The organism is Nocardia sp. KT25-26 (assembly GCF_056627695.1).
The window spans coordinates 3,665,554-3,723,224 of sequence record NZ_CM152813.1; the positions used below are offsets into that span (position 1 = coordinate 3,665,554).

General features: G+C 69.5%; 44 protein-coding genes (2 of these 44 only partly in view). 21 read left to right on the top strand and 23 right to left on the bottom strand.

The features are described from left to right. Positions 1-14,290: the 3' portion of an amino acid adenylation domain-containing protein gene (locus AC1HFH_RS16755; RefSeq protein ID WP_480243720.1), read on the top strand. The gene continues 2,048 nt to the left of window position 1, outside the view; only the last 14,290 of its 16,338 coding nucleotides appear in the window; the start codon falls outside the window, past its left edge; it ends in the stop codon at positions 14,288-14,290. Between the two features lie 48 nt (positions 14,291-14,338). Here AC1HFH_RS16755 and AC1HFH_RS16760 read toward each other — a convergent pair whose 3' ends face one another. Next, positions 14,339-15,268, bottom strand: a complete 930-nt coding sequence (locus AC1HFH_RS16760; protein ID WP_480243721.1) for a phosphatidylinositol mannoside acyltransferase — start codon at positions 15,266-15,268, stop codon at positions 14,339-14,341. Between the two features lie 438 nt (positions 15,269-15,706). Here AC1HFH_RS16760 and AC1HFH_RS16765 point away from each other — a divergent pair, with 438 nt between their 5' ends. The 3 genes from AC1HFH_RS16765 to AC1HFH_RS16775 are packed head-to-tail and all read left to right on the top strand — an operon-like array spanning position 15,707 to position 20,692. Then, positions 15,707-16,906: an NAD-dependent epimerase/dehydratase family protein gene (locus tag AC1HFH_RS16765; RefSeq protein ID WP_480243722.1), complete on the top strand. Its 1,200-nt coding sequence runs from the start codon at positions 15,707-15,709 to the stop codon at positions 16,904-16,906. Next, the gene (locus AC1HFH_RS16770; RefSeq protein ID WP_480243723.1) at positions 16,899-18,767 is read left to right on the top strand and encodes a hypothetical protein; all 1,869 of its coding nucleotides are present in this window, start codon (positions 16,899-16,901) and stop codon (positions 18,765-18,767) included. The genes AC1HFH_RS16765 and AC1HFH_RS16770 overlap by 8 nt, the downstream gene beginning before the upstream one ends. After that, a complete protein-coding gene (locus AC1HFH_RS16775; protein ID WP_480243724.1) occupies positions 18,764-20,692 on the top strand; it encodes a glycosyltransferase family 2 protein in 1,929 nt (642 codons plus the stop codon). The genes AC1HFH_RS16770 and AC1HFH_RS16775 overlap by 4 nt, the downstream gene beginning before the upstream one ends. On the opposite strand, the gene AC1HFH_RS16780 is transcribed toward AC1HFH_RS16775, so the two are convergent. Together AC1HFH_RS16780 and AC1HFH_RS16785 are read right to left on the bottom strand one after the other, a co-directional pair. Continuing rightward, positions 20,574-21,386: a shikimate 5-dehydrogenase gene (locus tag AC1HFH_RS16780; RefSeq protein WP_480243725.1), complete on the bottom strand. Its 813-nt coding sequence runs from the start codon at positions 21,384-21,386 to the stop codon at positions 20,574-20,576. The two genes, AC1HFH_RS16775 and AC1HFH_RS16780, sit on opposite strands and share 119 nt — an antisense overlap. A 125-nt stretch (positions 21,387-21,511) precedes the next feature. Beyond that, positions 21,512-22,132, bottom strand: a complete 621-nt coding sequence (locus AC1HFH_RS16785) for a TetR/AcrR family transcriptional regulator (protein ID WP_480243726.1) — start codon at positions 22,130-22,132, stop codon at positions 21,512-21,514. Positions 22,133-22,220: 88 nt separating this feature from the next. On the opposite strand from AC1HFH_RS16785, the gene AC1HFH_RS16790 reads away from it, so the two are divergent. Next, positions 22,221-23,726 carry an amidase gene (locus AC1HFH_RS16790; RefSeq protein WP_480243727.1) on the top strand — a complete coding sequence of 502 codons (1,506 nt, stop codon included), beginning with the start codon at positions 22,221-22,223 and terminating at the stop codon, positions 23,724-23,726. Between the two features lie 43 nt (positions 23,727-23,769). Here the strand turns inward: AC1HFH_RS16790 and AC1HFH_RS16795 are convergent, their stop codons facing one another. Next, positions 23,770-24,762, bottom strand: coding sequence for an SMP-30/gluconolactonase/LRE family protein (locus tag AC1HFH_RS16795; protein ID WP_480243728.1), 993 nt, complete (start codon positions 24,760-24,762; stop codon positions 23,770-23,772). A 274-nt stretch (positions 24,763-25,036) separates the two neighbouring features. Between AC1HFH_RS16795 and AC1HFH_RS16800 the strand changes: the two genes are divergently transcribed. Further along, a complete protein-coding gene (locus tag AC1HFH_RS16800; RefSeq protein ID WP_480243729.1) occupies positions 25,037-25,897 on the top strand; it encodes a haloalkane dehalogenase in 861 nt (286 codons plus the stop codon). Positions 25,898-26,102: 205 nt separating this feature from the next. On the opposite strand, the gene AC1HFH_RS16805 is transcribed toward AC1HFH_RS16800, so the two are convergent. Next, positions 26,103-26,813 carry an alpha/beta fold hydrolase gene (locus AC1HFH_RS16805; RefSeq protein ID WP_480243730.1) on the bottom strand — a complete coding sequence of 237 codons (711 nt, stop codon included), beginning with the start codon at positions 26,811-26,813 and terminating at the stop codon, positions 26,103-26,105. 65 nt (positions 26,814-26,878) lie between these two features. Between AC1HFH_RS16805 and AC1HFH_RS16810 the strand changes: the two genes are divergently transcribed. After that, positions 26,879-27,484: a TetR/AcrR family transcriptional regulator gene (locus tag AC1HFH_RS16810; RefSeq protein WP_480243731.1), complete on the top strand. Its 606-nt coding sequence runs from the start codon at positions 26,879-26,881 to the stop codon at positions 27,482-27,484. A gap of 37 nt (positions 27,485-27,521) precedes the next feature. On the opposite strand, the gene AC1HFH_RS16815 is transcribed toward AC1HFH_RS16810, so the two are convergent. The 4 genes from AC1HFH_RS16815 to AC1HFH_RS16830 form a co-directional block, all read right to left on the bottom strand. After that, positions 27,522-28,745 carry an oxygenase MpaB family protein gene (locus AC1HFH_RS16815; protein ID WP_480243732.1) on the bottom strand — a complete coding sequence of 408 codons (1,224 nt, stop codon included), beginning with the start codon at positions 28,743-28,745 and terminating at the stop codon, positions 27,522-27,524. Between the two features lie 226 nt (positions 28,746-28,971). Next, positions 28,972-29,592, bottom strand: coding sequence for a TetR/AcrR family transcriptional regulator (locus tag AC1HFH_RS16820; RefSeq protein ID WP_480243733.1), 621 nt, complete (start codon positions 29,590-29,592; stop codon positions 28,972-28,974). 245 nt (positions 29,593-29,837) lie between these two features. Next, positions 29,838-30,443 (bottom strand): DUF305 domain-containing protein, encoded by a 606-nt coding sequence (locus AC1HFH_RS16825; RefSeq protein WP_480243734.1) that lies wholly within the window; start codon positions 30,441-30,443, stop codon positions 29,838-29,840. Then, positions 30,440-31,945 (bottom strand): LVIVD repeat-containing protein, encoded by a 1,506-nt coding sequence (locus AC1HFH_RS16830; RefSeq protein ID WP_480247875.1) that lies wholly within the window; start codon positions 31,943-31,945, stop codon positions 30,440-30,442. Before AC1HFH_RS16830 ends, AC1HFH_RS16825 begins: the two co-directional genes overlap by 4 nt. 250 nt (positions 31,946-32,195) lie before the next feature. On the opposite strand from AC1HFH_RS16830, the gene AC1HFH_RS16835 reads away from it, so the two are divergent. Together AC1HFH_RS16835 and AC1HFH_RS16840 are read left to right on the top strand one after the other, a co-directional pair. Continuing rightward, the gene (locus AC1HFH_RS16835) at positions 32,196-32,912 is read left to right on the top strand and encodes a response regulator transcription factor (RefSeq protein ID WP_480243735.1); all 717 of its coding nucleotides are present in this window, start codon (positions 32,196-32,198) and stop codon (positions 32,910-32,912) included. Between the two features lie 35 nt (positions 32,913-32,947). Continuing rightward, a complete protein-coding gene (locus AC1HFH_RS16840; RefSeq protein ID WP_480243736.1) occupies positions 32,948-34,414 on the top strand; it encodes a sensor histidine kinase in 1,467 nt (488 codons plus the stop codon). A 219-nt stretch (positions 34,415-34,633) separates the two neighbouring features. Here the strand turns inward: AC1HFH_RS16840 and AC1HFH_RS16845 are convergent, their stop codons facing one another. Next, on the bottom strand, positions 34,634-35,653 hold the full coding sequence (locus tag AC1HFH_RS16845; protein WP_480243737.1) for an aldo/keto reductase: 1,020 nt from the start codon (positions 35,651-35,653) through the stop codon (positions 34,634-34,636). 155 nt (positions 35,654-35,808) lie between these two features. Here AC1HFH_RS16845 and AC1HFH_RS16850 point away from each other — a divergent pair, with 155 nt between their 5' ends. The 5 genes from AC1HFH_RS16850 to AC1HFH_RS16870 all read left to right on the top strand — a co-directional run bounded on the left by AC1HFH_RS16850 (position 35,809) and on the right by AC1HFH_RS16870 (position 40,321). After that, entirely contained in the window at positions 35,809-36,399 is a 591-nt protein-coding gene (locus tag AC1HFH_RS16850; protein WP_480243738.1) for a TetR/AcrR family transcriptional regulator, read from the top strand. A gap of 236 nt (positions 36,400-36,635) precedes the next feature. Beyond that, on the top strand, positions 36,636-37,538 hold the full coding sequence (locus AC1HFH_RS16855) for a VTC domain-containing protein (RefSeq protein WP_480243739.1): 903 nt from the start codon (positions 36,636-36,638) through the stop codon (positions 37,536-37,538). Continuing rightward, the gene (locus tag AC1HFH_RS16860) at positions 37,535-38,212 is read left to right on the top strand and encodes a DUF4956 domain-containing protein (RefSeq protein WP_480243740.1); all 678 of its coding nucleotides are present in this window, start codon (positions 37,535-37,537) and stop codon (positions 38,210-38,212) included. Before AC1HFH_RS16855 ends, AC1HFH_RS16860 begins: the two co-directional genes overlap by 4 nt. 17 nt (positions 38,213-38,229) lie before the next feature. Further along, the gene (locus AC1HFH_RS16865) at positions 38,230-39,729 is read left to right on the top strand and encodes a CotH kinase family protein (protein WP_480243741.1); all 1,500 of its coding nucleotides are present in this window, start codon (positions 38,230-38,232) and stop codon (positions 39,727-39,729) included. Between the two features lie 19 nt (positions 39,730-39,748). After that, the gene (locus AC1HFH_RS16870; RefSeq protein WP_480243742.1) at positions 39,749-40,321 is read left to right on the top strand and encodes a TetR/AcrR family transcriptional regulator; all 573 of its coding nucleotides are present in this window, start codon (positions 39,749-39,751) and stop codon (positions 40,319-40,321) included. Here the strand turns inward: AC1HFH_RS16870 and AC1HFH_RS16875 are convergent. Beyond that, positions 40,236-40,862, bottom strand: coding sequence for an isochorismatase family protein (locus AC1HFH_RS16875; protein WP_480243743.1), 627 nt, complete (start codon positions 40,860-40,862; stop codon positions 40,236-40,238). The genes AC1HFH_RS16870 and AC1HFH_RS16875 overlap by 86 nt on opposite strands. Positions 40,863-40,865: 3 nt before the next feature. After that, positions 40,866-42,011 (bottom strand): hypothetical protein, encoded by a 1,146-nt coding sequence (locus AC1HFH_RS16880; protein WP_480243744.1) that lies wholly within the window; start codon positions 42,009-42,011, stop codon positions 40,866-40,868. Here AC1HFH_RS16880 and AC1HFH_RS16885 point away from each other — a divergent pair. Further along, the gene (locus AC1HFH_RS16885) at positions 41,998-42,657 is read left to right on the top strand and encodes an Lrp/AsnC family transcriptional regulator (RefSeq protein ID WP_480243745.1); all 660 of its coding nucleotides are present in this window, start codon (positions 41,998-42,000) and stop codon (positions 42,655-42,657) included. The genes AC1HFH_RS16880 and AC1HFH_RS16885 overlap by 14 nt on opposite strands. A 74-nt stretch (positions 42,658-42,731) precedes the next feature. Here the strand turns inward: AC1HFH_RS16885 and AC1HFH_RS16890 are convergent, their stop codons facing one another. The 5 genes from AC1HFH_RS16890 to AC1HFH_RS16910 form a co-directional block, all read right to left on the bottom strand. Beyond that, positions 42,732-43,184, bottom strand: coding sequence for a hypothetical protein (locus tag AC1HFH_RS16890; RefSeq protein ID WP_480243746.1), 453 nt, complete (start codon positions 43,182-43,184; stop codon positions 42,732-42,734). Then, the gene (locus AC1HFH_RS16895) at positions 43,177-43,461 is read right to left on the bottom strand and encodes an AbrB/MazE/SpoVT family DNA-binding domain-containing protein (protein ID WP_480243747.1); all 285 of its coding nucleotides are present in this window, start codon (positions 43,459-43,461) and stop codon (positions 43,177-43,179) included. The genes AC1HFH_RS16890 and AC1HFH_RS16895 overlap by 8 nt, the downstream gene beginning before the upstream one ends. A gap of 282 nt (positions 43,462-43,743) precedes the next feature. Then, positions 43,744-44,280, bottom strand: coding sequence for a DM13 domain-containing protein (locus AC1HFH_RS16900; protein WP_480243748.1), 537 nt, complete (start codon positions 44,278-44,280; stop codon positions 43,744-43,746). Positions 44,281-44,465: 185 nt separating this feature from the next. Continuing rightward, a complete protein-coding gene (locus AC1HFH_RS16905; protein ID WP_480243749.1) occupies positions 44,466-44,894 on the bottom strand; it encodes a hypothetical protein in 429 nt (142 codons plus the stop codon). 286 nt (positions 44,895-45,180) lie between these two features. Then, positions 45,181-46,068: a helix-turn-helix domain-containing protein gene (locus tag AC1HFH_RS16910; RefSeq protein ID WP_480243750.1), complete on the bottom strand. Its 888-nt coding sequence runs from the start codon at positions 46,066-46,068 to the stop codon at positions 45,181-45,183. Between the two features lie 68 nt (positions 46,069-46,136). Between AC1HFH_RS16910 and AC1HFH_RS16915 the strand changes: the two genes are divergently transcribed. The 5 genes from AC1HFH_RS16915 (at position 46,137) to AC1HFH_RS16935 (ending at position 50,332) form a co-directional block, all read left to right on the top strand. Then, positions 46,137-47,345 (top strand): cytochrome P450, encoded by a 1,209-nt coding sequence (locus AC1HFH_RS16915; RefSeq protein ID WP_480243751.1) that lies wholly within the window; start codon positions 46,137-46,139, stop codon positions 47,343-47,345. Positions 47,346-47,400: 55 nt separating this feature from the next. Next, positions 47,401-47,784 carry a limonene-1,2-epoxide hydrolase family protein gene (locus AC1HFH_RS16920; RefSeq protein WP_480243752.1) on the top strand — a complete coding sequence of 128 codons (384 nt, stop codon included), beginning with the start codon at positions 47,401-47,403 and terminating at the stop codon, positions 47,782-47,784. Between the two features lie 57 nt (positions 47,785-47,841). Then, on the top strand, positions 47,842-48,309 hold the full coding sequence (locus AC1HFH_RS16925; protein ID WP_480243753.1) for a nitroreductase/quinone reductase family protein: 468 nt from the start codon (positions 47,842-47,844) through the stop codon (positions 48,307-48,309). Positions 48,310-48,372: 63 nt separating this feature from the next. Further along, the gene (locus AC1HFH_RS16930) at positions 48,373-49,038 is read left to right on the top strand and encodes a trimeric intracellular cation channel family protein (protein ID WP_480243754.1); all 666 of its coding nucleotides are present in this window, start codon (positions 48,373-48,375) and stop codon (positions 49,036-49,038) included. A gap of 64 nt (positions 49,039-49,102) precedes the next feature. Next, complete coding sequence (locus tag AC1HFH_RS16935; protein ID WP_480243756.1) at positions 49,103-50,332, top strand: metal-dependent hydrolase family protein; 1,230 nt, start codon at positions 49,103-49,105, stop codon at positions 50,330-50,332. 19 nt (positions 50,333-50,351) lie between these two features. Here AC1HFH_RS16935 and AC1HFH_RS16940 read toward each other — a convergent pair whose 3' ends face one another. From AC1HFH_RS16940 to AC1HFH_RS16955, 4 genes are all read right to left on the bottom strand, one after another. After that, on the bottom strand, positions 50,352-50,750 hold the full coding sequence (locus tag AC1HFH_RS16940) for a DUF779 domain-containing protein (protein ID WP_480243757.1): 399 nt from the start codon (positions 50,748-50,750) through the stop codon (positions 50,352-50,354). Continuing rightward, the gene (gene exaC / locus AC1HFH_RS16945; RefSeq protein WP_480243758.1) at positions 50,750-52,267 is read right to left on the bottom strand and encodes an acetaldehyde dehydrogenase ExaC; all 1,518 of its coding nucleotides are present in this window, start codon (positions 52,265-52,267) and stop codon (positions 50,750-50,752) included. The genes AC1HFH_RS16940 and exaC overlap by 1 nt, the downstream gene beginning before the upstream one ends. A 106-nt stretch (positions 52,268-52,373) precedes the next feature. Continuing rightward, positions 52,374-53,603, bottom strand: coding sequence for a GAF domain-containing protein (locus AC1HFH_RS16950; RefSeq protein ID WP_480243759.1), 1,230 nt, complete (start codon positions 53,601-53,603; stop codon positions 52,374-52,376). A 102-nt stretch (positions 53,604-53,705) separates the two neighbouring features. Further along, entirely contained in the window at positions 53,706-53,900 is a 195-nt protein-coding gene (locus AC1HFH_RS16955) for a hypothetical protein (protein ID WP_480243760.1), read from the bottom strand. Positions 53,901-54,241: 341 nt separating this feature from the next. Here AC1HFH_RS16955 and AC1HFH_RS16960 point away from each other — a divergent pair, with 341 nt between their 5' ends. Then, the gene (locus AC1HFH_RS16960; RefSeq protein WP_480243761.1) at positions 54,242-55,564 is read left to right on the top strand and encodes a metallophosphoesterase; all 1,323 of its coding nucleotides are present in this window, start codon (positions 54,242-54,244) and stop codon (positions 55,562-55,564) included. Positions 55,565-55,744: 180 nt separating this feature from the next. Here the strand turns inward: AC1HFH_RS16960 and AC1HFH_RS16965 are convergent, their stop codons facing one another. Together AC1HFH_RS16965 and AC1HFH_RS16970 are read right to left on the bottom strand one after the other, a co-directional pair. Next, positions 55,745-56,983, bottom strand: coding sequence for an acyl-CoA dehydrogenase family protein (locus AC1HFH_RS16965; protein ID WP_480243762.1), 1,239 nt, complete (start codon positions 56,981-56,983; stop codon positions 55,745-55,747). Positions 56,984-57,018: 35 nt separating this feature from the next. Further along, positions 57,019-57,671, bottom strand: the 3' portion of a protein-coding gene (locus AC1HFH_RS16970) for an SDR family oxidoreductase (RefSeq protein WP_480243763.1). It continues 169 nt past the right edge of the window; 653 of the gene's 822 nt are visible here — the last part of the coding sequence; its start codon lies beyond the right edge, outside the window; its stop codon occupies positions 57,019-57,021.

Below are 57,671 nucleotides of genomic sequence, written 5' to 3' on the forward strand. Positions count from 1 at the left end.
GGTGCTGCCACCCGGCGAGGTCGCTGTCGACGATCTGCTGACCTGTACCGAAATCCCCGCGACCGCCGGAACGGACGATCGGCGGCACGCAGCACAGCAGGCCATGGATGCCGCGCTCGATGCGCTCGACCCGCAGGCCACCCGCATGATCGCCTTCGTCCGGCTGGTCCGAGCGGACGGTGCGGACGCCCTGATCGTGGCGGCCCACCATGCGGTCATAGACGGGGTCTCGTGGCGAATTCTGCTGTCGGACCTGGTCGCCGCGTGGGCTCAGCACAGCGCCGGCCGGCCGATCACGCTGCCGGCCGTGGGCACCTCCTTCCGCCGGTGGGCGCACGGTCTGGTGGAAGCGGCGCCCGCCCGGCGTGCCGAACTCGATCATTGGCGCCGGACCCTCGCGACGCCCGACCCACCACTGGGCGCTCGCGCCCTGGACCCGATGCTGGATACGGCCGCATCGGTGCGAACCCATACCGTCACGCTCCCGGCCGATACCACCCGGGCGATACTCACCGAGCTGCCCGCCCGATACCGGACCGGCGCCGAGGACGGTCTCCTCGCTGCGCTGGCACTCGCCGTCCACACCTGGCGTTCCCGGCGTGGCGTGACCGCGACGACCACCCGGGTCCGGCTGGAGGGTCACGGCCGGGAGGCCACCGCGGTACCGGGCGCGGACCTGACGCGCACCGTCGGCTGGTTCACCAGCATGTACCCGGTCGCCCTCGATCTGACCGGCCTGGACACCGACGCGGCCTGGCACGGCGGCACGCCGACCGCGGCGCTGCTCAAGACGGTCAAGGAGCAGCTGATCGCGGTGCCGCACAAAGGCATCGGGTTCGGCATGCTGCGGCATCTGGACCCCGATTCCGCGGACACGCTCACCGGAGCGCTCGGCGAGATCGGCTTCAACTATCTGGGCCGGGTCGCCGCAAGCGATATCCCCGACGCATTCGCCGACGGCAGCTGGTTACCTACCGCCGACTGGGGCGATCCGGTGGCGCGCCCGGACGCGGACCAGCCCGCCGCCGCCACCGTGGACATCAATGCGCTCGCCACCTCGACCGGCGCCGGAGTGCAGCTGCGGGTTTCCTTCTCCTATCCCACCGGCCTGCTCGACGCGGGCGCGGTCGAGGAGCTGGCCGACTGCTGGACCGCGGCCCTCGCGGTGCTCGCCACCCATGCCGGGGAGCCGGAGGCCGGCGGGCTGACCCCGGCCGACGTGCCGCTGGTCGAGGTGACGCAGCCGGAACTGGACCGGTGGCACCGGGAACACCCCGGGCTCGTCGACGTGCTGCCTCCGGCTCCGCTGCAGCTCGGTCTGCTGTTCCTGGCGGAGGCGGCGCCGTCGGACCCGTACCTGGTGCAGCTGGCCGTCGAACTGAGCGGGGTGGTCGACGCCGACCGGCTCCGCGGCGCCGCGCAGGCCGTGGTCGACCGGCATGCCATCCTGCGTACCGGTTTTCGATTGACCGCCACCGGGGCTCCCGTGCAGTTCGTGCTCGAGCACGCAGCCGTACCGTGGCGGACCGTCGACGCCGCAGCCGGCGCCCCGGACGCACTCCTCGCCGCCGAGCAACACCACCCCTTCGACCCGGCGGCAGCTCCGCTGGTGCGGTTCACCCTGTACCGTCACGCGACCGGCAATGCCCACCTGGTGGTGACCGCCCACCATCTCGTGGTCGACGGGTGGTCGATGCCGCTGCTGATGCGGGACCTGCTGGTGGCCTATGCCGGTGCAACGGCGACCCTGCCGCGGGTCCGCCCGTATCGGGACTACCTCGCCTGGCTGGCCGGCCGGGACCGGACCGCGGCCCTGGACGGCTGGCGAACGGCACTGGCCGGGCACACCCCGACCCTGCTCGCCGTCGATCTGCCGCGGCCCGAGGCTTCGGCAACCGGGCACGGCACCTGTGAGTTCGTGCTGTCGACGGCCGAGGCGACGGCGCTCACCGACCGAGCCGCCGCCTCCGAGATCACCGTCAACACCCTGTTCCAGGCAGCCTGGGGCATCGTTCTGGCCGACGCCACGGGACACGACGATGTGGTCTTCGGCGCGGTGGTGTCCGGTCGGCCGCCGGAACTGGACGGCGTCGATGCGATGGTGGGCCTGTTCGCGAACACGGTTCCGATCCGGGTACGCTTCGACGCCGCCACGCCGGTGCGGGACCTGTCGGTGCGCCTGCAGGCCGAACAGGTCGCGCTGCTGGGCGGTCATCATCTCGGTCTCGCCGATATCCAGCGGGCGGCCGGCACCGCCGAACTGTTCGACACGCTGCTCGCCTACGAGTCCTATCCGGTCGACACGGAGGGGCTGCGCCGCTCCCGGGACGCGATCGACGGGCTGACCATCACGAATATCCGGGCACACAATCTCACCCACTACCCGATCGCCGTCGGCGTCGAGATGGGCCGGGGCATCCGGGTCGGCCTGCAGTACCGGCGCGACACGGTCGGCGCGGCCGTGGCGACGGCGCTCACCGAGCGGTTCCGGGCGGTGCTCGACGCCCTGGTACACACCCCCGAGCGGCCGGTGGTCGAGCTCCGCCGCTCCCCGGAGTTCCGATCCGGCGACCTCTCCGCAATCGCCTATCGGCGCCGAGGGCTCGCGCACCTTCCGGACGCTCCGGATCTGCCGGCGGACCGGCCACGGCCCGCCGGCCCACTGCACCCCGATGCACGAATCGGCTTCGAACTGCCGGCACTGCTGCACGAGGCGATCCGCACCCTGGCACACGACCGGCGCACCACGCCCCTGGTCGTACTGCATGCCGCGTTAGCGGCGCTGTCGGCCCGGCTGTCGGGAGCCGACGACATCGTGATCGGGGCCTCGCATCCCTGCGAATCCACCACCGTGCTCGACGGTCCGCAGCATCGCGCGGAACTCGCCGTCCTACGGCTACCGGTACCCGCCGGCGCGACGTTCGATGATCTGCTGGCCGAGACAGTGGCGGCCGTCCGGCAGGCAGCGACGCCGTACGCCGTGACATCCGCAGACCTCACCGCAGACGAGGACCGGCGCCACCCCATCCGTATCGCGCTGCTCACCGATGAAACACCGCACGACCTCACCGATGTCGACCTCGCACTCCGGGTCCGGGAACCGGCCTCCGGTGTTGTCGCGGCCGAACTAAACTATCCCGCTCGCCTTTTCGACCGAGCAACGGTGGCCGGCTTCGCCGAGCGACTGCAACGACTGCTGGTCGCCGCCACCGATCGTCCGGGCGCAGCGATCGCCGATCTGGACCTGCTCGGCGCCGGGGAACGCGCGGCTCTGCTCGCCCGGCCGGTGGCACCCGATTCCCCCGTGGTGCTGCTGCCGGATCTGTTCGGCCGCGGCCTCGCCGGTGACCCACGCCGGACAGCCATCCGGTACCGGGGCCGGTCGATCGGCTACGACGAACTGGACGAGCGCACCACCCGGCTGGCCCGAATCCTCATCGACCGCGGGATCGGTCCCGAAGTGGCGGTGGCGGTGGCGTTCCCGCGATCCGCGGAGATGGTTGTCGCTGCGCTCGCGGTGGCGAAGGCCGGCGGTGTGTACGTCCCGATGGATCCCGGGTATCCCGCCGAACGACTGGCGCACCTGACCGCCGATTCCGGTGCTGTGCTGGGGATCACGAGCACCACACACCGGGACCGGCTTCCCGCAGGAATCGACTGGCTGGTCCTCGACGACCCCGCCACCGAGCAGTGGTGCGCGAGGCAGGCGGCCGCCCCGATCGGCGACGCCGAGCGGGTGGCGCCGCTGCGGCCACAGCATCCCGCCTACCTGATCTACACCTCCGGGTCCACCGGGATCCCCAAGGGCGTCGTCGTGACGCACGCCGGGCTGGGGCCGCTGCTGGCGGAGGCGGTGCACCGGTACCGGTTGACGGCGGACCACCGGTTCCTGCACATCTGTTCGCCGTGTTTCGACCCGTCGGTCCTGGAGTGGCTGTGCGCATTTTCGACCGGTGCCGCACTGGTGATCGTGCCGTCCGAGATATCCGGCGGTACCGAACTCACCGATCTGCTCACCGCCGAGGCGGTCACCCACACCATCATCACCCCGGCCGTGCTCGGCACGCTCGACCCGGCCGCGGCACACGCTCTGGAACTGGTGTCGGCGGGCGGCGATGCGAGCACCCCGGAACTGACCGCCGCCTGGCAACCCGGACGTCGCTACCTCAACGGCTACGGCCCGACCGAGACCACGATCATCTCCACCTTCGCCGAACTGACGGCCGGGGAACGCATCTCGATCGGCAGCCCGATCCGGGACACCCATGCGCTGATCCTGGATGCCCGGCTGCACCCGGTGCCACCCGGCGTCACGGGTGAGCTGTATCTGACGGGCCGCGGGCTGGCACGCGGCTACCGGAACCAACCGGCCACCACCGCCGTCCGATTCGTCGCCGATCCCTGGGGCGAGCCGGGTGCGCGGCTGTACCGGACGGGAGACCTGGTCCGGCGGCGGGCCACCGCCGGTGCCCCGGGCTGGGCCCTCGAGTACGTCGGCCGCGCCGACACCCAGTTGAAGGTGCGCGGATTCCGGATCGAGCCCGGCGAGGTCGATGCCGCCCTGACCCGCCGCCCCGATATCGCCACCGCGGTAACGGTGGGGCGGCGATCCGCTGCGGGGGCGGTCCGGCTGGTCTCCTATGTGGTCGCCGAACCGGGCCACCCGCCGGACCCGGCTGCCCTGCGCGAACATCTCGCCGACCGCCTGCCCCCGCAATCGGTACCGGCCGCGGTCGTGGTGCTCGACGCACTGCCGCTGACCACCAACGGCAAGGTCGACCGCGCGGCACTCCCGGAACCGGCCACCGAAACCACGGACACCCGGCCGCCACGGGGCGCGATGGAAGAACGCCTGGCGGACCTGTTCGCCCGGGTGCTGGGGCTCCCGTCGGCCGGTGCGCACGATTCGTTCTTCGCACTCGGCGGCGACAGCATCCTGTCGATCCAGCTGGTTTCCCTCGCCCGCTCCGCCGGTGTCGTATTCACCACCCGGGACGTCTTCGAACAGCGGACGGTCGAGCAGCTCGCCCGGGTCGCTACCGTCGACACCGCCGCCGAGACCGCGGTGGCCGAACTGCCCGGCGGCGGAACCGGTGAGCTGCCACTGACCCCGGTGCTGGCCGAATTCCTGGTGCACGGATCGAGCGACCGGTTCGCGCAGACGATGGTGCTGGCCCTGCCCGAGGGGATCGATCGGACCGGGCTGACCACTGTCTTCGATGCCGTCCTCCGCCGGCACGACATGCTGCGGTCCCGGCTCCGCCGCGACGGCACCGACTGGCGATTCGAGGTGCTGCCCGATGACGCGGTCACCTCGGCAGCGCTGCTGTCCGATGTCGATGCCGGCGTTGCCACGGGGTCCGAGCTGACCCGGATCGGTAGCGCCGCGATGGACGCCGCGCTGTCCGCGCTCGACCCCGCGGCGGCCCGGATGATCGCCGCCACCTGGGTCCGGCGGACCGGAGCCCGGGACGTTCTCGCGGTAGCGGTCCACCACTACGCCGTCGACGGCGTGTCCTGGCGCATCCTGCTGCCGGACCTGGCCGCCGCCTGGGCTCGGTACCCCGACGACGCCGAGATCGTCCTGCCCGCGGTCGGGACGTCGTTCCGCCGCTGGGCGCACGGCCTCGCCGAAGCGGCCGCACGGCCCGAACGGGTGCGTGAAATCGAGTACTGGCAACAGGTTCTCGCCGCACCGGATCCGGTGCTCGGTACCCGGCGGCTCGATCCGGCCCGCGACACCGCAGCCACCCTGCGTTCGCTCACCGTGACGGTCCCCACCGACGTCACCGGGCCGCTGCTGACGACGCTGCCGTCCGGCTACCGGACCGGACCGGACCACGGGCTGCTGGCCGCTCTCGCCCTCGCGGTCCGCCGCTGGCGCATCCGCCGCGGGGTGCATTCCGACACGCTCCGGGTGCGGGTCGAAAGTCACGGACGTGCCGACGGCGTCCTGCCCGGGGCCGATCTGACCCGGACCGTCGGCTGGTTCACCAGTGTGCACCCGGTCCTGCTCGATCTCACCGGAGTGCCGGCCGAAGGACCGGATTCGGCACCGGCCGCGATCAAGGTGGTGAAGGAACAACTCCTCGCTGCGCCCGACCACGGCGTCGGCTTCGGACTGTTGCGGTATGCGAATCCCGCCACGGCCGCCGCGTTGTCCGGTGACACCGGACAGATCGGGTTCAACTACCTCGGCCGCGCCGGCACCGGTAGCGCCGGCGATCCCGCTGCCGACGCAGCGTGGCTGCCCACCGACGATCTCGGTGCGATCGACATCACCCACGACTCCACCCGCCCCGCACACGCGGTGCTCGACATCAATGCCATCACCGTCGACACCGCGTCCGGTCCGCAACTGCGAGCCGATTTCTGTTATGTCACAGGGGTTCTGGATACCGAAGCGGTCGAGGAACTGGCCTCGGAGTGGATCACCGCACTGACCGGCCTCGCCGCGCACGCCCGGCAGCCCGACGCCGGTGCGCTCACGCCGTCCGATGTGGCGCTGGTCCGGGTCACCCAGGCCGAGCTCGACACCTGGCAGCGCCGCTGTCCGGGGCTGTCGGATGTGCTGCCCCTGTCGCCGCTGCAGCATTCCCTGCTCGCGCTCGGCGAGATGCTGGACGAATCGGTGCCTGCCTACGTCATCCAGCTGGTCGCCGACCTCACTGCGGCTCCCGAGATGGACCGGCTGCGCAGTGCCGCGGCCACCCTGCTCGCCCGGCACGCCAATCTGCGCGCCGCCTTCGTCACCACCGCGGACGGTAACCCGGTGCAGGTGGTGGCCGAAGGCGTGACGGCGGCCTGCCGGTTGGTGACCGGTGTCGCCGACGACGAGCTGCCCGGACTGCTGGCGGCCGATCAGCGGGCCGGATTCGACCCGGCGGTCGCTCCGCTGCTGCGGTTCACGGTCTACGTCCGCGCCGACGGTCGCAGCCATCTGGCCCTGACCGGGCATCACATCCTGCTGGACGGCTGGTCGATGCCGCTGCTCATGAAGGAGCTGCTGGTTCTCTACGCAACGGGCGGCGACGCCACGCCGCTGCCCCGGATCCGGCCGTACCGTGACTATCTCGACTGGCTGTCCCGCCGGGATCGGGCGGCCGCCGAACTGGCCTGGTCCGAGGTGCTGGCCGGGGTCACGCCCACGATGCTGGCACCGGAACTCACCTGGCCGCCCGCCACCGGCGTGGGCTTCGACCTGCGCGAGTTCGAACTCCCCGCCGACCGCACCGCCGAGCTGGCCGAGTTCGCGGAACGGTCCGCAGTGACCGTGAACACGGTGTTCCAGGTGGCCTGGGGCCTGGTGCTGGCCGGTGCCACCGGCCGGGACGATGTCGTGTTCGGCGCCACCGTCTCGGGCCGCCCGCCAGAACTCGACGGCGTCGCCGACATGATCGGTCTCTTCGTCGATACAGTGCCGGTCCGGCTCCGGGCGGACCGGGCCGGTACCGTCGCCGAACTGCTCGACGCGGTGCAGATCCAGCAGGCCTCGGTACTCGACCACCACCATCTGGGCCTCGGCGCGATTCAGCGCGCGGCCGGGCTGGGCGAGCTGTTCGACACCCTGCTCGTGTTCGAGTCCTACCCCGTCGACGCGGACGGGCTGCGCGCGGCCGGTGGCGCGCTGGAAGGGCTGCAGGTGGACGGCGTGCGCGGCGCCGACCACACCCACTACCCGATCACCGTTCTCGTGTTCACCGGCGCCACCACCCAGGTGCAGGTCAAGTACCGGCGCGACCTCGTCGCCGCGGCCACCGCACAGGCCGTGACCGATCGCCTGCGCACCGTTCTCGCCGACCTGCCCACCGCAGCCGGCGCCGCGACGGTGGGCGCCATGACGGCGCGGTTCGACGACGTGGCCACCGATCCGCTCACCCGCTCCCGGTACTGGCGGCGGGCGCTCAACGGGCTGCCCGGGGAACTCGACCTGCCCGCCGCCGGGGCCGGCCGCGGCGCGGACAACGCGACGCGCGGGCACACCCGGTTCCGGATCCCAGCAGCGGTCGAGCGCGGTATCACCGGGGCCGCGAGCCGAGCCGCGGTGCTGCGCACTGCCCTCGCCGTGCTGCTCGGGCGGCTCGGCGGCACCACCGATATCACCATCACGACCGCGACCCCCGAGGCGCCGGATGAACCGCTGGTGCTGCGGACCCGGTGGGATGCCGCCACACCGTTCCGTACGGTCTGCACCGCGGCCCAGAACGACGAGGCCCTGAGCCGTGCCCACGCCGGCATTTCCCTCGCCGAACTCGCCGGCCTGGTCGGCGTGCCGACGCAGACTCTCACTCGAGTCGGCTTGGCGTTCGGTGACGCCGGGGTCCCGGACACCGATCTGGTGCTCACCGTCAGCGCACCCGGCGACCTCGGATCCGTCGTCGAGATGTCCTACAGCCGGACGATATTCGACGACGAATCCGCCGACGTCTTCGCCCGGCGGTTGATCGCGCTACTCGGCGCCGTCGCGGCGCGGCCGGAGACCCCGTGTGGCGATCTGCCGGTGACGAGCCGGGCGGAGGAGACCCTGCTCACCGAGCTCGGCGACGGCGGGCCGCCGATATCGACTCGCCTGCTGCCCGACATCCTCACGCGTGGAATCGGGTTCGGGCACGGCCGGGTTGCGGTGCGCGACGGGCACCGCACCGTCGGCTACGGCGAACTGGACGCCGAGTCCTCACGATTGGCGCGGGTACTCATCGCGGCCGGTGCCGGACCGGAGGTCGTCGTCGCCTCGGCGGTTCCGCGGTCCTATCGCTCCGTGCTGGCCCTGTGGGCGACCGCGAAGGCCGGTGGCGTCTTCCTGCCGGTCGACCCCACCTATCCGGCGGACCGTATCCGGCATGTGCTCACCGACTCGGGCGCCCGGATCGGTATCACCGTCGCCGATCCGGCAGTACCGCTACCGGATTCGGTGACGCGGCTGGATCTCGACGATTCGGCGGTGCAGTCCCGCATCGCCGGGGCGGCCTCGACCGCGGTGCGCGATATCGACCGGCGCACCCCGCTCGATCCGGAACATGCCGCCTACCTGATCTACACCTCCGGCTCCACCGGCCGGCCCAAGGGCGTGGTGGTGCGCCATACCGGTCTGGGCGCCCTGGTCACCCACTCGGCACGCCTGCTGGGCCTGCACCAGGACCACCGGATGCTGCACGTCTGCTCGCCGAGCTTCGACCAGTCGATCGAGGAGATCACCACGGCGTTCCACCGCGGCGCCACGCTGGTGATCGCCCCGCCTGCGACGGTCGGCGGCACCGACCTGACCGAACTGATGCGCGCCGAACGCGTCACGCACACGATCATCACACCGGCGCTGCTGGACACCCTCGAACCGGCTCGCCTCCCCGGCCTCGGCTGCGTCTCGGCCGGTGGTGAGGCCGTCCCGGCCGAGCTCCTGGCGGCCTGGCAGCCCGGACGGCGCTTCCTGAACGGCTACGGCCCGACCGAGACGACCATCGGCGCCACCTACGCGCCGCTGTGCGCCGGCGGGCCGATCACCATCGGCCGGCCGGTCCCCGGCATGCGCGCAATGGTTCTGGACCGGCGCCTGCATCCGGTACCCATCGGTGCCGTCGGCGAACTGTATCTGTCCGGACCCGCGCTGGCGCGCGGCTACCACGGGGCGGGTTCGGCGACCGCGGGCCGATTCGTCGCGAACCCCTGGGGGCCGCCGGGAGCACGCATGTATCGCACGGGCGACCTGGTCCGGTGGACCCCGGCCGGGACCGACCACGAGCTCGAGTACTCGGGCCGCACCGATTTCCAGCTCAAGATCCGCGGATTCCGGATCGATCCGGGCGAGGTCGATGCCGCACTCACCCGCCACCCGCAGGTGCATTCCGCCGTGACGGTGGGACGGGAGAACCCGGCCGGTGCATCGGTGCTGGTGTCGTATGTGACCGGCCGGGATCTCGATCCGGCGACCCTGACCCGCTGGGCGGCGACGATGCTGCCCACCCATCTGGTTCCGGCGGCGATCATGGTGCTCGATCGCCTCCCGCTGTCCCCGGCCGGCAAGCTCGACCGGTCCGCGCTGCCCGATCCGGTGTTCCGGGCCCGCGGCTACCGTCCGCCGTCGACCGAGACGGAGGCGGCGGTCGCCGCCGTGTTCGCGGAGGTGCTCGGCGCCGAACGGGTCGGCGCCGACGACGATTTCTTCGAGCGGGGCGGTAACTCGCTGCTCGCCACCCGGGTCACGGCCCGGCTCGGGGCGGCATTCGAGGTCCGGGTGCCCGTCCGGGTGCTCTTCACCGCGCCCACCGTCGCCGGGATCGCCACCGAGATCACCCGCCTCGCCCACGCCGGACGGCGGCCCGCACTGGTCGCCGGACCCCGGCCGGACCGGATCCCGCTGTCTCCGGCGCAGCAGCGCATGTGGTTCCTCAACCGGTTCGACACACATACCGCCGCCTACAACATCCCGGTCGTCCTGCGGTTGACCGGAGCCCTGGACGTCGGCGCCTTGCAACAGGCGTTCGCGGACGTCGTCGGCAGACACGAGATCCTGCGCACGATCTATCCGATGGCCGATCACTCCCCTGTCCAGGTGGTCCTGCCCGTCGGGCACCCCGGCCTGCCGGAGTTGACCGTCGCCGACGGTGCCGGCGCGGAATCCGCGGTCTCGCAGCTACTCTCCGGCGTATTCGACGTCACGATGCAGGTGCCGCTGCGCGCCACACTGTTCCGCACCGGTCCGCAGGAGTTCGTGCTGGGGATGAGCGTGCACCACATCGCCGGAGACGGGTTCTCCGGCGCACCACTCACCCGCGATCTCGCGGGCGCCTACCTGGCCCGGCGGCGCGGCCACGCACCGGCCTGGGAGCCGCTGCCGGTGCAGTATGCCGACTACGCGGTGTGGCAGCAGGCGCTGCTGGGCGACGAGTCCGACACCGGATCGGTGGCGGCCGAGCAGATCGGCTACTGGCGTGCGGCGCTTGCCGGGCTGCCCGATCAGCTCGACCTGCCGCGGGACCGGCCGCGGCCGGCGATCCAGTCCTACGCCGGTGGCCGCGTGCCGTTCACCGTCGACGCCGACACCCATGCCGCCCTGCTCCGGCTGTCCCGCGCCCATGGTGCGACGCTGTTCATGACCGTGCACACCGCGCTGGCCGTCCTGCTGTCCGGCCTGTCCGGTACCGACGACATCGCCATCGGCACCCCGGTAGCGGGTCGCGGTGAGGCGGTACTCGACGACCTGATCGGCATGTTCGTCAACACCCTCGTGTTCCGGACCCGCGTCGACGGCGATGCGACGTTCGACGAATTGCTCTGCCGGCAGCGTGATATCGACCTCGCGGCCTTCGCCCACGCCGACGTCCCGTTCGAGCGGCTGGTCGAGGTGCTCGCCCCGGCCCGTTCGACGGCACGCCATCCGCTCTTCCAAGTGGGCCTGTCGTTCCAGAACCTCACCGAGGTCCGGATGGAACTGCCCGGTGTCGCGGTGGAATCCGTGGCGGCGGACCAGGAACTGTCGCAGTTCGATCTGCATCTGATCCTGGCCGACCGCTACGACGCCGACAACACTCCCGCGGGTTTCGGCGGTCACTGCACCTTCGCCACCGACCTGTTCGACGCCGACACCGTCCGCGGCTTCCTGGACCGGTTCGCCCGGGTCCTGGCGTCCGTGGCCGCCGACCCGCAGGCCCCGATCCACCGCATCGACCTGCTCGAACCGGCCGAGCGGCGGCAGATCCTGGAATCGTGGAACGATACGGCGCATCCCGTCGATCCGGGCACCACCCTGCCCGCATTGCTGACGGCAACCGTCGCTGCGGCACCCCATTCGGCTGCCCTGACCGGAGACGGGGTCGACTGGACGTATGCCGAACTCGGCGCGCGGGTGAACCGGCTCGCCCGCTATCTGATCGCTGCGGGTGCAGGACCGGAACTGCGGGTTGCGCTGGCCATGCGCCGCTCGGCCAACCTGGTAACCGCCATGTACGCCGTCGCCGCGTCCGGTGCAGCGTATGTACCGATCGACCCCGATCAACCGGCACCGCGATCCCGGTACATTCTCGACACGGCGGCACCGCTACTGGTGCTCACCGACACCGACACCGAAGCCGGATTCCGGTCCGACGGCCACCGGACGGTGCCGGTCGATGACCTCGACCTGACCGGCTTCGATGCCGATCCGATCACCGACCGGGACCGCACCGCGCCGCTGCGGGCCGGGAACACGGCGTACGTGATCTTCACCTCCGGTTCGACGGGCCGCCCGAAGGGGGTGGCGGTGCCGCATGCCGCCGTGGTCAACCAGTTGCTCTGGAAGACCCGGGAATTCGGTCTCACCGGCGACGAGGTCGTGCTGTTGAAGACGGCGGCGACCTTCGATCTGTCGGTGTGGGAGTTCTGGTCCACCGCGGTGTGCGGCGGCCGCCTGGTGATCGCCGCCCCCGAGGGGCACCGCGACCCCGACTATCTCGACACCGTCCTGCGCCGGGAAGGGGTGACGACGCTGCACGTGGTGCCGTCGATGCTCGATGCCCTGCTGCACCGCCGGCTACCGGCCTCGGTGCGCCGGGTACTGGCGATCGGCGAGACGCTGCCCGCGGCACTCACGCGCCGGTTCGAGGTGTCGGCGCCCGGCACAGCACTGTTCAACGTGTACGGGCCCACCGAGGCGGCGGTTTCGGTCACCAGCCACCCGGTGGGACCGCCCGATCACGCAGGAACGGTGCCGATCGGCCGGCCGATCCGCAACACCCGGGTCTACGTGCTGGATTCCCGGCTGCGCCCGGTGCCGACCGGAGTTCCCGGCGAGCTGTACCTGGCCGGATCGCAGCTGGCCACCGGATATCTCGGCCGGCCCGACCTCACCGCCGAACGTTTCGTGGCCAATCCGTTCACCCCGGGTACCCGCCTGTACCGCACCGGCGATATGGCGGCCTGGACTGCCGACGGCGAACTGGACTACCGCGGCCGCATCGACTTCCAGATGAAGATCCGGGGCTTCCGGATCGAACTCGAGGAGATCGATGCGGTGCTGGCCGGGCACGACGATGTGCGAATCGCCGTCACCGCCGGACACGAACTGCGTTCCGGGGCAACGGTCCTGGTGTCGTATGTGGTTGCGGAGCAGGGCCGCAGCATCGATACCCGGGCCCTGCTCGACTGGGCTGCGCACCACCTGCCGTCGCATATGGTGCCGACCACCGTCATGGTGCTCGACCGGATGCCCCGCACCGTGGTCGGCAAGGTCGACCGGACTGCCCTGCCCGCACCGGAGCTCACCGCCCGCACCTACCGGGCCCCCGGCACCGCCCTGGAACAGGCGGTGTGCGCGGTGTTCGGTTCGGTGCTGTGCCGGGAGCGGGTCGGTCTGGACGACCACTTCTTCGAACTCGGCGGCACCAGCCTCGGCGCCACCCGGCTCGCGGCCCGGCTCGGCGAGCAGATCGGGATACCGGTGCCGGTCGCCCGGATCTTCACCTCCCCCACGCCCGCCGGAATCGCGACGGCCCTGGGTGCCGACACCACCGGTGCGGCGGCAGCGTTCGACGTCCTGCTTCCGCTGCGCACGGCGGGGACGGGCGAACCACTGTTCTGTGTGCACCCGATCAGCGGTATCGCCTGGTCGTTCAGCGGTCTCGCCGCGCACCTGGACCCCGACCGTCCCCTCTACGGCCTGCAGTCACCGGCGCTGAGTTCCGACGAACCACTGCCGGAGTCGATCGAGGAGTGGGCGCGGCGATATGTGAAACAGATCCGCGAGGTCCAGCCGGAGGGTCCGTACCACCTGCTCGGCTGGTCGCTGGGCGGCGTGCTCGCCCATGCCATGGCGGTACACCTCCGGGACGAGGGCGAGGACGTGGCGCTGCTGGCCCTGCTGGACAGCCGGTCGACCGCCGTCGTGGCCGGGCCCACCGGTACCTCGGCCACCGTCGCCGATCTGCTCGGCGGCCTCGGGGAGCACGCCTCGGCCGACCTGGAGGACGTGGTGGCCGATACGTCCCGGCTCGCCAGGACGCTGTGCGAGCCGGCCACGCCGCTGGGGGCGATCGACGACGTCCGCGTCGAGCGCATCATCGACGCTGCCGTGGAATCCGCCGAACGTGCCGCGGCCCACCGGCCGCGACCGTTCGACGGCGATATCGTCTATTTCACCGCGGCGCAGGACGACACCGGCGATTCGGCCGGAGCGGCGTCCTGGGCGGAGTTCGTCACGGGCGCGATCCACGAGCACGCCGTGCCGGCGACCCATTGGAAGATGACCGATCCGGCCGCCCTGACGGTGATTGCCCGGGCACTGCGGGAGTACCTGTCGCCGAAGGTCCACCCGGCTCGCTGACCGCGGCCTCGCCACCGGTAGCCGGAGCGCCGCGTCCAGCCCGCGAGCTCATCGTGGTGGGTGCGGGGCCGAATCTCCGGCGGGGCCTCCCGGCTGTTCCTGGGCTGCCGGTAAGTCCGCGATCCACAACCGTTGCAGCATGTGCCAGTCGGCCGGATGCGCGGCGATACCCGCCGCGAACCGGTCGGCGAGGAGTTGGGTCGTCTGCCGCACGCCACCGGTGGTGTCGATCGGGCCACCGACGTGGAACCCCCACCCACCCGGGGTGAACCAGCATTGGACCGGTAGCAGCGGTGCGCCGGTTTCGATCGCCAGCCGGGCGGCGCCGGTCGGCATCCGCGCCGTTTCGCCGAAGAAGTCGACCTCCACTCCGGTACCGGACAGATCGCGCTCGCCGAGCAGACCCACCATCCGGCCCGCGCGGAGCCGGGCGGCCAGCTGCTCGAACGGCGGCGTAGCCCCACCGGTGAGCGGAAGGATCTCGAACCCCAGTTGCTCACGGAACCGGACGAATCGCCGAAACAGGGATTCCGGCCGCAGCCGCTCGGCCACCACGGTCGGGGTGCCGACCCGCTGCACGATCCAGACACCCGCCAGATCCCAGTTCCCGCTGTGTGGCAGGGCCAGGACCGCCCCGCGGCCGTTCCGGACCGCCGTATGGATGTGGTCGAGCCCGGTCGCCGACGATTCGATGGTGTCGGCCAGCGCCACCGGGTCCATCGCCGGCAGCCGGAAGGCTTCGCACCAGTAGCGGGCATAGGACCGCAGGCTCGCGCGAATCAGGTCGTCGGGTACCTCGGCCGGCGGCACGGCGAGGACCCGGGCAAGGTTGCGGCGCAGCTGGTCGGGCCCGCCGTCCCGGGCGGCCCGGTCGGCTGCCAGATCGAACATGGCAGCCGCCCATCGCCGCGGTAGCGTCCGAACCAGGCGCCACCCGGCTGCGTAGCCGAGGTCCGATACCCGGGCCGACGGATTCACTGATCGGCACCGTCCGATGGGGCGGCGTCGTCCGGTATCACCGCACCCGAGGCGGTGCTGCGGAACACCGGGGAACACACGGAATTCTCGTCGGAAGCCGGAGCCGCCGGCGGCTCCTCGAGATGACTGAACAAGCCCGGCGGTGGTCGATTTCCAGCATTCATTCCTGAAGTGTCCTCCTGTTCGGCGCATCAGGGAAATCCGACAGGCGAACGACGACGCGACCCGCAGCCGCCGGGCTGCCGGTAGGTCGCGCCGACCGACGGTTACATCGCTTCGCGGAGGTCGTGCCGACGGTAGCGCAGACCGCCTCGCCGGCGACCCGGTTATCACCCTCTACGGGTGAGGCGGTTCCGCTCGCCCGGTGCCTACCGTGGTCGATCACGGTGCCGGAACGAAGGCGCTCGGGCCGACCTTCCCGCTCGAGAAGGAGTCGCTGTGCGGATATTTGTTCTGGGGGGCGACGGGTTCTGTGGGTGGCCGAGTGCACTGCACCTGTCAGCACACGGGCACCAGATCACTATCGGCGACAGTTTCGTACGCCGCAGCATCGACGCCGAGCTCGGCGTACGGTCGCTGACACCGATCCGGTCCCTGGACGAGCGGATCGGGGCGTGGCGGACGGCGACCGGCCGGGAGATCTCGACCATCGAGGTCGATGTCGCGCACGATTACGAGCGGCTGGTGGCGTTCCTGGCGGCGGAGCGGCCCGACGCCGTCGTGCACTTCGCCGAACAGCGGGCGGCGCCGTACTCGATGAAGTCACCGGCGCACAAGCGCTACACGGTCGAGAACAACCTCAACGCCACCCACAATCTCCTGGCCGCGGTGGTGCAGGTCGGGCTGGACACGCATATCGTGCACCTGGGCACGATGGGTGTGTACGGCTACGAATCGGTGCCGGTGGACCTGCCCGAGGGGTACCTGACGGTCAGCTATCCCGACCGCAACGGGCAGGCGCACAGCCGCGACATCCTCTACCCGACCCAGCCGGGCAGCGTCTACCACCTGACGAAGTCGCTGGATCAGCTGCTGTTCCAGTTCTATGCCCGCAACGACGGCCTCCGGATCACCGATCTGCACCAGGGCATCGTCTGGGGAACCCAGACCGCCGAGACCGACCTCGATCCGCGCCTGATCAACCGCTTCGACTACGACGGCGATTTCGGGACGGTGCTCAACCGTTTCCTGGTCGAGGCGGCGATCGGGTACCCGCTCACCGTGCACGGTTCGGGGGGCCAGACCCGGGCCTTCATCAACATCAACGACACCGTCGCCTGCATCCGGCTCGCGGTCGAATCGGGTGCCGAGGTCGCCGGGCGGGTGCGGGTGATGAACCAGGTGACCGAGACCCATCGGGTGGCCGACCTGGCGGATCTGGTCGCCCGGACCGTCGGCGCCGATGTGCACCTGGTCGCCAACCCGCGCGCCGAAGCCGACGCGAACGACCTCAGTGCCCGCAACGACCGGCTGCTCGGGCTCGGCCTGGCACCGACACTGCTGGAATCCGGTCTGCTCCGGGAATCGGTGGAGATCGCGCAGAAGTATGCCGACCGGGTGGACGTGACCCGCATTCCCTGCACGTCCTATTGGAACCGGAGCCGTCGGGACTCGGCCGCGGAGCCCGCCCATGGCTGACGACGACCGGCCCGAACCCGACGAGCAGGCCGCACCGCCACCCGACTACTTTCCGGGAGAACGCGGGCGCCGGGTACCGCGGTCGGCCTGGTGGGTGTTGGGCCTCGCCGCGCTGCTGCTGCTGATCTTCGCGGTGGTGCGGCCGATGTGGTTCACCCGGTCGCCGGACGACACCGGCCTCGATGTGCCCGACGACCGGCATTTCCGGACCAGCCTGGCCGATCTGGGCCGCACCGACGGCATCTGGCTGACCAGCGACGCCCCGTCGACCGGCTTTCTGGTGCCGCTCCCGGTCGATTCCGCACCGGACCGCGCCCGGATCCGGTTGTCCGGCACCACCCAGGTCGCCGAGGACAGCACGGTGTTCCTGATCGTCGCCGTGGACGGGCAGCAGGTCTATCAGCGCGAGCTGCCGCGCGGGGAGAACGGGCTGGACGCGATCATCGACATCCCGGAGCAGGCCGCCTCGGACGGACAGGCCCGGATCCAGGTCCGTACCCGCGGCGATCTGCACCACGAGACCTGCACATCGGACCGGGACCCGGGCATGCTCATCCACCTCGATTCCGGCACCATCGTCGAGGCGGCGCTCGACGAGCGGGTCCACACCGTGCGGGATGCGGTGGCGTCCTGGGGCCGCGACCTCACCGTGGTGCTGACCGGCCGCGGCGCCACCTGGCGCACCACCGCCGCCGACCTGGGCGTCGCCTTGACTCGCGCAGGGTACGACCTCACCTACGCCTACGAACCGCCGGAGCAGCTGCGGGACACCATCCTGATCGGCCCGGCGCAGCAACTCGCCGACCGTACCGGCTGGGCCGCCGCGGACCCGGGTGGGAACGGCCTGGCTCTGGGCACGATCGGCGATACGCCAGTCGTGGGGATCGTGGAGCCCGGGCCGGAGGTGGTGTCGCGGTTCCTCACCACCCCGGCGGTCACCACCGCCGATGGCGCGGTGAACGACCCGCGCGCCCTGCAGACACCGGCTCCGGCCGGCGATTCCGTCGGGCTCGGTGACCTGGGTGCGGACCTGACCGAGGCCGAGATCACCGAAAGCCATCGGTGGCGGGCCCGCTACTCCCTGGCCGATCTGCCCGGGGGCCGGCTGCCCGCCGCGCTGCGGGCCGCCCTGCAGTTGCCGGCCTCTCCCCCGGATCTGACCTGGCTGCTGAATGTGGAATTGAACGGGCGGCTGATCGACAGCCGCCCGCTCGAGCACACCACCGAACCGGTGGTCGTCCCCCTTCCGCCCGACGCACAGTTGCTCGACAACCGCCTGACGCTGACCGTGCAACGCGACCGCGATCTCGGCGGCTGCGATGTGCGGGTCACCACCTATCCGATCCAGCTGCTGCCGTGGTCGGCGCTCGAGCTGGGCGATGACCCCGGCGCCGGGTTCACCTCGGTTCCCCGGGATCTCGCACCCGGATATGCCGTGTACCTGCCCGCCGCCGATACCCAGGACACCGCGCAGCTGCTCACCGCGATGGTGCCGGTGCTCGCCGAATTCGTTCCCGCACCTCACGATCCCGAGTTCCGGTGGAATGCCGATCCGCACCCCGGCGCACCGTTCGTGGTGGTCGGCGACAGCCCCGCAGTGACGGCACCCATCCGGGTCCGGGACGGGCGCCTGACCGCCGGACCGGCCCTGGATCTGACCGCCTACCAGGACGGCATGGTGGTTCAGTGCGCGGCCGGCCCGGATGATGCGCGCGGCATATCGATCGGATTCGTCGGCGACACAGCGGGGCTCACCCTGCCCGAGTTCGGCCGGGAATGCGCCCAGGTGCTCACCGCGGGCGGCAATATCGTCGTCGATCCCGGTGCCGGGGTGGCGACCGAACCGGAAATCCCCGAGTGACCGCCGCACCGGCCGGCCGCGGCGCCCCCGCCGCGATCGCCGACTACTACCGGTCGGTGGACAGCGCACCGGCCGGCTACTCCGTCGACCGGCCCGCCAGTGCCAGCAACGGTTTCCTGGTCACCTTCGTCGGGCTGTGCATCGTGACGATGTGCCTGCAGACGGCGCTGCGGCACACCCACATCGCCGAGATCGACGATCTGGTGTTCTTCGCCGAGGGGCGCGGCGAGGTGGCGATGCCGACCCGGCTGTTCATCGTGGTCTTCTTCGTCACCTATGCCTGCTACGCCTACGGCAACGGATGGCGCCGGTTGTTCCTGGGCACATCGCTGCTCGGGAAGTTCCTGGTGACCTGCCTGTTCTTCGATGTGCTCGGCTGGGCGCTCGATCGTGCCGACATCCTGGTCATCTCGACGTTCGGCCAGCAGGTCGGGTCGGGCCTGGTCGCCCTGGCGATCCTGCCGCACACCATCCTCCGGCAGGCACAACTGCCGGCCGCGGCGCCGATGCTGATCGACCCGCGCACCCCGCGCAGCGCCTATGTCCGGCTGCTCGTCCCCCTGGTCCTCGCTCTGGTCGCCGCCGCGGTATTCGAACAGGCTTTCCTGAATGCGGTGCTGGATCTGCGGCAGTGGGCGCTGCTCGGCGGGATGGGCCCGGGAATCTTTCTCGCCCAGCAGATCTTCGCCGTGCTCACCGCCCTGCTCGGGTGGCAGGCGATCAAACGTTCCCGGCGCGGAACCTTCTCGCCCCCGGTCGCGGTGCTGGTGCCCGCCCACGACGAGGCCCACGACATCGCGGCGACCATAGCCGCGGTCGACCGGGCCGCCGGCAGCTACGCCGGGCGCATCCGCCTCTACGTCGTCGACAACGCATCCAACGATGACACGTTCGCGGTCGCCGAACGGGCGATCGCCGAGTGCACCACGATCAGTGGGGTGGTGCTGGAATGTCCGCAGCCGGGAAAAGCGGTCGCGTTGAACATGGGTATCGGGCAGATCACCGAGGACTTCATCGTCCGTATCGATGCCGACACCGTCATCGGCACCGGCTGTATCCGGACGGCGATGCGGCACTTCGCCGATCCCCGGGTCGGCTCGGTCGGCGGCCTCCCGCTGCCGGTACAGGAGCAGACCTGGATCGACAAGGTCCGCCTGGTCGAGGTGTATCTGCGGCACGGCTTCTTCCAGGTGTCGCTGGACGGATACCAGGGTGTTCTCGGTGTCCCCGGGATGTTCGCCATCTACCGGCGCAGCATCCTGATGCGGGTCGGCGGCATCGTGGAGGGCATGAACGGTGAGGACACCGACATCTGCATCCGGATGGACGCGGCCGGCTACCGCACCCTCGCCGACCCGTTGGCCACCTACTACAGCGAAACGCCGGTGTCCTACGCCCACCTGCGGGAGCAGCGGGTCCGCTGGTTCCGCAGCATCTACCATCTCGCGGCGCACAACCGGCAGGTACTGCTCGACCGGCGTTCCATGACCGGCAGCTTCGTCCTGCCGTTCCAGTTGGTGAATGCCGCGCGCCGGGCGATGCTGGGGCCGCTGCTGATCTTCGCCGTCGTCGTCGAGATCGTCTTCCGTGGCACCTACGGGGACCTGCGCTGGCAACCCGTGGTGGCCACGGTCCTGGGCATGCAGATGATCATGGCGGTATCGGTCTGTCTGGCCTGGCGGCTCGGTTCGGTCAAATACATCCCCGCATACCTGTGCTTCCGGGTTCTGCGCAGCTATTTCACCCTCGGCGCCGCGCTCAGTCTGGTCTACCCGCCGTTGCAGGTCCGGCGGCCGCTGCTGCGGCTCACCGATCGGCCCGCGAGTAGGCCGAAGCGCGGGCGAGTAGCTCCGGCCCGATCGCGACACCGGTATAGCGCTCGAACTGCCGGGCGGCCTGCAACGCGATCACTTCCGCCCCGGTGATCACCGGTTTCGCGGCCGCTCGGGCGGCCCGGATCAGCGGTGTCTCGCTCGGAAACGCGACGACGTCGAAGACGAGATCTGCGGCGTGGATCCGTTCCGCGGGGAAGGCCAGGACCTCGGCATCCGCCCCGGTCATCCCCAAGGGCGTCACATTCACCAGGATCCGTGCGTCGGTCCCCGGATCCTCGGGAACCCACCGGTAGCCGTACTTCTCGGCCAGCGCCGCACCGGTTGCCGGATTCCGGGCCTGCACCGTGAGGTCGGCGAATCCCGCCCCGCGCATCGCCGCCACCACCGCCTTGGCCATCCCACCCGAACCGCGCAGCAGTACCGGCGCCGCCGGGTCCGGGCCGTGTTCGGCGATCAACTGGGCGACGGCCTCGTAGTCGGTGTTCGACGCGATCAACCGCCCCTGCTCGTTGACGACGGTGTTCACCGATTCGATCGCGGCGGCCGAGGGTTCCAGCTCGTCCACCAGCGGAATGATCGCCTCCTTGAACGGCATCGACACCGAGCAGCCCCGGATGCCCAGCGCCCGCACCCCGCGGATCGCGCCCTCGAGGTCGTCGGTGGTGAACGCCTTGTAGAGGAAGTCGAGTCCGAGTTCGGCGTAGAGGAAGTTGTGGAATCGGGTGCCGATGTTCGACGGGCGCGCGGCCAGCGAGATGCACACCGACGTGTCCTTGTTCAGCATGCACCGATTCTGACTCCCGTAGCGATGTGCCGGTCAGCGACACCCCATATTCCCCAGAACCCCGTCGCTGTCACCCCCTGGTCCCGTTCCGGCGAGCGCAGCGGGACGCGACGGGCCGGAGCCGCTCAGCCGCGACTCTGCAGCAGGAACTGCACGGTCGCCTCGAACGCTGCGTCGACTCGGACGCGGTCACCGGTGGCGATCAGGTCCAGTTGCAGGCCGCGGATCTGGGCCAGCAGGAAGGTGGCCGTCCGGGACCGGGTTTCGGCCGGCCAGCCGAATCGGGCCAGTTCACGTTCGATGACGGTGAGCCAGTCGGTGACCAGCTGGGACAACGCGAAGCCACCGGTGTGCGTGCCGAGTGCGACCATTTCGAACAGGAGCAGGAACTGGCGCTGTTCCCGGGGACGGCACAGGTGGTCCCAGATGGCGTGGATCAGGTCGGTCGGGGTCTCGAAGGCCGCCGGATCCCGGTCGAGCAGGCGGCGTTCGAAGTCGGCCCGGATGTGGTTCAGCACCTCTTCGACGAGTGCGTCCTTGGTGTCGAAATGCCGGATGAGCGTGGCGTGGCTGACGCCGAGGGCCCGGGCGACCGGACGCAACGACAACTCGTGCAGGCCGTTGTCCAGGACGTACTCGGTGGCGGCCGCCAGCAGTTCCGGACGCCGGTGCCGGAACCGCAGAGTGCGGCCGTCGACGCGTTCCGGCGCTGCGTGCCCCACCAGGGTCGTTTCGGAATCGGCCACGAAGTAACCGTACCATCTGGTTACATAACCGAGTGGTACGGCTATTTCGGTGAGCCGGCCCGAGGGCTCGCGTGGCAAGGAGGCGACGATGAAGTTCGACGAGTACCGCACCTTCGATGCGGTGGGACTGGCGGAACTGGTCGAACGACGGGAGGTTCGGCCCGGTGAGCTGCTGCAGGTGGCGCTCGACCGGTGCGCAGCGGTCGACCCCGCGGTCAATGCGATCAGCCTGCTGATGGAGCAGAACGGGCGCGATCTGGCCGCCCGTACCGATATCGCCGGGCCGTTCGCCGGGGTGCCGTTCCTGATCAAGGACCTCGCCCAGGATTATGCGGGCTACCCCACCGCCGGCGGCACCGGCCCGCTGCGCACCGTCCGCGCCGAACGGCACAGCGTGGTGGTGGATCGCTGGCTGGAGTCCGGGATGGTGATCTTCGGCAAGACGACGACACCCGAGTTCGGCAGCAAGGCCGTCACCGAGACCCGCACCTTCGGCGCTACCCGCAATCCGTGGGATACCTCCCGCACACCGGGCGGTTCCTCGGGCGGTTCGGCGGCCGCGGTGGCGGCCGGCATCGTGCCGATGGCCGGGGCCAGTGACGGTGGCGGCTCCATCCGCATCCCCGCCGGATGTACCGGGCTGTTCGGACTCAAGGCCGGACGTGGCCTGATCCCGGCCGGCCCGCTGGTCAGTGACCCTTTGTTCGGCGCGGTGAGCGAAGGCGTGCTCTCCCGCAGCGTCCGCGACACCGCCGCGATGCTCGACATCCTGAGCCGGCCCGACCGCGCCGCCGCCTACGCGGTGCCGCGGCCCGACCGGCCGTTCCGCGAAGCTGTCGAGACGACGTCGCCGCGGCTGCGGATCGGGTTCACCAGCGACTCCCCGATGGGCACCCCGGTCGATGCCGAAGCAGTCACGGCGGTCGAGGAGGCCGCGACCCTGCTCGAATCGCTCGGGCACACCGTGGAACCCGCCACGCTGCCGGTCGACGGCCGGCAGCTGGCACTGGATTTCATGACCGCGTGGACCGCGTTCGCCGCGGCGCAACTCGACCATGCCTGCCGCACGGCCCGATCGTCGCCGACCGCATTCGATATCGACACCCAGCTGCTGGCCGCCGTCGGCCGGGCGGTTCCGGCGCCCGAACTGGTCGGCGCACACGCCCGCTGGAACGACTATATCCGGGCGCTGTCGGAATTCCACACCACCTACGATCTGCTGCTCACCCCGACCCTGGCCGAACCGCCGCTGCGGATCGGGCAGAACAGCACACCCGGCTGGGTCGGACCGCTGGCCGCACCGCTGCTGCGGGTGGGCGGCGGCCGCCTGTTCTCGCGCACCGAGCTGTACCGCGACCTGGTCACCGCCAACCTCGCCGCGGTCCCGTTCACCCAACTCGCCAATATCACCGGCCGGCCCGCAATGAGCGTGCCCACCTACTGGTCGTCCGCCGGGCTCCCGTTGGGCACCCAGTTCGTGGGGCCGCTCGGCAGCGAGTTCCTGCTGTTGCAGCTGGCTGCCGAGATCGAAACCGCGCGGCCGTGGTTCGATCGGGTTCCGCCGGAAGACGGGATGCGACAGCGAGTTTCCTGAGGGCGACCGGGGACGCTTCGAACCATCCCCGCCCGCGCCGGGCTCAGCCGGGGACCCGGGTCACCGCCAGGGCGGGTTCGTCCAGGCTCCCCAGAATCAAGGTGCCGTCGTACTCGACCACTCCGGTGACCATCGCGAATTCGGTTCCGTCGCGCTGAAGATCGTGCACGATCCCACCCTCCGGTGTGACGCCCAGGACCCATGCGGTGCGTTCCGGATCGGGGGTGAGGCGATCCGGCAGCGCCCACACCACGCGGCGCAGCACCCCGGGCAGTGGAAGCAGCGCGTCCAGCAACGGGTTGCGCAGCGAGGCGAGGGTGACCCAGATGAGTCCATCGCTACCGAGGGCGATGTTGTCCGGGAAGCCGGGAAGGTTGTCCACCAGTGTCTCCCGCGTACCGGCCTGCGGTCCGGACAACCGATACCGGTTCAGCCGATAGGCTGCGGTCTCGGCGACGATCAGCGAAGACAGGTCCGGCGTGAACGCCACGCCGTTGGCGAACTGCAGCCCGTCCAATAGGGTTTCGACCGTCCCGCCGGGCCGCAGGCACAGCAACCGTCCGGTGCCGGAATGTTCCAGGAGGTCACCGAGCCACTCGTCGAGCGGCCATCGGCTCGACGAGGTGGTGAAGTAGATGGTCCCGTCCCGCGGATCCTGCACGACATTGCTCGGAAAGGTCAACGGCTCGCCGTCGACCGTGTCGACCAGTACCTCGACCTCACGGCCCGCCCCCGGCCAGCGCAACAGCCCCCGGCCCGCGGTACAGATCAGCAACGACCCATCCGTGCCCGCGTGCAACCCGAGGGGACGACCACCCGTATCGACCACCTCGCTGACCGATCCGCTCTCGATATCGACCCGCAGGATCTCCCCCGAGGCGATACCCGTGAACACGGCGCCATCAGGACCCCGCACCACATCTTCCGGCCCGACACCCGGCAGTTCGATCCGCCGCACCGGCGGCATCGGCGGCGTACTCACCCGCCGCTTCGCCCGGGCCGGTGCGGGCGGTGGCGACCATCGTCGCGGCTGCATGCACGCTCTCCTTTCGACGGGCGGTCTCCGGACCGCCGCAGCCGCCATTCTTCCGCGGCTCAGGCAGCCAGGAGCCGAAACGGCCGCACTACGCCGCCGCCCGGTGAACAGGAGGAGACGGCAACCACTCACCGTTCGGATGCGGCATCCGGCGGTTCGTTGCCGACCCGGGCAACGTGCGGGCGCTTCGGCCCGCCGATGCCGGGGGGCCAGAAACACTGGTGTCGATCGGCGGGGTCCTTTCCGGCTAGTCTGGCTTCGGAGGGAGGGAACTATGTTGATCGATTTCGTGCCCGATACCGAGCTGTACCCCTTCGAGTCGCGGTGGTTCGACTCGTCTGCCGGGCGGGTGCATTTCATCGACGAGGGGCAGGGACCCACACTGTTGTTCTGCCACGGTGCGCCGACATGGAGTTTCGTCTATCGGCACGTCGTGCGGGCGCTGCGGGGCCGGTACCGGTGCATTGCTGTCGACCATCTCGGCTTCGGACTGTCGGAACGTCCCGACGGATTCGGCTACACCGTCGCCGAGCACACTCGAGTCCTCGGTGAGCTGGTCGACCACCTGGACCTGGACGGTTTCGTGCTCGTGGGTCAGGACTGGGGCGGCCCCATCGGCCTGGGTGCGTGTGTCGAACGGGCCGACCGGGTGCGGGGAATCATGCTGGGCAACACGTCGTTCCGGCCGATCGATGCCTGGGCCAATCGAGCCTTCAGCGCGGTCCTGGGGAGCCGCCCGATGCAACGGCGGATCCTGGAACGGAATTTCCTCATCGAACGCGTCCTGCTCGCGGACCTGCGCGACCGGCTCACTGCCGCCGAGGCCGACCACTACCGCCTGGTGCAGCCGACGCCCGCGACACGGCACGGCATGGCGATGCTGCCCAAGGAGATTCGCTCGGCACGGCCGCTGCTGGAGCAGCTCGCCCGGGAGGTGCCTGCGCGGTTCGGAGACAAGCCGGCATTGCTGGTGTGGGGCATGCGGGATCCGGCGTTCCCACCGAAGACCTACATTCCGCAGATCCGCGCCGCGTTCACCGACCTCGCAGTGGTCGAATTGCCGAATGCACGGCACTACACCGCGGAGGAGGAACCGGCAGCGCTCGCCGAGGCGATCGCGAAACGCTTCCCGTAGGGCCACCGTTGCGGTCACAGGTGGCACACCGACCGACCGAGACCGGGGTCGCCCAGCACCTCGAGGAGACGGGGTTGATTCTTGCCGACCTGTCGCGACTCGGGCCGCTGGCGATGATGCCCCCCGACACCGCGATGCCGAGCGGGCGTGTCTGCGCCGCCATCGAGGCCGCACCGGCCGGAGCCCGGCGGCTTCGGCTGCGCACTTACCCGATCGGGCGGCTGAACCACCGGGCAGCATATCCGGCAAGGGCCTCTCCCAGGACCGCCGGTCGATCCCGGGCGACGAGGTGTCCGGCGCCGGGAATCCGGGTCACGTCGGCATGTGGCACCAGCTGCCGGAACCTGCGCACATCCGCATCGATCACCGGTGAGCCGACACCACCGCGCACGAGGGCAACCGGCAGCTCGAGCTCGCCGGCGATCCCTTGCAGGAGTGCAGTATGGGCGAGGATGTCGTCGACGAACGCCCGGTGGTCGTCCAGGACTCCGGCCGAAGCGAGAAACCGGTGCACCCGGTGCGGCTCCAACACCGGCACGACATCGACCAGGACCAGGCCGACCGCCTGCCGCCGCGCCTTCGGGTCGCCGAGGGCCGCCAGGGCCCCGAGGCCGCCCAGCGAAGCACCGGCGACCAGGATGCCCGAGGGTTCCGCCGCCAACATCGCCGCGATATCGGCAGCGCACGGCCCGAACTCCCGCCTGGACCCGCCGCTGTCCCCATGGCCGCGCTGATCGTAGGCAACGCAACGGAATCCGGATGCAGCCAGGACCCGCATCACCGGTTCCCAGACCTGTCGACGCTCACCACCGGCGTGCAGCAGCAGCACGGGCGGGCCGGCACCCAGTTCCATCCCACGCAATACCAGATCCGGGCGGATGATCCGCCGCGGCCGCGAAACCACGCTATCCGCCATACCGACTCCTACCTTGGCTAATCAATGTAAACTATACCTTGATTAGCCAAGGTATAGTCGATTACGTGACCGCTTCGCGCCTCCGCCGCTCCCCCGACGAGGCGAAACGCCTCATTCTCGACGTAGCCGAAGATCTCCTGACCGAGGGTGGCGTGGCGGCCGTCCAGGTCCGCGCGATCGCCACCCGGATAGGTATCACCGACGCTGGGGTCAACCATCACTTCGGCAACCGCGATCGACTGCTGGAAGCCCTGCTCCGCCGTGGCGGACGGAAGCTCCGGTCCGGCATCGAGAGCCTGGTGCGCTCATGGGTCGAGCGGGATGCCGACCTCGGCGAACTGATCCACACCCTGGCGACCTTCTACCGCACCGGGTATGGCGAGCTCGCGGTGGCATTGCACGCAGCCGGCTGGCGGGACCCGGGAGCCGGACTGCTCGACCCGGTGGTGCAAGCCCTCCACGCCCGCCGCCCCGGAGCGGCCGAAATGCCGGTCGAAGACACTCGACTGGCGGTCGCGGCAGTTCACCAGGCGATCGCACTGGACCCGGTATACGGCCGAGAGTTCCGCCGCAGCGTCGGCCTCACCGAGGCCGACGCGGGCTCACCCGATGCTCAGCTGAGGTGGTGGACCACACACCTGACGAGCACGCTCGGGTTTCGATCGCTCTGACGAAACGGCCGGGTGAGACCGCCCGACTGCCGCAGCGCTACGCCGCCCGGTCCAGATGGTGCACGGAGTCGCCGACCACTGCGGATTCGGCGCCGGTCAGGGTATGGATGAAGGACAGCTGGGCGGCCCGGCCGCGGACGACGGCGCGGTCGAATCGCCCCGGTACGGTCCGGATCCAGATCATCCGGGCGAGGTTCGCCGGGATGCGCAGCACGGGATACCACGGCGGAGTGTAGGCGGGCAGGCCCAGCTGTTTCATGGCGGCGGGACCGAGGAACAGGGTGGCGATGGACAGGTGCTGGGAGCGGGCGATGCGGCGGCGCGGGCCGGCGAGGCGGGGGAAGTGCCACCCCAGGGGTTCGTCGCGCATCGGTAGCGCCAGTTGGGCGGAGGTCTCGTCGGGGTGGGTGATCGCGGTCATCGTGTGGTAGAGAATCCGCACGCTGTCGCGGAAGTCGTCGGGCAGGAAGCGTTCCTCCACGCCCATCACCCAGCCGACATAGCGGGTGAAATGGGCGCCGGCCTCGGCCTCTCGCGGGGTCAGCAGGTGCCCCATCGCCATGGTGCCCACCATCGGGGCGATCAGGGCGCCGACCAGGGTGGCGGCCATATCGGTCTGGTTGATCGGCAGGCCCCAGTCGTCGCCGCGCCAATCCGGGAGCGCCCGGACGTGCCGGCGGACGATCGAGTGGATCAGTCGCACATGCAGGGTGGACCGGAATCCCACACCTTGCGGCCGCATGCCGCCGGCGGAGGTGACATCCATCGCCCACTGCGTGGTTTCGGCGAACCGTTTCGCCGGGCCCTTCTCCAGTGCGCCGGTGCGGAGCAGTGTCTTGTTGAATCCCGAGGCGAGGTAGCCACCCAGGAACGACATATCGCGGGCGATATAGAGGCCGTCGCGGCCGCCCAGGCAGAAGGTGCGTTCGGCGAGCCGGATCTTGTCCGGGTCCACCCAGTCCGGCACCGTCTCGATGCTCTCGAAGAACTCACGCAGCGGACCGGGCGCGTCCGGAACGGCCGAGATCCCCTCGCGCAAAGCCCGTTCGAACAGTGGCCGGGTGGCCCCCATCCCCTCCTGGTACATCCACTCGACCAGATCGTCCATCGGCCGGTCGCCGGCGTTCAGGGCTTCTCCCAGTTCGCGGAACTGTGCCCGGGTGGGCTTGCGGACGCCGAACAGCCGGGCCACCGGGGCCAGGGCGAGACCGGGCACCGGCTGCGGAGCATCCGGGTGCCGAGTCGGAACGGTGGTTTCCATGGTGACTCCCTCTCCATCGAGGCGGCGGCGGCCCCGGGCTGTCGTGCCGATCGGTACCGCCGACCATTTCTGGCAAGAGTCTCTACCAATTTTGAAATTCTGGCAATGCCTCCTACCAAAATGAGATGCGAGGGCGGCATGCCGATGCGTCGTGGCAACGCCGGGAGCGATCCCCGCGCTCGGGGATGCCCCTGGGGCGCCGTGGAGTGCGTGCGGGCCGGTCAGCTCACTCGCCGGTGAGCAGCACGAAGATGTCGGTGGTGTGGTCGATCAGTTCGTCCCGCGTCATCGCCAGCTGGCCCTGCAGCCAGCTTCCGAGCGTGAGCACGAGCCCTCCGACCAGGTACCCGGCCCGGAACCGCAACCGGGTCGCGGCTGCCGCATATTCGCCGTCCAGGTGGTCGGCTGCCGATGCCGCCACCAGATCGGCGAAGGTCCCGATGGTCTCGACGGTGCGGGTGCGCAGTTCCGGGGTGGCGCCGCTGATGATCTGTGCGGCGATGCCCTTGTTCGGGTCGTCGGTCAGCACCGCGACGCCCGCGGCGATAGCGGTATGCGCGACCACCCGGGAATCGCCGCCCCGGGTCTGCTCCAGCGCGGCGCCGATCGCGGTGGACAGCTCCTCGGCGAGGCTGTCGAACAGCGCCGAGAGCACGGCGTCGCGACTGTCGAAGTGTTCGTAGTAGTACCGCTCGTTCAACCCGGCCCGCGCACACAAACCGGCGACGGTCAGCTTGTCCAGCCCTTGGGTGCCCAGAATCTCGAAGGCGGCAGCCTGCAGCGCCGCCCGCCGCTGCGCGCGCCGTTCGGCTGCCTTCACCCCGCCGTAGGTCCGTTGCGCGGTCACCCTGGAATCCTGACATATCCGCCCGGTCCGGCTACCACGGCGGATCACCGTAGCGCTGCCGGGCCGAGCCCCGCGCAGCTCGCCCCGCAGCCGAACCCGGCTTCCGAGCCTCGGGCACCGCCGCGATCCCGACGGTCGTAGCCGTCCTGCGCCGGGCTGCCGCCGAGTCCGGCGCTGGCCTCTGCCCCGAACCGACCCGGCCAGGCTGCAGCGTCCGGCCCGATGTCGCAGTACGAACCGTTCGGCTACTCGGTCAGCGGCTCGACGCCGCGCTGCCGCAGCATGAGGTTCATCAACCCCACCTCCCGGCTCTGGGCATGCAGCATGCCGCGCGCGGCTTCGAGCACCGGCCCGGACGTGAGGGAGTCGGCGGCCGCCTGCGCCATCAGGATGCCGCCTTCGTGATGGCGGATCATCAGTTGCAGGAACACGGTTTCCGCGGCCGGGCCGCGTGCCTCGGACAGCGCCGCGAGTTCGCCGAGGGTCGCCATTCCGGGCATCGCCGAGGACCGATCGTGCCGGTGCTGCGGCATCCAGGTCATCGGCCGGGCCGCGACCGGCGGTGCGTCGGCCAGGCGCAGCCAGCCGAGCATGGTGCCGATCTCCAGCCGCTGGGTGTCGGCGATCCGGCGGGCCAGGCGCCGCACCGCCGGGTCGACCGCCGGATCCAGTCGCTCGGCCATATTCACGGCCTGCTGGTGGTGCGCGGTCATGTCCTGGGCGAACCCGATCTCCAGGTCGGTCAGCACGGCGGGCGGCGCCGAGGGCGCGGCGAGCACATGATGCAATCCGGCACCCAGCGCCAACAACGCCGATGCCGCAACGGCGGCGACGACGCTCCGGCCCCTCATGAACCGACCGTGTTCTGCTGGTCGGGGGGCGGCGTGTAGACCCCGTTGTCCAGCTGCAGCGCCAGGAACCCGTTGTCCGCGCAGGTGGTCCACAGCTGGTTGCCGTGCCATTCGGGTGGGGAGAAGCACCAGTCGGTGGAGACGTCGCCGAACGCCAGCTGCCCGGTGCGCGGGGTCAGCGCGTCGTGCGGATCGAACTGCCCCTCGAGGACGGCGCGGGCCGCGGTGAACGTGCTCATCAGCGGAATACCGATCAACGAGGCGAGGGCATGCGGCGAGTTGGTCAGCTCCAGGTTGCGGCCGGTGCGGGCGGGCGGGTTGTAGTAGGCGATCTCACGGATGTCCGCCGGGTCGCGGACATCGAACACGCGGATTCCGGAGGAGATCCAGCCGCAGGCCAGGGCGGTGGGGTCGACGGGCCGGTCGGCGGCGCAGTAGTGCGATTCGTAGGCGAAGACCGAACCGCCCATCGACGAACCGATATTCGAGTCGATGTGCTGCGGCAGGTTGATCTCCAGTTTGATCCGCTGCACGATGCGCGGGTTCTGCTCATCGGATACGTCGACCAGTTTCACGCCGCCGGAACCGCCCTCGTCGACGGTGAACAGGTGATTGCGGCCGCCGTAGGTCACCGGCACGCTGTGCTGGGTGGCCCAGCCGTCGGTCCAGAACACCCGGCCGATGTGCGGAACATGCGGCTGCGGATCGCGGCGCTGCACCGCGCTGATGTCCAGGATGGTGAACCCACCCAGCGCGGACAGGTACATCCGATTGCCGTCCGGGCTGATCCCGAACCCGTGTGCTTCGATTCCGGTCAGGCCCTGCCAGATGACGTGTGGATTGCTGGGATCGGACACGTCGATGGCGCTCAGGAATCCCGGGGCGATACCGGATGCCCAGTAGGTGTTGCCGTCCGGCGAGAAACCGCCCTCGTGCGTGGCGATCGGCAACGGCATGCCGAGGTTCGTGCCGGGTCCGGGATTGAGCAGCCGCGGGCGCGCGCAATCGGAGATGTCGTAGATCGAGAAGTAGGCGGTGCCCAAGCCGACCGGGACGGCGGTGCCGGCCAGCAGATTCCGGGCCCGATTCACTTTCAGGCTCTCCCAGGTGCCGCCGAGCATTGCCGGCTCGGTGAGGGTGGTGGTGGGCACCGGGTTCCCGGGATCGGCGACATCGAGCACCTGGACGCCCCGGTCGTTGCCCAGCAGATTCCCGGGAAAGAACGAGCCGGTGTAGGAGCAGCGGTCGGAGGTGGTCGAGGTGATACCACCGCCTCGCCCGGCATAGCTCCCCACCAGGGACATATTGCATCGGTAACCGGCGGTGCTGCGGCGGGAGTTGCGGTCCTCGGCCGGAACATCACCCTGCAACCCCGTCTCCGGCATGGACCCGGGGCCGCAGTCCGCCCGCGGCACCGATTCGCGGCCGACCTCGAGGAATTCCCGCACCTGGGTGGCGATATCGGATTGCAGATCCGCCGAGGCACCCGAACCCGGCACCATGATCGCCACGGTTGCCACGGCGGCCAGCAGTGCCGCCGGCCGGGCCCATCGTGGTGCAAACGGTGAACGCACGATCCCACCCCCTGGAGTGGTCGAGGATGCCGGGCAACTAAGTTGTCGGCGATTCTTACTTCAGGGTAGGAAACCGGCGGCCTCCCGTGGCCGATTTCGCGAAGAACGATTTTCGGCGCACAGGAAACACCCAGCGAGCACCCAGGGAGTCGGGAGCAGCAGGTGTGATCATGGTGCGATGAGCGGTGACCGACCGGAGGCCAGGATTCTCGTCGTCGACGACGAGCCGATGATCATCGAACTGCTCTCGGTGAGCCTGCGCTTCCAGGGGTTCGAGGTCGCCACCGCGAGCGGCGGCGCCGAAGCGCTCGATACAGCGCGATCATTCCGGCCCGATGCGCTGATCGTCGACGTCATGATGCCCGGGATGGACGGTTTCGGACTGTTGCGGCGGTTGCGCGCGGACGGAATCGACGCGCCGGTGCTGTTCCTGACCGCCCGGGACGACGTGCAGGACAAGGTGACCGGGCTGACGCTCGGCGCCGACGACTACGTCACCAAGCCGTTCAGCCTGGAGGAAGTGATCGCCCGGCTGCGGGTGATCCTGCGCCGGGCCGGCCATGTGGCCGACGCCGACGTGCCGGTGCGGCTGCAGGTGGGCGATATCGCCCTCGACGAGGACAGCCACGAAGTCTGGAAGGCGGGCGCCCAGGTCGCCCTGTCACCGACCGAGTTCACGCTGCTGCGGTACTTCATGATCAATGCGGGCAGAGTGCTCAGCAAGCCGAAGATTCTCGATCATGTGTGGCATTACGACTTCGGCGGCGACGCCGGAGTGGTCGAATCGTATGTGTCGTATCTGCGGCGCAAGGTCGACACCACCGAACCGAAGATGATCCACACCCTGCGCGGCGTCGGCTACGTGCTGCGCGACCCCCGGGCGAGACGACCGTGACACTGCGCCGGACGGCCGGGCGATGGGTGTCGGCGGTGCCCTTGCGCATCGGGTTGGTGGTCGTTCTGGTCACACTGGCGGCCGCCGCACTGGCGGTCTCCGGGGTCACCGTGACCTCGGCGCTGTCGCGCTCCCTGACCGAACGCACCGACCAGCAGCTGCGCGACGGTGCGGCAACCTGGGCGGAACCGCGCCCGATGAAGCAGGTGGCCGACGCCGACGGCACCCTGCGCTGGGTTCCGGTGGATCGCCCCGCACCACCGCCGCCGCGCCCCTCCGCCGGCGATCAGCCGGTCCGGTTCTACGAGCTCCGGACCGGCCCGGACGGCCAGGTGTACTCCGAACTGCCGGGCGAGGCCGACGGTATCCGGGCCACCCCGGATCTGTCGGGGGTGGTCGCCGGCGAACAGGCCACCGTCGGTTCCACCGGTGGTGCGCCGGTGCAGTGGCGCGTGCTGACCACCACCAACGAATACGGGTCGACGACGATCGGACTGCCCGTCGACGACGACGCCGCGACGGTGACCGCACTGGCCCGGTTCCAGTTCGCGGTCGGTGCGGTGGTGCTGACGCTGCTGGGGTTCGCCGGCTATTTCGTGGTGCGCCGCAGCCTGCGGTCGCTGCTGCAGGTCGAACAGACCGCCGCCGCGATCGCCGGCGGCGACCTGCACCACCGGGTGCCGGTACGGGGGGTGCACACCGAGGTCGATCACCTGGCCCGTTCCGTGAACGCCATGCTGGCGCAGATCCAGCGCGGCGTCGCGGCCACCGAACAGTCCGAGGCGGCCGCCCGCGCCTCGGAGGAAACCATGCGCCGCTTCGTCGCCGACGCCAGTCACGAACTGCGCACCCCGCTCACCAGCATTCGCGGTTTCGCCGAACTCTACCGCCAGGGCGCCCACCGCGATCCGGATGCGGTACTGCACCGGATCGAGACCGAGGCCGAACGGATGAGCACCCTGGTCGACGATCTGCTGATGCTCGCCCGGATGGATGCCGAACGGCCCCTGCAGCTGCAGCCGGTGGATCTCCTGACGTCGGCCGGTGACGCCGTCCACAATGCCCGGGCCGCCGCGGCCGGGCAGCAGGCGCCCGCCCGCCCGATCGACCTCGAAGTGGCAGCCGGGACCGGCACCTACGAGGTGCTCGGCGACCCGGCCCGACTGCAGCAGGTGCTCGCCAACCTGCTCGGCAATGCGCTCACCCACACTCCCCCCGGCACCCCGGTGACCGTGCGCCTGACACCGGCCGCGGACGAGGTCCGTATCGACGTCATCGATACGGGACCGGGACTGCCTGCGGCGGCCGCCGACCGGGTATTCGAACGGTTCTACCGCACCGATACCTCCCGCACGCGGGCCAGCGGCGGCAGCGGACTCGGGTTGTCCATCGTCGAGGCCCTGGTCACCGCGCACGGCGGCCGGGTCGGCGTGACCAGCACGCCGGGGTCCGGTGCGACGTTCACCGTGTTCCTGCCCCGGCGCCCTGCCAGGGACACCTGAGTGCGTGGCCCCCACGCGGCCGGTTCCACGAAACCCGCTGTTGCGAGGTGGCGGACGACAGCGATGAGCGGTTCGGGAAGCCGGTCGAAGTCGACGCGGTCGCCGGCGATTCGGCTGCCCGGCAGATCTCCCACCGGGCGCCGCATGGCGCCGCCCGTAATTCCCGCCGTCGGGGATGGACGGGAGTTCCGGAGCGCATGTGGACCCGCCCCTCGGGGTTCAGCGGCGCCGCAGTGACGGATCGAGCAGTGCGGGCGGGGTGTCGTGCTTCTCGTGTGCGGCGAGGTCGGTGCCGGGGGCGACGATTGCGTCGATCGCGTCGAGTACATCGGCCGAGAGCACGGTGTCCGCGGCGGCGAGCTGCGAATGCAGGTGGTCCAGTGTGCGGGGGCCGATGATCGCACTGGTCACGGCGGGGTGCGCGGTCACGAAGCCGAGCGCGAGCTGGATCAGCGTGAGACCGGCCCGGTCGGCGACCTCGGCCAGTTGCTCGACGGCATCCAGCCTGGCCCGGTTGGCGGGCAGGGTGGTGTCGAAGCGCTCCGGCATGAACGTCGAACGGTTGGTGGTGACTTCCCGGCCCGCGCGGATCGCGCCGGACAGCCAGCCCGAGGACAGCGGGCTCCACACCAGCACACCGAGCCCGTATTCCTCGGTCACGGGCAGGACGTGGGTCTCGATTCCTCGTTGCAGGATCGAATAGCTGGGCTGTTCGGTGACATAGCGGCCCAGGTGGTGCTCGCGGGCGGCCCACTGGGCCTGCACGATCCGGTACGCGGGGAAGGTCGAGGAGCCGAAATAGCGGATCTTGCCCGCGCGCTGCAGGTCGGTCAGCGTGGACAGCGTCTCTTCGTCGCTGGTGTTCGGGTCCCATCGGTGGATCTGGTAGAGGTCGACATGGTCGACGCCGAGCCGGCGCAGACTGTTGTCCAGCTCGGTGACCAGCCAGCGACGCGAACTGCCCTGCCGGTTGCGTTCGTCGCCCATGGGCAGGCTCGCCTTCGTGGCCAGCACGATGTCGTCCCGGCGGCCGGCGACCGCCTTACCGACCATCTCCTCGGATTCGCCGTTGCTGTATGCGTCGGCGGTGTCGATGACGTTGATCCCGGCGTCGAGAGCGGCGCCGACGATGGCGTCCACCTCGTCCTGGGTCGTGCGGCCGATCTTGCCGAAGTTCATCGCGCCGAGCGTGAGCGCGCTGACCTGCACGCCGGTACGGCCCAAGGTGCGGTACTGCATAACTGTGTTCCTCCATTACGGGTGCAGCGTCGGTGGGAATACGTGGCTTGGTTGCCGGTCCCCGCTCTGCCATCATGAGAAAGCGGAACGTGGTTCCAGTAACAATACGGAACAACGTTCCACTTTGGCAACCCCGGTAGCGAAGGAGTGGTGCGATGAAAGACACGGACGGGAGCGCGGGACCGGCAGCCCAGCCCAAGCGGAAGGACGCCCGGCGTAACAAGGAGGCCCTGCTCGATGCGGCCGCGGCAGTCTTCGTCACGTCCGGCGTCGACGCTCCGGTGCGTGATATCGCGGCCGAGGCCGGCGTCGGGCTGGGCACGATCTACCGCCACTTCCCCACCCGGTCGGATCTCATCATCGCCGTCTACCGGCACCAGGTCGACGCCTGCGCCGAGGCCGGCCCGGACCTGCTGAGCACCAGCGAAACCCCCTACGCCGCACTGGCGCAATGGATCGACCTCTTCGTCGATTTCCTGGTCACCAAACACGGGCTCGCCGCCGTGCTGCAATCCGACAACGCCGGCTTCGACACCTTGCACACCTATTTCCTCGACCGCCTGGTGCCCGCCTGCACCCAACTACTCGACGCCGCGGCCGCCGCCGGCGAAATCGACTCCGCTATCGATGCCTACGAGCTCATGCGCGGCGTCGGGAACCTCTGCATCGGCGCCGACAGCGATCCCCGCTACAACGCCCGCCGGCTGGTCGGCCTCCTCATCGCCGGACTGCGCCGACCGCGCTAGCCGGATCCGTCCCGGCCGGAACCCGGTGCGCCGCATGCAGCGGTCCGCTGCGCGGTAGGGGAACCGGCCTCGGGAACATCGTCCCCGGGTTCCCAGCCGGCTGCCAGGTTCTCCGCAGCGGCATCGGAGCTTGCTCCGGTTGTCTGGAACATGACCACTCGATGAACACGAGGCGACGGCCGGTGCGCGCCACCGCTGCGCCCTCGAGGAGGTCCCGACAACGGAGTGAGGAGCGTATGAGCCTGTTCGCACCACGACCGGCCGCCGGCGCCGCCCGCGAGGCCGGGTTCGCCGCGACCCGGACGGTGAGCGCACTACACGCGTTCAACCGGTACGAGATCAAATACCTTGCCGAGGAACGACATATCCCGCGACTGCGGGAAGCCCTCGCGAACCACATGGACGGTGATGCGCACAGCCCGGCCGGTGGCTATCCCGTGACCAGCGTCTACTACGACACTGCGGACCTGCGTTTCTACCGGGAGAAGATCGAGGGCCTGAAGTTCCGCCGCAAACTGCGGATCCGGGGGTACGGCGCTCCGGAAACGGTCACCGACGCGACACCGGTATACGTCGAGATCAAGCAGCGTGTCAATCGGGTGACCCAGAAGCGGCGGATCCAGCTGCCCTACCGCACCGCCCGGCGGCTCTGCACCGGCCGGTTCGAGCACGACATCGACGGCCGGAGCGGGGTATTCGCGAACGAAGTGACCGAACTGGTGCGCACGCTCGAGCTGCGCCCCATCGTCACCACCGGCTACCTGCGCGAGGCGTTCGTCGGCCGGGACGCCGATCTGGGCCTGCGGGCCACCATCGATCACCGAATCCACGGCCGGGACCGTGATCTCGATCTGCGAATGCGTTCGGAGAACCGGTTCACGGTTCCGCCGCATCTGGCGATCGTGGAGATCAAGGCCAACGAGCGGGTGCCGTACTGGATCACCGATCTGACCGCCCGACTGGACATGTCGGTGGTCCGGATCTCCAAGTATTGCCAGAGCGTGCAGGCCTACGACCTGGCCCCACGATCCCGCTACCACGCCGTGGACGAACCGGTGAATCCGCGTGCCCCGATCGACTTCTCAGCAGCTCGGCCCGGCCGCGGGCATTCGAATCACCCGCAGGGAGTTCCCGCATGACCATCGACTTCCAGGACCTGTCCGGCACCTTCACCGCATTCGACATCGTGGTGTCGTTATCGCTGGCCTTCGTACTTTCGGCGGTCATCGGCTACGTCTACAAGCGCACGCACCGCAATGTCTCCTACAGCCAGTCCTATGTGCAGACGCTGGTACTGGTCGGGATGATCACCAGCCTGATCATGCTGGTGGTGGGGTCCAATATCGCTCGTGCGTTCGCACTGGTCGGCGCGCTGTCGGTGATCCGGTTCCGGAATGCCATCAAGGAAACCCGTGATGTCGGGTTCATCTTCCTGGTGATGGCCATCGGCATGACCACCGGCACCCGGTTCTACACCCTGGCCGTCGCCGCCACCGTCGCCATCGGCCTGGTGCTGGTGATCATGTACCGATTCGACTGGTACAAGCTCGATATCCGACGTCAGGTGATCAAGGTGCAGGTGCCACCCGACCCGGGATATCTCGCCCGCGTCGAAGACGTCCTGATCGCCACCTGCAGCGAATTCGATCTGGTGAGCACCGAGACCGTGCGATCGGGTGCGCTCAACGAGCTCTACTACAGCGCCCGGCTGAAACCGAAGGTCACTTCGGGCCAGGTGATCGACGAACTGAGCGGAATCAATTCGGGTCAGAAGGTCACCGTCCTGACCGGCTACGACCAGACCGACATCTGACCGTGCAGGAGACCCCCATGACGGTGCCATCCGACGACCCCGACCGACCGGGCACCGGCGCGGCGCCGCGGTGGCGGCACCGCCTGCCCCGGTCGCTGCGACAGCACTGGAAGGTCCTGGCAGTATTCGCGGCGTTCGTCCTCGCGACGGCCACCGTATTCGGCACGGCCCGGGTGCGGCCCTATTACACGAGCGACACCGCGCTGATCACTTCGACGATCACCGAGAACGTCACCGGTACGGTCGATCTGTTCGATCCGGAAGTGGACCATGAGATCTCGGTCGACATCGATCCCGCCGAGTACCGGGACCTGCTGGACAGCTACCTCGACAACGGCGAGAAGACCTGGGTGACCGCGACCGTCACCGTCGACGGGACCACCCTCACCGATGTCGCCGTCCGCTTGAAAGGCAATTCGACGCTGCGGAGTCTGCGCACGGGCGATGATCGGACCGGCATGCCGGGTAGCAGTGCAACGACCGGCCCTCGCCAGGCACCTGCCGGCGGAACGGGCGGTGGTCCGCCCGGTATCGTCTCACTCGACGCCGACGATCCGGCGAGCCTGCCACTGCTGCTGAGTTTCGACCGCCACGTCGCGGGCCGGGCCTATCAGGGAATGACCGAACTCTCGCTCCGTCCCGGGTCACCGGTGTTGAACGAAGCGGTGGCGCTGGAATTCACAGCCGAATCCGGGCAGGAGAGTCAACGGTACGGCTATGTGGCCTATTCGGTGAACGACTCGGATACCCGAACCCGGCTCATACTGGAGCATCCGGACGAGCAGTATGCGCAATCCCTGTTCGATGGCAACGGGGTGCTGTACAAGTCCCGGGCCGGTTCGGAACTCCGTTATCGCGGCGACGACCAGACCGCCTACACGACGGACTTCGAACAGATCAACGGTGCCGGGGCGAAGGACCTGCAGCCACTCATCTCGTTCCTCGAATGGCTGGACGGAGCCGACGACGCCACATTCGACGCGGAACTCGCCGACTGGTTCGACACCGAGTCCCTGGCTCGGTATCTCGCCACCCAGAATCTCCTGGTCAACTTCGACGATATGGGTGGCCCCGGCACCAACTACTACCTCTGGTACGACCTGGACACCGGCAGGTTCTCGATCGTGTCCTGGGACCTGAACCTCGCATTGACCAGCACATCGACCGTGGGAGCACGCGATGAACTCGGGCCGACGACGGGCATCGCGCCGGACGGGCAGGCCGCTCCGGGCGGGGGCGATAGGTCCGGGCAGCCCCGGATGGGGAACGAACTGAAGGACCGGTTCCTCGCCTCCGAGGCATTCCGGGAACAGTACGAGGATGCGTACCGCGAGCTGTACCAGGAGTTCTTCGCTACCGGCCGGATGACCGACCTGGTCGCCGAAATCGCCGCCACGGTCCCCGTCACCGACGGCACCGACGCTTCCGCCGTCGCGGACGCGGCAGATCGGCTGGGACGCCTGGTCTCGGAACGCACCGGCGCCCTTGCCGAGGACGAGACGATCACCGGAGACTAGCAATGCTAGTCTGACGATCATGAGCATTCAGTCGAGGCGGGCGCGGGAACGTGCCGAGCGGCATCGGCTGATCGTCGACACCGCCCGGGAACTGGCCGAGAACGAGGGCTGGGATGCGGTCACCGTCCGGAAGCTGGCCGACCGGATCGAGTACAGCCAGCCGGTGCTCTACAGCCACTTCGCCGGTAAGAGCGCGATCGTCGGCGCGGTGGCCGAGCAGGGGTGCGCGGAACTCGCCGTCGCGCTCCGCCGGGCCCGGACCGCAGCAGCGGACCGGGACGCGGCGCTCACCGCGGTCACCGCCGCCTACGTGGCATTCGCCGCCGCCGAACCCGCCCTCTACGAAGCCATTTTCGTGCTGGACACCGACCTGGTCTTCGGCCCCGGTGCGCCGGAAGCGCTTCGGGACGCGTTCGCCGAACTCGCGGCCACCTTCGAGCCGTTCGCCGACGGGGCCGATGCGGAAACCTTCGCCGAGACCTGCTGGAGCGCCCTGCACGGCCTGGTCATGCTGGAACGGCGGGGACGGTTGCGTCCGGGGTTCCGCGACGACCGGCTCGACATCTTCTGTCGCAGCGTGCGGCGGTCGTAACCGGAACCGGCATCGGGGTGGTGACGCCGGCCAGCATCCGCACGAACAGGGACGCATGATCGCTGACGGTGACCCCCGCGCTCCACAGTTGCCGCAGCCCCGACTCGTGTCCGCGATGTGACCGGGTACCACACGCATCGGCGGCGACGTAGGTGTCGAAACCCGCAGCGTGCAGGGCCAGCGCCGCAGGTGCCGCGATATCTTCGAGTACCGCCCCGGCGACGAGGATCTTTTCCCGGCCGGTCGCCCGAACGGCCGCGCGGACCCGATCGTCGTACCAGGCATTCACCGTGTTCCGGTCGATGGCGTCGGAATCGGGCAGTGCCGCGACGAGCGACGGAAGCAGGTTGCCGAACGATGAGGCGGATCGCATCGTCGACACCACCGGCACGCCCAGCCGGACCGCCGCCACCGCCGAATCCACAATGTTGCGGCCGAGTTCGCCGTCGGTGATGTCCAAGACGCCGGACAACAAGGCATCCTGCTGATCCACCAGCAGCAGCGCAGAATTCTCTGCGGTCAACGCGGACATGTCGTGCATTCGCTACCTCTCGATCGAATTCGCATGCTCTCGCCCGATGCGGGACTCACGTATCAGGGCGGCTACCGGAACGGCCAGGGCCGCCAGCGAAACCGCCATCAGCAGCCGGTACCCGCCGGCAGCAAACCCCAGCGTGGACCCCATGGTGGCCAGCACGGATCCGCCCCAGACCCGGGCTTCGACGGCACCCTCCCAGCGCATCTGTTCGATCGCGGGCAGACTGCCCGCGATCTGATCGCTCGCGCCGATGTGGGCGAGGTTCCAGCCGAAGCCGAGCAGGAACAGGATCAGGGCGAACGGGAAACCCGCGGTGGTATTCACCAGGCCGGCTCCGACCACCGATCCCGCCGATGTCGCCAGGCCCACCATGCCGAGGACTCGGCCGCCGAACCGGTCACAGAGCAACCCGGCCAGAGGTGCCAGAGCGAACATGCCCAGCGTGTGCGCAGATATCAGTGGGCCGATGGAATCCAACCCGTGCCCGTCTCGATGCATCGACAACGGCGCCGCGGTCATGATGGCGGCCATCACCAGCTGCGCAACCACCAGCGTCGTCAGCGCCGATCGGCACGGTCGCATCCGGGCCGGACCCGGCGGAGGCCAGGGGGCGGCATCGAGATGCACAGCCCTCGCTGCGCCCGCCGCGAGCACGGCGGCCACCGTCGCCGGCAGAAAGACTGCCGTGGCCACCTCGGCACCGGCTGCATGCGCCGCCGCCGACAGCGGCATCAGCAGCAGCGGTCCGCCTACCGCCCCCAGGGTGGCTGCCCATACCACCACTGCCAGCGCCGTTCCGGAGCGCCTGGCACCGAGTTCGGCGGCAGCGTACCTGGACAACTGTGCCGCAGCGTTGCCGACACCGAGCAACACCATCCCCGCCACCAACAGCCACACCGACACGACCGACAACACCAGCAGCACACCACCGGCCACCGCGGTCAGATACCCGGCGGCCAGGCCTGCTCGCCGCCCCCGCCGGACCATCCGGCGCGCCAGCACCGCCGCCCCACCGGCCGTGCCGAGCACACCGGCAGCATTCGGCAGCCCGGCCAATCCCGGCCCCAGCGCATCGGCGGCCACCAGCGTCCCCATCGTGCCGGCCATCACCATGGCCAGGCTCATCGCAGCAGCGCCGATGAACAGCGACATCAACGTACGTCGCTCGGTTCCCGTTGCGCACGTTGCCATTTCGGACATGTGTAGAACACTAGAAGGCGAATTTCGCACACAGAATAGGATTTCGAAGGAGATTCGCGGCATCCGGTTGCCGATCGCGAGGAATTCAGGAGGTTTCGGTTTGCATTCGAACAGAGAGCTGGACGCGGTCGACTGGCAGATCCTCGCGGAGTTGCAGGCCGACGGCAGGCTGTCGTACAACCAACTGGCTCGCCGGGTTCATCTCTCCCCACCCGCAGTGTCCGACCGGGTGCGCCGGCTCGAGGAGTCCGGCGTGATCACCGGCTACGAGGCGCGGGTGGATCCCGCCCATACCGGGCAACCGGTGTCGGCGTTCATACAGCTCCGCTGTTCACTCGGCAGGTGCATGCTGAAAACCGCTACTGCGGAGGATTTCCCGGAGATCGTCGAGGTGAACCGGCTGAGCGGCGCGTTGTGCACGCTGGTCAAAGTCCGGGCCACGTCACTGCAGCATTTCGAGGGATTGATCGAGAGGATCGGCGAACACGGCACAATCGAAACCCACATCGTGCTGTCCACCCCGTACGAGGCCCGACCGGTCCGCCCGATCGATGTCGACCGCCCGATCCACGACCCGACCGGCTGGCCGAACCCATAGATCTTCGCCCCGCGGAACCACTGCCGACGTCCCCGGCCGCGGCACTCCGTCGCGGCCGGCCGACGATCGGAACCTCAGCGCAGAATCCCCGCGGACGCGGACCACCGGGCATAGACCACGAATCCGAGCGTCACCATCAGCACCCCGAGGTCGAACAAGGCCAAGTTCGGTCCGAGCAACTGCCAGCGGTCGCGGTAGCCGAAGGTGAGTACATCCAATACCACCTGCCCCAGGAGCGCACCGACCGCTATCGGTACGACCCACCGAGTGCGCAACAGCAGCAGTAGTGCTGCGAGCAGTCCACCCCAGACACCGATGGTCCAGAAGATCGCCGGAACGATCGGATAGTCGGTGAAGTACCGGATCTGGTCGGCGGTGTAGTTCTGGGACCGGAAGTAGTCTGCGTTCTCGCCGAGCGCCATCACCTGGTCGTAGACGCCGCCGAGGTTCAGCAGCAGAAACAGGATGCCGACCACCCACAGGTGCCAGGGCGTCGCGCGCCGGGTCGCGGACATCGTGTCATTCATCGCCGGCCTCTTCTCGCCCCCGCTCGGCATGCGAATGCCGCAGGATCTGCTGCAGCAACTCGGAGGAGCCCTGCAGATTCCGCATCAGCACCTCGAGCTTCATCAAGGCCAGCCCTTGTTCCGGGTCCCCCAGCACCAGCAGCTTGTCACCGGCCTCGATCCCGTGGTCACGGCGGGCCTGTGCCGGAATCGAGATCTGGCCACGTTCACTGACCGTTACTGCACCGTAAAACCCGCGCCCACCCGGACCGTACGAGGCGGCAGCCTCCTCACCCATCGGACCACCCTCCGTGCTTCCGACTCCATGCTCCACACGATATTACGTGTATTTCATGTCCGGGTCGACCACCGGCCGCGCGGGTGCCATGACCACTGCCATGCGGCCCCGGGGCTACCTTGCCCTACTCGGCGTCTGGGCGGCGGCGGTCGCCTCCCCCGGGCCGGGTGCGGTGTTGGTGCTGCGGCAGTCGGCGCTGGGTCCCGGCGCCCCGGGGTGGCGGCGTCCGGCGGAATCGCGACCGGAAACGCCGCCGTACTCGGGCTCCGGCGCCGAACGCGGTCACACCGCGGTGAGTTCGGCGGCACCGAAGGACACGTCGAATCGGTCACACCAGATGGAGACGCTGGTCAGCTCCGACAGATCCAGGTCCGCGGGGATGTCGTAGTTCTGGTTCCCCTTGTTGCCCTTGAGATTGCCGAGGTTCACGTACGCACCGTCGTCGAAGACGCCCCAGCCGTCCCGGCCGGGCAGGACCGGCGCGTCGGTGAGCCAGACGAACAGGGCCGGACCATCGGAGGTGTCCAGGTCCTCGAGTCGCAGCACTCGCCGGCCGTCACCCAGCTGCAGGATCGACACGGTGCCCGAGGTGTCGTGCTCGTGCGAGATGAACGACCCGGTCGCGAGCGTGACGGGCTCCGGTACCGGAGCCCCGGTCGGCCCCGGTGCGGCCGCGGTCGGTGCCGCCTCGATCACGGTCGTATCGGTGAACAACCGCCACGGCTGGGTGTAGGCGAGGCCGAATCCCGCTGCGATCACCACGATCAGCCCCAGCACCCAGGTCACGGGCGACCGCACGATCCTGCCCACCGTCTCCATACCGCCTCCGATGTCGTCGAACTGTTCGACATCGATTCAACGGCACCGGCAGCCGGTTCGCCGCCGGTCGGCGATCGGCGTCATACATCCGTCACGATTTGCCCGCCGCTCCGGCTACCCCGAATCGCGAATCCCGGATAGCCGGGCCTCGCTCGTACACCAGCAGGTGCGGGGTAGGACGAGATTCAGGGCAGCGGCAGACACGAACTCCCGGTGTTCAGGCCGCTGCCCACCACGTCGACCTCGATATAGGCCGATGACGTGTACCGGCCGGGCCGGAACTGCTGCGCCGTGAGGTTCTGGCGGCCCGGATAGGTCGGCGTCCACTCGAAGGTGGCCGTTCCGTCCCCGCGGTAGACGGCGTGCCCGAGGCGTTCGCCGTTACCCGGTACCTGCCCGCCGCTGATGATGATCGTGATCTCCCCGCCGACGGACGGCGGTTCGTCGACCGTTGCGGTGACCGTGTAGGTGCACCCCGTGCGGAGTCCTTCCGGCCCGACGGCCACCCCGACCCCGGTCACGTCCGCGACCGCGTTCGGCACCGGGAACACCGTGGCAGTTCCGGCAGCCGCGCCGATGATCGCCAATCCGACCCGTTGCACCGCAGTACGCATTCCGCCACCCCTGTTCGTCTCGGCCCGACCCCCCCGAGGGTCTCATATAGGGACGATCGCCGCACCGAATGCGAGCCGTCGACGGCAGCCGCCACCCCGCCTTCCGGCAGCGGACCGCCGGACCGGCCCGCACCTGCCCCTGGCAGCGGCTTCCGAGGCGATCGAGTCATCCCAGCTACGGCGCGGTGCGGCGCCGTAGGGTTCGATCGGCCCACGTCCGGTACTGGTCCGAGGCCACTGGTACCGAGGCTGTCCGCGCGTTCCGGCCTACCTCGATACGACTATTTCACTGCAGCGGAAGGTGGTTCGCTGCGTCGGTCAGTGCGGTCAGGTATTCGTCGCGTTCCGCCCGGGGTACCGCGGATTGCAACGGACCGATGAGGAGTTCGGCGAGGGGTACGCCGGTCTCGTTCAGTACCGGCGCGGACAGATAGCTGATCGGCAACGGGACGTCCTGCGCGAGTTCGTCAGGGCGGTAAGGGTTTCCGCTGATGGTGCCCAGCAGGGCGAGGACCCGCTCGCGCAGCGGCCGGCTGGCCGGGTCGCGATCCAGGTGCTCGACGACATCGGCGAGGACATCGAGGGTGGTGGCGCTGCGGGCGTCGACGCCCCAGACGGCGGCGCCGGCCGTCCGGATATCGGTCAGCAGGGCCCGCATCCGGTCGGCTTCGGCCGGTTCGGCGGCGGCCAGCCAACGTTGCTGGGCGGTGTTCCCGGAGTGGGCGATGAGTGTCGCCGCGGCCGGTGGCACCAGCGGCAACCGGGTCCCCGCGGCGATCCCGGCCGGAATGCGCCCACGGCTGGCGACGACCTCGACGAATCGGATCTGCTCGCCGTCGATCCGCAACAGGGCGACACCGCACCCGACTCGGCGAGCCAGTTGCCGCAACGCGATCTGCAGTGGATCCCCGACGGTGCGCTTGCGGCGCTCCAGCTCGGCGATGTGGTCCAGTGCAGGGCCCAGTTCGTAGGTGAGGTCGGGGCGCCGACGCACCCATTCCCGGGCCTCCAGGGCCGCCAGCACCGTGCCGATGGTGGATCGGCTCGCACCGAGGTCGTCGGCGATCCGGGCGCTCGGCTGCGGGCGGTCCGCGGCGGCGAGCAACTCCACCACGGCCATGACCCGCTGCGTCGGCGGTGATGCCCCGTCGAGACGACCCTTGCCAGACGGCATTGCTGCTCCTACAGTCTTCGAGCCTGATATCCGGATACTACGGTACGAATATCTGTATTGGAGCATCGATGACTGCCGGTACCCTGCTCGACACCGCCGATATCGAAGGTTTCGACTTCGCCTTCGACGACATCCCCGACCTGCATGCGACCCTGGCCGAACTCCGCTCGCGGCGGGGGTACGCGGTCGTCCCGTTCGCCGGAGTCCGTGCGGTGCTGCTGCTGACCGACGAACTGGTCGGCGCGGCGTTCAAGGACGAGCCGACCTTCCCCGCCGCGGCGATCTACTCGATGACCACCGGACCGGTGCTCGGCAAGACATTGCAGTGCATGGCGGGCACCGAGCATCGGGTGGCCCGCGGGGTGGCAACACCGCCCTTTCGCCGGAATCGGGTCGCCGACTATGTCGAGCCGTTGCTCGAACCGCTCGCGCACGAGTTGATCGACCGATTCCGGGGTCGCAGCAGCGCCGATCTGGTGGCCGAGTTCACCACGCAATACCCCGTGCTGGTGATCAGCCGGCTACTCGGGCTGCCGGTCCAGGATGCGGCGACCGTGCACCGATGGGCACACGACCTGTTCTATTTCCCGCTGGACCCCGAGGCCGCGATGCGCGCCTCCCGCGAGTTCACCGACTACGCCGCCCCGATCCTGGCCGCGCGCCGCCGCGAACCCGGCGACGATCTGATCTCGATGCTGGTCACCGAATCGGCGGAAGGTGAATTCCTCGACGACGAACAGGTGCTGTCCTTCCTGCGGCTGCTGTTCCCGGCCGGCGCCGACACGACCATGCTCGCGCTGGGGAACATCCTGTCCGCCTTGCTGACCCATCCGGACCAACTGGCCCTGCTGGAATCCGATATCGCGGAGCACACATCGTGGGCGGTGTGGGAGGGGCTGCGCTGGGAGCCGCCGGTCGGCCTACTGCCGCGGGCCTGTCCGGAGGCGGTGACCTGGCAGGGGATCCCGATTCCGGACCGGACGCCGATGATCTTCTCGATCAATGCCGCGCTCCGCGATCCCGCGGTGTACGAGCGGCCGGACGAATTCGACATCACCCGTCGTGCGATGCCCATGCTCACCTTCGGACGAGGGCCGCACAGTTGCGCGGGCAACTGGCTGGCGATTGCGGAGCTCACCACGGCGTTGCGAGTCCTGCTGCAACGGTTGCCCGGGCTACGGCTGCGCCCCGGAGCAGATGCCGAAGCGCGCATCGTCAGCCAGGTCGGGACGGCGCTGCGCGGCCCGAACGCCCTACCGGTCGAATGGCCGGCCTGACCGCGACGAGCAAACCGACCGCCGCATCGGCTCCACCCGAAGAAAGGTCCCCGATATGCCGACCGTGCCCGCCCCGGAAGATCTGGTCACCGAATTCTGCGCCCGCTGGCGCGACGCGAACACCGACGATCTCGCCCGTTACTTCACCGACGACGCCGTTTATCACAACATGCCGATGTCCCCGGTGACCGGCCGCGCAGCCATCACGGAGTTCCTGCACGGCTTCATCGGAACCTTCGGCGGCATCGAATTCACCATCCACCGGCAGGCCGTCGTCGGCTGCACGGTGTTCAACGAGCGCACCGACACGTTCACCGTCGCCGGCACCCGCATCGAACTGCCCGTCGCCGGGGTCTTCGAGATCGAGAACGGGAAGATCCGCGCCTGGCGCGACTACTTCGATATGGCGGTGATCACGACTGCCCTGCAAGCGGACTGATTCGAGTCACCGCACCGGCGCCGGGCCGAGGCTAGGATCGCTGCGAGAGGAGCTGCCATGGCCGACCCGAAACCGACACTTCCGCCGCGCTGGGTGGTCCGGACCTTCTGGTCGGGCCACCGCACACTGTATCGCCTGTCCGGCGGCCGGATCGGGGTCTCGGCGCCGAAGGATCGGACCCATTGGGGTACCTTGCGGCTCACCACGATCGGCCGGCGCACCGGCCGGGAACGCGGGGTGATGCTCGGCTATTTCGAGGACGGCCCGAATCTGGTCACCCTCGCCATGAACGGCTGGGCCGCCGGAGCACCCGCCTGGTGGCTGAACCTTCAGGCGCATCCGGAGGCCCGCGTGGACCTGAAGGGCGGAACCCGGAGCGTGCGCGGACGTGCCGCCGCCGGATCGGAGCGGGCTCGGCTGTGGCAGCGGTGGCGCGAGATCGAGCAGAACCTCGATGCCTACGCCGGACTCCGCGGGGCGCAGACCCCCGTCGTGGTGCTCGAACCGCACTCCGGATCGCAGTAGCGAACCGTCCCGCACCGAGTGTCGGCCGGGTCCGGACCGCCCCCGGCGGGTGACAATGGCGCGATGGCGAGCTTCGACCCCTCCGAGATGTTCCGGGTGCTCGACCTCAGCGGTGTCTTCGTGAACGCGGTGCTCGGCGGCGTACTGGCCCGGCAGCAGCGCTACGACGCAGTCGGATTCGTCACGCTGGCACTGTGTTCCGGGCTAGGCGGCGGCCTGGTCCGGGACACGCTCCTGCAGGCCGGGCCGCCGGTCGCCCTCACCGACCCGTGGTACCTGGTACTGGCCCTCGCCGGTGCGGTGGTGGCGCTGCTGCTGCACGTCCGGGGCCGGTTCTGGAACACCACCTACCTGGTGATGGATGCCGCCGCGCTCGGCTGCTGGGCGGCCGCCGGAGCCCAGAAGACCCTTGCGGTGGGACTGGGCTGGCTGCCCGCGATCCTGCTCGGCACCATCACCGCGGTCGGCGGCGGCCTGGTCCGGGATCTCGTGCTCCTGCGCACGCCGCGCATCTTCGGCGGCAACACCCTGTATGCGACCAGCGCCATTATCGCCAGCGCGATCCTGGTGGTGTTGTGGAACATGGGGCACCCGGAGCTCGGGGCGATCGTGGCCACCGTCACCGGGACGGCCCTGCGGTTGCTCGCCGAATGGCGCGGCTGGACCCTCCCCCAGCCGCGGGACCGGCCCGGCGCGGCTCCCGCCGATCCCGATCCGCCGCACATATGATCGGCACGGCCCCTTCCGGGAGGCCGCCGGGTCCATCATCCGGCCTGCATACGGAGGCTGCGCTATGACTACCCTGTTGACCGGTGCCACACTGTGGGACGGACTCACCGACGCCCCGGCCGGCGTGCGCGACATTCTTGTCGACGACAATCGGATCACCCGGATCGCCGAACACATTCCGGCGCCCGACGACGCAGGCGTGGTCGATCTGACCGGGCACACGGTGACCCCGGGTTTCATGGATTGCCACACGCACGTCACGCTCAGCCCGGCGCTGCACCCGGCGTTGCTCCGCTCCCCCGCGGCAACCGCACTGACCGCGCTGCCGATTCTGAAAGTGCTGCTGCGCAACGGTTTCACGACTATCCGCGATCTGATGTGCGCCGACCTGGACTACACGACCATCGATCTGCGCAATGCGGTCGCCGCCGGCCTGATTCCCGGCCCCCGGATGCTGGTGGCACCGCACCTGATCTCGGCCCGCGGCGGGCACGGTGACCTCAGCGGCGCGCTCGGCGACCAGTTCCAGGGCCGGCCGCGGCTGCTGGAGCTGTCGGCGGCCGACGGCTGCGATGAGATCCGCACCCGGGTCCGCACCGAAATCCGGGCGGGCGCCGACTGGATCAAGTTCGGGGCGACCGGTGGCTTCTCCAGTCCGTCCGACGACCCCGCCCAGACCACCTACAGCCAGGAAGAGATGGACACCCTGGTCGCCACGGCTCGCGACCTCGGCCGCCCGGCCACCCCGCACTGCTACGGCGACGAGGGCGTGCGCCGTGCTGTCCGGGCCGGGGTGCGCAGCATCGACCACGGCAACATGGCCACCGCCGACACCCTGCAGATGATGGTCGACAAGGGCGTGTACCTGGTACCCACCCAGTTCACCATGCTCGACGACGCCCGCCGGGTCGACGACGACGCCTACTGGGCGAACCAGCCCGGCTTCAAGCGCCGCAAGTACCGCATCCATCGCAAGGCGATCCTCGACGGCGCCGAGCACGTCGCGAACTCCGATGTCCGCATCGCCTTCGGCACCGACGCCGGCATGTTCCCGCATGCGCAGAACTGGAAAGAGTTCCCCACCATGGTCTCCACCGGCATCACCCCGGCGCGGGCCCTGAAGGCCGCCACCAGCGTGGCCGCGGAAATGCTCGAACTCCACGACCTCGGCGTCCTCGCCCCCGGCAAGATCGCCGATATCATCGCCATGCCCGGCGACCCGTTCACCGATATCGAGATCACCGGCAAGGTCGATTTCGTGATGAAGGAAGGCGTCGTCTACCGCCGCCCCTGACCCTCCGCCCGGCCTGCGGCTATTCGCCGTCGGTTCCGGTGCGGGGTGGGGTCGAGTCCAGGTCGCGGAGTTCGGTGTCGGTGAGCAACCGGGAGCGGATCAGGAAACGCACGCCCTCGGGGGCCTCCAGGGAGAATCCGCTGCCGCGGCCGGGGACCACATCCACGGTGAGATGGGTGTGTTTCCAGTACTCGTACTGGTCGGCGCTCATCCAGAACGGGGTGTCGGCGCCCACGGTGTCCAGCAGCACGTCCGCGGCGCCGACCCGGAAGTCGCCGCGCGGATAGCACATCGGGGAGCTGCCGTCGCAGCAGCCGCCGGACTGGTGGAACATGACCGCGCCGTGCCGCCGGATCAGGCCGTCGAGGAGGTCCCGGGCCCGATCGGTGAGCTCGACGCGGTGCACGTCCGCCGCCATCAGAAGAAGCCGAGCTTGTTCGGCGAGTAGCTGACCAGGAGGTTCTTCGTCTGCTGGTAGTGGTCCAGCATCATCGCGTGATTCTCCCGGCCGATGCCGGACTTCTTGTATCCGCCGAACGCGGCATGCGCCGGGTAGGCGTGGTAGCAGTTGGTCCAGACCCGGCCGGCCTTGATCCCGCGACCCAGCCGGTACGCCGCATTCATATCCCGGGTCCAGACTCCCGCCCCGAGCCCGTAGAGGGTGTCGTTGGCGATCTTCAACGCCTCGTCGACGGAATCGAAGGTGGTCACCGATACCACCGGCCCGAAGATCTCCTCCTGGAAGATCCGCATATCGTTGCTGCCCCGGAACACCGTCGGCTGGATGTAATACCCGTCCGGGAAAGCGTCGACCTTGCGCGGCCCGCCGCCGGTGAGCACCTCGGCGCCCTCCTGCCGGCCGATGTCGATATAGGACAGGATCTTCTCGTACTGATCGTTGCTCGCCTGGGCGCCGATCATGGTGTCGTCGTCGAGCGGATCACCGCTGACGATGGCCTCGGTGCGGGCCAGGCAGCGCGCCATGAACTCGTCGTAGATGGACGAGTGGATCAGTGCCCGCGACGGGCAGGTGCACACCTCACCCTGGTTCAGCGCGAACATCACGAAACCCTCGACCGCCTTGTCGAGGAACTCGTCGTCGGCGGCCAGCACATCGGGCATGAAGATGTTGGGGCTCTTACCGCCCAGTTCGAGTGTCACCGGGATGATGTTCTCGCTGGCGTACTGCATGATCAGCCGGCCGGTGGTGGTCTCGCCGGTGAACGCCACCTTGGCCACCCGTGGACTCGCCGCCAGCGGTTTACCGGCTTCGACACCGAAACCGTTGACCACGTTGAGGACGCCCGGCGGCAGCAGATCGGCGATCAGCTCCACCACCTTCAGGATCGAGGCCGGGGTCTGCTCGGCGGGTTTGAGCACCACCGCGTTACCGGCGGCCAGCGCCGGTGCCAGTTTCCAGGTGGCCATCAGGATCGGAAAGTTCCACGGGATGATCTGGCCGACCACACCGAGCGGCTCGTGGAAGTGGTAGGCGATGGTGTCGGCATCGATCTCGCCGATGCCGCCCTCCTGCGCGCGGATCGCGCCCGCGAAGTAGCGGAAGTGATCGACGGCCAGCGGCAGATCGGCAGCCTTGGTCTCCCGGACCGGTTTGCCGTTCTCCCAGGTCTCGGCCACGGCCAGGGCTTCGAGGTGGTCCTCGATCCGATCGGCGATCCGGTTCAGGACGTTCGCCCGCTCGGTGGTGGAGGTGGCGCCCCATCCGTCGGCGGCGCGATGCGCCGCATCCAGGGCGAGGTCGATGTCTGCGGCGGTGGACCGGGCGACCTCGGTGAAGGTGTGCCCGTCGACCGGCGACGGATTCGCGAAGTACCGTCCCTCGACCGGTGCCGTCCAGTCACCGCCGATGAAGTTCTCGTATCGGGCGGCATAGCTGACGATGCTGCCGTCGGCACCCGGTTTCGCGTAGGTCATGACGCTTACTCCTCATCGAGTCTGCAGCCCCCCCGACAGTGATGCGGACCACTATGGCGGCAACCGGTTGGCGGATAGTTGACCCCCACCCGGCCGGGTTCGCAGCTCAGGAGCGCAGCGCCGTGTATCGGCGGGCGGTGGCGACCGCACGGCGCGGATCGTTGGCCGACAGCAATCGGAGTGCGTGTTCGTGGATCTCCAGATCGTCGGGGGCCCGTTCGCCGTACCGCAGGGCATGCTCGGGGTCGTCGGCGGCGAGCACCGCGGCACGGACCGCGACCTCGAGATGCTCGCGCCAGGCGACGATCCCCGGGGTCTCCGAATCGGGCAGCAACGGCCCCCGATACAGCCGGACCGCGGTGCCGGTGTCGCCCGCGGCGAGCGCGGCCAGCAGGTCGACGGCATCGCACGACACCGGGCTGGTCAGCCGGTAGACGCGGTTCGCGATTTCCCCGCCGGTGGCCCGGCGCAGGTGCGAGACATCGGCTTTGAGGGTGCTGGAGGTGGCCGGCCGATCGCCGTAGATGGCGTGGTGCAACCGTTCGGGGGTGAAGCCGTCCGGTTCCAGCGCCAGCAGGGTCAGGATCTCCAGGCGCCGCCGCCGCATCGGCACCGCCCGGCCGTCCCGGATGAGTCCGGCACCGCCCAGACAGGTGAGCCGCACACCCGGCGCGGCGGTAGCGGCGGTGCCGGCCTGTAGCCGCGCTTCCACCGCGATGACCAGCGATTGCACCGTCGACATGGCGAGCGGATGTGAGCGGTCCCAGGTGGACGACAGATCGAGCACGCCCAGCCGGCGGCCGTCGGGTGCATGGATCGGTGCGCAGTAGCAGACCCATCCGTGCAAGGCGGCCAGCAGGTGCTCGGCGGAGAACACACTGCTGGGGCGGCCGGTCTGCAGGGCCAGCGACAGTGCGTTGGTACCCATATGCCGTTCGTCCCAGCGACCGCCGGGCGCGAAGTTGAGTTGCTCGGCGCGGCGCCGCATCACAGCGCCACCGGAGGACCACAGGATGGTGCCGGTGTCGTCGGTGACCGCGGCGGCGAATCCCGCATCGTCGGCGACGCTGTGCAATTGGTCGGCGAGTTGTGTCACCGGTTCGCGCAACGGCGATTCGGCCCACCGGGAACCGAGATCGGCGGCATCGACGGCGGGCGCAACGGCACGCTCGAGGTCCACGGAACCGACGGATCGCCGCCAGGAGTCGGCCACTTCACTACGCAGCCCGGATTCGGTGTCGCCGGGCGGTGCGGTGCCCGCTCCGTCCTGGATCCACCGGCTCCATTCCTTCTCCAGGGTGGCTCGTTGCAGTGCAAGGGTGCTGCGGGACGCCATCTACGCGATCTTTCTGGTCACGTTTTCTCGGTCTGTCCATGATGCCGCACCGACCGGCCGATCGGTGCGGCATCCGTGCCTCGGGTTCGGCGCCGCGGCGCGTCACCGCGAGACGGCGACCTCCCGTTGCTCGTCACCGGCGGTCACGGGTAGCTCGGCATCGAGCAGGTGCGATGCCGAATCGTCGGCTAGGACGCCGGTCATCGGACCGCGACCGCGGTCGCCGGCCAGGAATTCCAGGACACCGACGGCGGCCGAGGCCACCATCCGGCGCCGATTCGAACGGGTGAGCTGCATGTCATTGCTCCTGTGCCGCACCGGAGCCGGTGCGTCGATCGTGCCGTTCACTGAACATGCCAGGGACCCTAGCGGTCCGGACCGACATTGCCCACCGTCGCGGGCACGAAAGAACCGCATCCCGGACTGTGATCCACCTCGCGGCCGACGCACGAAACCAGAACATACTGCAGGCGTGGTGCCATGGCGCGGTACTGCGCCGTTCGATGCGGGCCGGTACTCGGCTTCGGCATGATGGTCGTGTGATGACGCCCGGTGGCAGGCCGGACGGATCAGCCGGACAGCACGACGGCGGTACCCGAGGGACCGTCGCGGGGACATCGGAGAGAGGCACACGGACAGTGGTCGTCGCGGTCATCGTCGGAATACTGGTACTGGCCGCGTTCACGGCGCTGCACCGATACCTCTGGCGGCGCCTGGTCCGCGATACGACACGGCCGCGGTCACTCGCCCGGCGCACCGGGACGGCCCTCGTCATCGCCGGTCCCCTGCTCCTGGTCGGCGCCTTCACGGTGGAGAACCTCGGTGTCCCCTTTCCGGTGGTGCAGGCGATCTCGTGGCCCGGATACCTGTGGGGAGCCCTGTTCGTCTATCTGATCCTGGCACTGCTGGTCGGCGAACTGATCCGGCTGCTGCTGCTCGCCCGGCTCGCGCCGGACCACCGCCACACCGGGCGGGACGGACCGGTCGCACCGACAGCAGAGCTGCGCGCCGACCCACCGCCGGGGACATCCTCCGACGTTGTCGAAAACGCCGGAACCGACAAGCCGTCCCCGGTTTCCGACAAGGACCATCGGTCACCCGACGAACCGGCCGCGGCCGATATCGCTGCGCCCCAACCGTCCCGACGGGTATTCGTCTCCCGGATGATCGCGGGGGCGGCCGCCGTCGCGGCGGCCTCGACCGTCGGGTACGGCACACACAGCGTGCTGTCCGGACCGCAGGTGAAACGGCTGACGGTGCCGCTGGCCTCGCTCCCCCGCTCGGCGCACCGATTCCGGATCACGGTGGTCAGCGATATCCACCTGGGGCCGATCCTGGGCCGTGGCTTCGCCGAACGCGTCGTCGCCACCATCAACGACACCGATCCGGATCTGATCGCGGTCGTCGGTGATCTGGTTGACGGCAGCGTCGAACATCTGCGCTCGGCAGTGGAACCGTTGAAATGGCTGCGGTCCCGGCACGGCACCTATTTCGTCACCGGCAACCACGAATACATCTCCGGTGCCGAACAGTGGGTGGAACATGTCCAGGATCTGGGTATGCACCTGCTGTCGAACACGCATACCGAGCTACCCGGATTCGACCTGGCCGGTGTCGACGACGTCGCGGGCGAGCGGGTCGGGCAGGGCCCCGATGTGGCCGCCGCCCTCGGCGGCCGGGACCCGGCCCGCACCTCGGTCCTGCTGGCGCATCAGCCCGTCGTCATCGACGACGCCGTCCGGCACGGCGTAGACCTGCAACTGTCCGGACACACCCACGGCGGGCAGCTGTGGCCGATGAACTACCTCGCCGGGCTGGCGAATCCGACGCTCGACGGGCTGGAACGCTACGGCGACACCCAGCTCTACGTCACCCGCGGCGCGGGCGCCTGGGGGCCGCCGGTGCGGGTCGGGGCACCCTCGGACATCACTGTCGTGGAGCTCGCCTCGAAGCAGGCGTGACCGACAGTCGTTGTGCAGCGGAACAGCACGCCGGGGTGGCCGCGCGCCGCGGTTCGGGCCGGCGCGGGCGCGATCGCCGTTCCACCGCACGGCGGACAGCGCAACGCCCACGCCCGGTGGTCCGCGTCACGAGCGAGGGTATACCGGGTTCGAACGACCCTGCCCCAGCCGATCGAAGTGTCACCCGTGCGCCGGCGCCTTCCCGGTTTCCCTCGGGCGGTACTTGCCCAGTTCCTGCCGGGCGATCGAACGCTTGTGCACCTCATCGGGGCCGTCGGCCAGGCGCAGCGTGCGCAGATGCGCCCAGGCCGTCGCGAGCGGGAAGTCGTCGGTGACCCCGGCGCCGCCGTGCACCTGGATGGCGCGATCGATGATCTGCAACGCCATCTGCGGCGCGGCGACCTTGATGGCCGCGATCTCGGTGCGGGCCGCCTTGTTGCCCACCGTATCCATCAGGTGAGCCGCTTTCAGCGTGAGCAGCCGGACCATTTCGATATCGACCCGCGCCTCGGCGATCCAGTCCTGGATGTTCGCGTTCGCGGCGATCGGCTTGCCGAAGGTGACCCGGGACAGCGCCCGGCGGCACATCAGTTCCAGGGCCCGTTCCGCCATCCCGACGGTACGCATGCAATGGTGGATCCGGCCCGGTCCGAGCCGGGCCTGGCTGATGGCGAAGCCCTCCCCTTCTCCCTTCAGCACATCCTTCGCCGGCACCCGGACATCGGCGAAGTCGATCTCGGCATGACCGTCACGGTCCTGATACCCGAACACCGGCAGTCCGCGCACCATCGTGATGCCGGGGGCGTCGATAGGCACGACCATCATCGACTGTTGCCGATGCGTCGCGGCGGCCGGATCGGTCTTGCCCATCACGATCAGCACCCGGCAGTTCTCGTGCAGCGCGTTGGTCGCGAACCATTTGCGGCCGTTCAGGATGTAGTCATCACCGTCGCGCACCATCGACATCTCCACGTTGGTGGCATCGGAGCTGGCCACCGCGGGTTCGGTCATCGCGAACGCCGAGCGGATCGTGCCGTCCAGCAACGGTTTCAGATACTTCTCCTGGTGTTCGGCACTGCCGAACAGGGTCAGGACCTCCATGTTCCCGGTGTCGGGCGCACTGCAGTTGAACACCTCGGCGGCGAACTCGACCCGCCCCATGATCTCGGCCAGCGGCGCGTACTCGAGATTGGTCAGCCCCGGTCCCCATTCCGGATGCGGGTGGAAGAGATTCCACAGTCCGCGCGTGCGCGCCTCGGCCTTCAGTTCCTCCAGGATCGGCGGATGGAAGTGCGGATCGCCCGAGGCGCGCATCTGCTCGGCGTACACCGGCTCGGCGGGATAGATGTGCGAGTCCATGAACGTAAGCAGCTCGATGCGATACTGCTCGGCGCGTTCGGACATCTCGAACATCGACATGGATTTCTCCTGCGGATCGGATCGTGGTCGAACGATCAGTTGTCCCGGCCCAGCAGGCCGGCCTGATAACGGCGCATGCCGGCGAGCCAGCGGTCGTAGTCGGCGCCCTTGTACCGGTACATGTCCAGCACCTGGGCGTGCGGGAGGATCAGGAACCGTTCCTCGGCCATGGCGGCCAGCACGTCGTCGGCGACCTCGTCCGGGGTCAGCACCGCCCCGGCTTCGGTGACGGCGCGGGTGGCCGCGGCGCCCAGCGGATCGCCGGAGTCGCGCCCTTCGTAGAGCAGGTCCGTGTCCACGCCCATCGGGCACAGGCAGCTCACCCGGACACCCCGGTCGCCATAGGTGACGTTCAGCCATTCCGCGAAACCGACCGCGGCGTGTTTGGTCACCGAGTAGGCGGCGGAACCGATCTGGGTGAGCAGACCCGCCGCCGAGGCCGTGGCCACGAAATAGCCCTGGCCGCGCGCCAGCCATCCCGGTACGAGCAGCCGGGCGGCCCGGATATGGGCGCGCAGATTGACGTCGAGGGCCCGGTCCCAGTCGTCCTCGGTGATGTCCAGTCCCGGCGAACCCGCGATGCCGGCATTCGCGAAGTACAGGTCCACCGGACCGAATTCGTTCTCCGCGCGGTCCAGCACCCCGGTGATGGCGGCGGCATCCGAGACGTCGGCGCCCACCCCGACCG

What these genes read in the sequence shown, in the direction of transcription:
- AC1HFH_RS16770 (WP_480243723.1), top strand. Translation starts at nt 16,899, where the DNA reads ATGGCTGACGACGACCGGCCCGAACCCGACGAGCAGGCCGCACCGCCA.
- AC1HFH_RS16780 (WP_480243725.1), bottom strand. Translation starts at nt 21,386, where the DNA reads ATGCTGAACAAGGACACGTCGGTGTGCATCTCGCTGGCCGCGCGCCCG.
- AC1HFH_RS16790 (WP_480243727.1), top strand. Translation starts at nt 22,221, where the DNA reads ATGAAGTTCGACGAGTACCGCACCTTCGATGCGGTGGGACTGGCGGAA.
- AC1HFH_RS16795 (WP_480243728.1), bottom strand. Translation starts at nt 24,762, where the DNA reads ATGCAGCCGCGACGATGGTCGCCACCGCCCGCACCGGCCCGGGCGAAG.
- AC1HFH_RS16800 (WP_480243729.1), top strand. Translation starts at nt 25,037, where the DNA reads ATGTTGATCGATTTCGTGCCCGATACCGAGCTGTACCCCTTCGAGTCG.
- AC1HFH_RS16805 (WP_480243730.1), bottom strand. Translation starts at nt 26,813, where the DNA reads ATGGCGGATAGCGTGGTTTCGCGGCCGCGGCGGATCATCCGCCCGGAT.
- AC1HFH_RS16815 (WP_480243732.1), bottom strand. Translation starts at nt 28,745, where the DNA reads ATGGAAACCACCGTTCCGACTCGGCACCCGGATGCTCCGCAGCCGGTG.
- AC1HFH_RS16825 (WP_480243734.1), bottom strand. Translation starts at nt 30,443, where the DNA reads ATGAGGGGCCGGAGCGTCGTCGCCGCCGTTGCGGCATCGGCGTTGTTG.
- AC1HFH_RS16830 (WP_480247875.1), bottom strand. Translation starts at nt 31,945, where the DNA reads ATGGTGCCGGGTTCGGGTGCCTCGGCGGATCTGCAATCCGATATCGCC.
- AC1HFH_RS16835 (WP_480243735.1), top strand. Translation starts at nt 32,196, where the DNA reads ATGAGCGGTGACCGACCGGAGGCCAGGATTCTCGTCGTCGACGACGAG.
- AC1HFH_RS16845 (WP_480243737.1), bottom strand. Translation starts at nt 35,653, where the DNA reads ATGCAGTACCGCACCTTGGGCCGTACCGGCGTGCAGGTCAGCGCGCTC.
- AC1HFH_RS16850 (WP_480243738.1), top strand. Translation starts at nt 35,809, where the DNA reads ATGAAAGACACGGACGGGAGCGCGGGACCGGCAGCCCAGCCCAAGCGG.
- AC1HFH_RS16855 (WP_480243739.1), top strand. Translation starts at nt 36,636, where the DNA reads ATGAGCCTGTTCGCACCACGACCGGCCGCCGGCGCCGCCCGCGAGGCC.
- AC1HFH_RS16860 (WP_480243740.1), top strand. Translation starts at nt 37,535, where the DNA reads ATGACCATCGACTTCCAGGACCTGTCCGGCACCTTCACCGCATTCGAC.
- AC1HFH_RS16865 (WP_480243741.1), top strand. Translation starts at nt 38,230, where the DNA reads ATGACGGTGCCATCCGACGACCCCGACCGACCGGGCACCGGCGCGGCG.
- AC1HFH_RS16870 (WP_480243742.1), top strand. Translation starts at nt 39,749, where the DNA reads ATGAGCATTCAGTCGAGGCGGGCGCGGGAACGTGCCGAGCGGCATCGG.
- AC1HFH_RS16875 (WP_480243743.1), bottom strand. Translation starts at nt 40,862, where the DNA reads ATGCACGACATGTCCGCGTTGACCGCAGAGAATTCTGCGCTGCTGCTG.
- AC1HFH_RS16885 (WP_480243745.1), top strand. Translation starts at nt 41,998, where the DNA reads ATGAACAGCGACATCAACGTACGTCGCTCGGTTCCCGTTGCGCACGTT.
- AC1HFH_RS16880 (WP_480243744.1), bottom strand. Translation starts at nt 42,011, where the DNA reads ATGTCGCTGTTCATCGGCGCTGCTGCGATGAGCCTGGCCATGGTGATG.
- AC1HFH_RS16890 (WP_480243746.1), bottom strand. Translation starts at nt 43,184, where the DNA reads ATGAATGACACGATGTCCGCGACCCGGCGCGCGACGCCCTGGCACCTG.
- AC1HFH_RS16895 (WP_480243747.1), bottom strand. Translation starts at nt 43,461, where the DNA reads ATGGGTGAGGAGGCTGCCGCCTCGTACGGTCCGGGTGGGCGCGGGTTT.
- AC1HFH_RS16900 (WP_480243748.1), bottom strand. Translation starts at nt 44,280, where the DNA reads ATGGAGACGGTGGGCAGGATCGTGCGGTCGCCCGTGACCTGGGTGCTG.
- AC1HFH_RS16905 (WP_480243749.1), bottom strand. Translation starts at nt 44,894, where the DNA reads ATGCGTACTGCGGTGCAACGGGTCGGATTGGCGATCATCGGCGCGGCT.
- AC1HFH_RS16910 (WP_480243750.1), bottom strand. Translation starts at nt 46,068, where the DNA reads ATGCCGTCTGGCAAGGGTCGTCTCGACGGGGCATCACCGCCGACGCAG.
- AC1HFH_RS16915 (WP_480243751.1), top strand. Translation starts at nt 46,137, where the DNA reads ATGACTGCCGGTACCCTGCTCGACACCGCCGATATCGAAGGTTTCGAC.
- AC1HFH_RS16920 (WP_480243752.1), top strand. Translation starts at nt 47,401, where the DNA reads ATGCCGACCGTGCCCGCCCCGGAAGATCTGGTCACCGAATTCTGCGCC.
- AC1HFH_RS16925 (WP_480243753.1), top strand. Translation starts at nt 47,842, where the DNA reads ATGGCCGACCCGAAACCGACACTTCCGCCGCGCTGGGTGGTCCGGACC.
- AC1HFH_RS16930 (WP_480243754.1), top strand. Translation starts at nt 48,373, where the DNA reads ATGGCGAGCTTCGACCCCTCCGAGATGTTCCGGGTGCTCGACCTCAGC.
- AC1HFH_RS16935 (WP_480243756.1), top strand. Translation starts at nt 49,103, where the DNA reads ATGACTACCCTGTTGACCGGTGCCACACTGTGGGACGGACTCACCGAC.
- AC1HFH_RS16940 (WP_480243757.1), bottom strand. Translation starts at nt 50,750, where the DNA reads ATGGCGGCGGACGTGCACCGCGTCGAGCTCACCGATCGGGCCCGGGAC.
- exaC (WP_480243758.1), bottom strand. Translation starts at nt 52,267, where the DNA reads ATGACCTACGCGAAACCGGGTGCCGACGGCAGCATCGTCAGCTATGCC.
- AC1HFH_RS16950 (WP_480243759.1), bottom strand. Translation starts at nt 53,603, where the DNA reads ATGGCGTCCCGCAGCACCCTTGCACTGCAACGAGCCACCCTGGAGAAG.
- AC1HFH_RS16955 (WP_480243760.1), bottom strand. Translation starts at nt 53,900, where the DNA reads ATGCAGCTCACCCGTTCGAATCGGCGCCGGATGGTGGCCTCGGCCGCC.
- AC1HFH_RS16965 (WP_480243762.1), bottom strand. Translation starts at nt 56,983, where the DNA reads ATGTCGATGTTCGAGATGTCCGAACGCGCCGAGCAGTATCGCATCGAG.